This is a genomic window from Methylobacterium sp. A49B (genome assembly GCF_053346215.1).
Genome location: NZ_JBKFBO010000029.1, coordinates 1 through 45035, shown reverse-complemented (window position 1 = coordinate 45035; position 45035 = coordinate 1). Strand labels below are relative to the sequence as shown.

64 protein-coding genes and 1 pseudogene are annotated in these 45035 nt (G+C 65.7%); 29 read left to right on the top strand and 36 right to left on the bottom strand.

The features are described from left to right. Window positions 1-220, top strand: a pseudogene (locus tag ACLBX9_RS03175) (hypothetical protein); the annotation flags it as partial. Between the two features lie 82 nt (window positions 221-302). Here the strand turns inward: ACLBX9_RS03175 and ACLBX9_RS03170 are convergent. The 4 genes from ACLBX9_RS03170 to ACLBX9_RS03155 form a co-directional block, all read right to left on the bottom strand. Further along, the gene (locus tag ACLBX9_RS03170) at window positions 303-521 is read right to left on the bottom strand and encodes a hypothetical protein (protein ID WP_447717888.1); all 219 of its coding nucleotides are present in this window, start codon (window positions 519-521) and stop codon (window positions 303-305) included. A 157-nt stretch (window positions 522-678) separates the two neighbouring features. After that, entirely contained in the window at window positions 679-1389 is a 711-nt protein-coding gene (locus tag ACLBX9_RS03165; protein WP_447717887.1) for an LrgB family protein, read from the bottom strand. Next, entirely contained in the window at window positions 1382-1774 is a 393-nt protein-coding gene (locus ACLBX9_RS03160) for a CidA/LrgA family protein (protein ID WP_447717886.1), read from the bottom strand. Before ACLBX9_RS03160 ends, ACLBX9_RS03165 begins: the two co-directional genes overlap by 8 nt. Before the next feature lie 22 nt (window positions 1775-1796). After that, window positions 1797-1982: a hypothetical protein gene (locus tag ACLBX9_RS03155; RefSeq protein ID WP_447717885.1), complete on the bottom strand. Its 186-nt coding sequence runs from the start codon at window positions 1980-1982 to the stop codon at window positions 1797-1799. Between the two features lie 186 nt (window positions 1983-2168). On the opposite strand from ACLBX9_RS03155, the gene ACLBX9_RS03150 reads away from it, so the two are divergent. Continuing rightward, window positions 2169-3329 carry a helix-turn-helix transcriptional regulator gene (locus tag ACLBX9_RS03150; protein WP_447717884.1) on the top strand — a complete coding sequence of 387 codons (1161 nt, stop codon included), beginning with the start codon at window positions 2169-2171 and terminating at the stop codon, window positions 3327-3329. Window positions 3330-3355: 26 nt separating this feature from the next. Here ACLBX9_RS03150 and ACLBX9_RS03145 read toward each other — a convergent pair whose 3' ends face one another. Both ACLBX9_RS03145 and ACLBX9_RS03140 read right to left on the bottom strand, forming a co-directional pair. Next, window positions 3356-3862: an SRPBCC family protein gene (locus ACLBX9_RS03145; protein ID WP_447717883.1), complete on the bottom strand. Its 507-nt coding sequence runs from the start codon at window positions 3860-3862 to the stop codon at window positions 3356-3358. A gap of 165 nt (window positions 3863-4027) precedes the next feature. After that, window positions 4028-4867 carry a helix-turn-helix domain-containing protein gene (locus ACLBX9_RS03140; protein ID WP_447717882.1) on the bottom strand — a complete coding sequence of 280 codons (840 nt, stop codon included), beginning with the start codon at window positions 4865-4867 and terminating at the stop codon, window positions 4028-4030. Between the two features lie 293 nt (window positions 4868-5160). On the opposite strand from ACLBX9_RS03140, the gene ACLBX9_RS03135 reads away from it, so the two are divergent. From ACLBX9_RS03135 to ACLBX9_RS03125, 3 genes are all read left to right on the top strand, one after another. Continuing rightward, entirely contained in the window at window positions 5161-5442 is a 282-nt protein-coding gene (locus ACLBX9_RS03135) for a hypothetical protein (protein WP_447717881.1), read from the top strand. Window positions 5443-5449: 7 nt separating this feature from the next. Next, window positions 5450-5869 carry an HU family DNA-binding protein gene (locus ACLBX9_RS03130; RefSeq protein WP_447717880.1) on the top strand — a complete coding sequence of 140 codons (420 nt, stop codon included), beginning with the start codon at window positions 5450-5452 and terminating at the stop codon, window positions 5867-5869. 214 nt (window positions 5870-6083) lie between these two features. After that, complete coding sequence (locus tag ACLBX9_RS03125) at window positions 6084-6398, top strand: hypothetical protein (protein ID WP_447717879.1); 315 nt, start codon at window positions 6084-6086, stop codon at window positions 6396-6398. A 17-nt stretch (window positions 6399-6415) separates the two neighbouring features. Here the strand turns inward: ACLBX9_RS03125 and ACLBX9_RS03120 are convergent, their stop codons facing one another. The 4 genes from ACLBX9_RS03120 to ACLBX9_RS03105 all read right to left on the bottom strand — a co-directional run bounded on the left by ACLBX9_RS03120 (window position 6416) and on the right by ACLBX9_RS03105 (window position 9888). Next, a complete protein-coding gene (locus ACLBX9_RS03120; RefSeq protein WP_447717878.1) occupies window positions 6416-6823 on the bottom strand; it encodes a hypothetical protein in 408 nt (135 codons plus the stop codon). Window positions 6824-6905: 82 nt separating this feature from the next. Next, window positions 6906-8873 (bottom strand): hypothetical protein, encoded by a 1968-nt coding sequence (locus ACLBX9_RS03115; protein ID WP_447717877.1) that lies wholly within the window; start codon window positions 8871-8873, stop codon window positions 6906-6908. Window positions 8874-8930: 57 nt separating this feature from the next. Continuing rightward, on the bottom strand, window positions 8931-9521 hold the full coding sequence (locus ACLBX9_RS03110) for a hypothetical protein (RefSeq protein WP_447717876.1): 591 nt from the start codon (window positions 9519-9521) through the stop codon (window positions 8931-8933). Between the two features lie 76 nt (window positions 9522-9597). Continuing rightward, the gene (locus ACLBX9_RS03105; protein ID WP_447717875.1) at window positions 9598-9888 is read right to left on the bottom strand and encodes a hypothetical protein; all 291 of its coding nucleotides are present in this window, start codon (window positions 9886-9888) and stop codon (window positions 9598-9600) included. A 281-nt stretch (window positions 9889-10169) separates the two neighbouring features. On the opposite strand from ACLBX9_RS03105, the gene ACLBX9_RS03100 reads away from it, so the two are divergent. The 3 genes from ACLBX9_RS03100 to ACLBX9_RS03090 are packed head-to-tail and all read left to right on the top strand — an operon-like array spanning window position 10170 to window position 11843. After that, the gene (locus ACLBX9_RS03100; RefSeq protein ID WP_447717874.1) at window positions 10170-10307 is read left to right on the top strand and encodes a hypothetical protein; all 138 of its coding nucleotides are present in this window, start codon (window positions 10170-10172) and stop codon (window positions 10305-10307) included. 1 nt (window position 10308) lies between these two features. Continuing rightward, complete coding sequence (locus ACLBX9_RS03095) at window positions 10309-10896, top strand: DUF6932 family protein (protein ID WP_447717873.1); 588 nt, start codon at window positions 10309-10311, stop codon at window positions 10894-10896. Then, window positions 10893-11843 carry a hypothetical protein gene (locus ACLBX9_RS03090; protein ID WP_447717872.1) on the top strand — a complete coding sequence of 317 codons (951 nt, stop codon included), beginning with the start codon at window positions 10893-10895 and terminating at the stop codon, window positions 11841-11843. The genes ACLBX9_RS03095 and ACLBX9_RS03090 overlap by 4 nt, the downstream gene beginning before the upstream one ends. Before the next feature lie 10 nt (window positions 11844-11853). Here ACLBX9_RS03090 and ACLBX9_RS03085 read toward each other — a convergent pair whose 3' ends face one another. From ACLBX9_RS03085 to ACLBX9_RS03065, 5 genes are all read right to left on the bottom strand, one after another. Beyond that, entirely contained in the window at window positions 11854-12111 is a 258-nt protein-coding gene (locus ACLBX9_RS03085; RefSeq protein WP_447717871.1) for a hypothetical protein, read from the bottom strand. Between the two features lie 165 nt (window positions 12112-12276). After that, window positions 12277-13011: a Crp/Fnr family transcriptional regulator gene (locus tag ACLBX9_RS03080; protein WP_447717870.1), complete on the bottom strand. Its 735-nt coding sequence runs from the start codon at window positions 13009-13011 to the stop codon at window positions 12277-12279. Between the two features lie 39 nt (window positions 13012-13050). After that, window positions 13051-13320, bottom strand: coding sequence for a DUF6894 family protein (locus ACLBX9_RS03075; protein WP_447717869.1), 270 nt, complete (start codon window positions 13318-13320; stop codon window positions 13051-13053). 188 nt (window positions 13321-13508) lie between these two features. Next, complete coding sequence (locus ACLBX9_RS03070) at window positions 13509-14243, bottom strand: Crp/Fnr family transcriptional regulator (protein WP_447717868.1); 735 nt, start codon at window positions 14241-14243, stop codon at window positions 13509-13511. A gap of 10 nt (window positions 14244-14253) precedes the next feature. Then, window positions 14254-14493: a DUF6894 family protein gene (locus ACLBX9_RS03065; RefSeq protein WP_447717867.1), complete on the bottom strand. Its 240-nt coding sequence runs from the start codon at window positions 14491-14493 to the stop codon at window positions 14254-14256. 416 nt (window positions 14494-14909) lie between these two features. Between ACLBX9_RS03065 and ACLBX9_RS03060 the strand changes: the two genes are divergently transcribed. After that, complete coding sequence (locus tag ACLBX9_RS03060; RefSeq protein WP_447717866.1) at window positions 14910-15146, top strand: hypothetical protein; 237 nt, start codon at window positions 14910-14912, stop codon at window positions 15144-15146. A gap of 83 nt (window positions 15147-15229) precedes the next feature. On the opposite strand, the gene ACLBX9_RS03055 is transcribed toward ACLBX9_RS03060, so the two are convergent. Further along, a complete protein-coding gene (locus ACLBX9_RS03055; protein ID WP_447717865.1) occupies window positions 15230-15496 on the bottom strand; it encodes a hypothetical protein in 267 nt (88 codons plus the stop codon). Window positions 15497-15749: 253 nt separating this feature from the next. Here ACLBX9_RS03055 and ACLBX9_RS03050 point away from each other — a divergent pair, with 253 nt between their 5' ends. The 7 genes from ACLBX9_RS03050 to ACLBX9_RS03020 all read left to right on the top strand — a co-directional run bounded on the left by ACLBX9_RS03050 (window position 15750) and on the right by ACLBX9_RS03020 (window position 21574). Continuing rightward, a complete protein-coding gene (locus tag ACLBX9_RS03050; protein ID WP_447717864.1) occupies window positions 15750-16403 on the top strand; it encodes an AAA family ATPase in 654 nt (217 codons plus the stop codon). A 7-nt stretch (window positions 16404-16410) separates the two neighbouring features. Next, window positions 16411-16752 carry a ribbon-helix-helix domain-containing protein gene (locus ACLBX9_RS03045; protein WP_447717863.1) on the top strand — a complete coding sequence of 114 codons (342 nt, stop codon included), beginning with the start codon at window positions 16411-16413 and terminating at the stop codon, window positions 16750-16752. Window positions 16753-16762: 10 nt separating this feature from the next. After that, complete coding sequence (locus tag ACLBX9_RS03040) at window positions 16763-17521, top strand: hypothetical protein (protein WP_447717862.1); 759 nt, start codon at window positions 16763-16765, stop codon at window positions 17519-17521. Between the two features lie 137 nt (window positions 17522-17658). After that, window positions 17659-17979 (top strand): hypothetical protein, encoded by a 321-nt coding sequence (locus ACLBX9_RS03035; RefSeq protein ID WP_447717861.1) that lies wholly within the window; start codon window positions 17659-17661, stop codon window positions 17977-17979. A 4-nt stretch (window positions 17980-17983) separates the two neighbouring features. Further along, a complete protein-coding gene (locus ACLBX9_RS03030) occupies window positions 17984-18214 on the top strand; it encodes a hypothetical protein (RefSeq protein WP_447717860.1) in 231 nt (76 codons plus the stop codon). A 4-nt stretch (window positions 18215-18218) separates the two neighbouring features. Continuing rightward, on the top strand, window positions 18219-20582 hold the full coding sequence (locus tag ACLBX9_RS03025; protein ID WP_447717859.1) for a hypothetical protein: 2364 nt from the start codon (window positions 18219-18221) through the stop codon (window positions 20580-20582). Beyond that, window positions 20579-21574 carry a site-specific integrase gene (locus ACLBX9_RS03020; RefSeq protein WP_447717858.1) on the top strand — a complete coding sequence of 332 codons (996 nt, stop codon included), beginning with the start codon at window positions 20579-20581 and terminating at the stop codon, window positions 21572-21574. The genes ACLBX9_RS03025 and ACLBX9_RS03020 overlap by 4 nt, the downstream gene beginning before the upstream one ends. Here the strand turns inward: ACLBX9_RS03020 and ACLBX9_RS03015 are convergent. Beyond that, complete coding sequence (locus ACLBX9_RS03015; protein ID WP_447717857.1) at window positions 21571-22164, bottom strand: hypothetical protein; 594 nt, start codon at window positions 22162-22164, stop codon at window positions 21571-21573. The two genes, ACLBX9_RS03020 and ACLBX9_RS03015, sit on opposite strands and share 4 nt — an antisense overlap. 479 nt (window positions 22165-22643) lie before the next feature. Between ACLBX9_RS03015 and ACLBX9_RS03010 the strand changes: the two genes are divergently transcribed. Continuing rightward, window positions 22644-22877, top strand: a complete 234-nt coding sequence (locus ACLBX9_RS03010; protein WP_447717856.1) for a hypothetical protein — start codon at window positions 22644-22646, stop codon at window positions 22875-22877. A 235-nt stretch (window positions 22878-23112) separates the two neighbouring features. Here the strand turns inward: ACLBX9_RS03010 and ACLBX9_RS03005 are convergent, their stop codons facing one another. From ACLBX9_RS03005 to ACLBX9_RS02940, 14 genes are all read right to left on the bottom strand, one after another. Then, the gene (locus tag ACLBX9_RS03005; protein ID WP_447717855.1) at window positions 23113-23349 is read right to left on the bottom strand and encodes a hypothetical protein; all 237 of its coding nucleotides are present in this window, start codon (window positions 23347-23349) and stop codon (window positions 23113-23115) included. Continuing rightward, window positions 23346-23771 carry a hypothetical protein gene (locus ACLBX9_RS03000; RefSeq protein WP_447717854.1) on the bottom strand — a complete coding sequence of 142 codons (426 nt, stop codon included), beginning with the start codon at window positions 23769-23771 and terminating at the stop codon, window positions 23346-23348. The genes ACLBX9_RS03005 and ACLBX9_RS03000 overlap by 4 nt, the downstream gene beginning before the upstream one ends. Then, entirely contained in the window at window positions 23768-24289 is a 522-nt protein-coding gene (locus ACLBX9_RS02995) for a hypothetical protein (protein WP_447717853.1), read from the bottom strand. The genes ACLBX9_RS03000 and ACLBX9_RS02995 overlap by 4 nt, the downstream gene beginning before the upstream one ends. Next, window positions 24286-24627, bottom strand: coding sequence for a hypothetical protein (locus ACLBX9_RS02990; protein ID WP_447717852.1), 342 nt, complete (start codon window positions 24625-24627; stop codon window positions 24286-24288). The genes ACLBX9_RS02995 and ACLBX9_RS02990 overlap by 4 nt, the downstream gene beginning before the upstream one ends. Further along, the gene (locus tag ACLBX9_RS02985; RefSeq protein WP_447717851.1) at window positions 24624-25046 is read right to left on the bottom strand and encodes a DUF5681 domain-containing protein; all 423 of its coding nucleotides are present in this window, start codon (window positions 25044-25046) and stop codon (window positions 24624-24626) included. Before ACLBX9_RS02985 ends, ACLBX9_RS02990 begins: the two co-directional genes overlap by 4 nt. Before the next feature lie 16 nt (window positions 25047-25062). After that, complete coding sequence (locus ACLBX9_RS02980) at window positions 25063-25368, bottom strand: hypothetical protein (protein ID WP_447717850.1); 306 nt, start codon at window positions 25366-25368, stop codon at window positions 25063-25065. Window positions 25369-25458: 90 nt separating this feature from the next. Continuing rightward, a complete protein-coding gene (locus ACLBX9_RS02975) occupies window positions 25459-25953 on the bottom strand; it encodes a hypothetical protein (RefSeq protein WP_447717849.1) in 495 nt (164 codons plus the stop codon). 68 nt (window positions 25954-26021) lie between these two features. After that, complete coding sequence (locus ACLBX9_RS02970; RefSeq protein WP_447717848.1) at window positions 26022-26312, bottom strand: hypothetical protein; 291 nt, start codon at window positions 26310-26312, stop codon at window positions 26022-26024. Continuing rightward, entirely contained in the window at window positions 26312-26611 is a 300-nt protein-coding gene (locus ACLBX9_RS02965; protein WP_447717847.1) for a hypothetical protein, read from the bottom strand. Before ACLBX9_RS02965 ends, ACLBX9_RS02970 begins: the two co-directional genes overlap by 1 nt. A 9-nt stretch (window positions 26612-26620) precedes the next feature. Then, entirely contained in the window at window positions 26621-26881 is a 261-nt protein-coding gene (locus ACLBX9_RS02960) for a hypothetical protein (protein ID WP_447717846.1), read from the bottom strand. Continuing rightward, a complete protein-coding gene (locus ACLBX9_RS02955; RefSeq protein WP_447717845.1) occupies window positions 26878-27228 on the bottom strand; it encodes a hypothetical protein in 351 nt (116 codons plus the stop codon). Before ACLBX9_RS02955 ends, ACLBX9_RS02960 begins: the two co-directional genes overlap by 4 nt. A 401-nt stretch (window positions 27229-27629) precedes the next feature. Continuing rightward, the gene (locus ACLBX9_RS02950; RefSeq protein WP_447717844.1) at window positions 27630-29246 is read right to left on the bottom strand and encodes a YfjI family protein; all 1617 of its coding nucleotides are present in this window, start codon (window positions 29244-29246) and stop codon (window positions 27630-27632) included. Next, window positions 29237-30181 carry a DUF7146 domain-containing protein gene (locus tag ACLBX9_RS02945; RefSeq protein ID WP_447717843.1) on the bottom strand — a complete coding sequence of 315 codons (945 nt, stop codon included), beginning with the start codon at window positions 30179-30181 and terminating at the stop codon, window positions 29237-29239. The genes ACLBX9_RS02950 and ACLBX9_RS02945 overlap by 10 nt, the downstream gene beginning before the upstream one ends. Next, window positions 30178-30618, bottom strand: coding sequence for a hypothetical protein (locus ACLBX9_RS02940; protein ID WP_447717842.1), 441 nt, complete (start codon window positions 30616-30618; stop codon window positions 30178-30180). Before ACLBX9_RS02940 ends, ACLBX9_RS02945 begins: the two co-directional genes overlap by 4 nt. A 320-nt stretch (window positions 30619-30938) precedes the next feature. Between ACLBX9_RS02940 and ACLBX9_RS02935 the strand changes: the two genes are divergently transcribed. The 10 genes from ACLBX9_RS02935 (at window position 30939) to ACLBX9_RS02890 (ending at window position 38936) form a co-directional block, all read left to right on the top strand. Beyond that, window positions 30939-31565: an Arc family DNA-binding protein gene (locus tag ACLBX9_RS02935; protein ID WP_447717841.1), complete on the top strand. Its 627-nt coding sequence runs from the start codon at window positions 30939-30941 to the stop codon at window positions 31563-31565. Between the two features lie 243 nt (window positions 31566-31808). Continuing rightward, complete coding sequence (locus ACLBX9_RS02930) at window positions 31809-32381, top strand: hypothetical protein (RefSeq protein ID WP_447717840.1); 573 nt, start codon at window positions 31809-31811, stop codon at window positions 32379-32381. Between the two features lie 2 nt (window positions 32382-32383). Beyond that, window positions 32384-33166 carry a phage baseplate protein gene (locus tag ACLBX9_RS02925; RefSeq protein WP_447717839.1) on the top strand — a complete coding sequence of 261 codons (783 nt, stop codon included), beginning with the start codon at window positions 32384-32386 and terminating at the stop codon, window positions 33164-33166. Further along, entirely contained in the window at window positions 33163-33498 is a 336-nt protein-coding gene (locus ACLBX9_RS02920) for a phage baseplate plug family protein (protein ID WP_447717838.1), read from the top strand. The genes ACLBX9_RS02925 and ACLBX9_RS02920 overlap by 4 nt, the downstream gene beginning before the upstream one ends. Window positions 33499-33502: 4 nt before the next feature. Then, window positions 33503-34168: a Gp138 family membrane-puncturing spike protein gene (locus ACLBX9_RS02915; protein WP_447717837.1), complete on the top strand. Its 666-nt coding sequence runs from the start codon at window positions 33503-33505 to the stop codon at window positions 34166-34168. Continuing rightward, window positions 34168-35013, top strand: coding sequence for a hypothetical protein (locus ACLBX9_RS02910; protein WP_447717836.1), 846 nt, complete (start codon window positions 34168-34170; stop codon window positions 35011-35013). The genes ACLBX9_RS02915 and ACLBX9_RS02910 overlap by 1 nt, the downstream gene beginning before the upstream one ends. 9 nt (window positions 35014-35022) lie before the next feature. Next, window positions 35023-35490 (top strand): phage tail assembly chaperone, encoded by a 468-nt coding sequence (locus ACLBX9_RS02905; RefSeq protein ID WP_447717835.1) that lies wholly within the window; start codon window positions 35023-35025, stop codon window positions 35488-35490. Then, on the top strand, window positions 35487-35687 hold the full coding sequence (locus ACLBX9_RS02900; RefSeq protein ID WP_447717834.1) for a DUF6889 family protein: 201 nt from the start codon (window positions 35487-35489) through the stop codon (window positions 35685-35687). Before ACLBX9_RS02905 ends, ACLBX9_RS02900 begins: the two co-directional genes overlap by 4 nt. A gap of 3 nt (window positions 35688-35690) precedes the next feature. Then, entirely contained in the window at window positions 35691-36617 is a 927-nt protein-coding gene (locus ACLBX9_RS02895) for a phage protein (RefSeq protein WP_447717833.1), read from the top strand. A gap of 15 nt (window positions 36618-36632) precedes the next feature. Beyond that, window positions 36633-38936 carry a phage tail tip lysozyme gene (locus tag ACLBX9_RS02890; protein WP_447717832.1) on the top strand — a complete coding sequence of 768 codons (2304 nt, stop codon included), beginning with the start codon at window positions 36633-36635 and terminating at the stop codon, window positions 38934-38936. Window positions 38937-38945: 9 nt separating this feature from the next. Here the strand turns inward: ACLBX9_RS02890 and ACLBX9_RS02885 are convergent, their stop codons facing one another. Then, window positions 38946-39413 carry a hypothetical protein gene (locus ACLBX9_RS02885; RefSeq protein WP_447717831.1) on the bottom strand — a complete coding sequence of 156 codons (468 nt, stop codon included), beginning with the start codon at window positions 39411-39413 and terminating at the stop codon, window positions 38946-38948. Between the two features lie 539 nt (window positions 39414-39952). Here ACLBX9_RS02885 and ACLBX9_RS02880 point away from each other — a divergent pair. Continuing rightward, window positions 39953-40291 carry a DUF3761 domain-containing protein gene (locus ACLBX9_RS02880; protein ID WP_447717830.1) on the top strand — a complete coding sequence of 113 codons (339 nt, stop codon included), beginning with the start codon at window positions 39953-39955 and terminating at the stop codon, window positions 40289-40291. Between the two features lie 429 nt (window positions 40292-40720). On the opposite strand, the gene ACLBX9_RS02875 is transcribed toward ACLBX9_RS02880, so the two are convergent. Further along, window positions 40721-41218, bottom strand: a complete 498-nt coding sequence (locus ACLBX9_RS02875) for a hypothetical protein (protein WP_447717829.1) — start codon at window positions 41216-41218, stop codon at window positions 40721-40723. Between the two features lie 252 nt (window positions 41219-41470). On the opposite strand from ACLBX9_RS02875, the gene ACLBX9_RS02870 reads away from it, so the two are divergent. Next, window positions 41471-41824, top strand: coding sequence for a methylamine utilization protein (locus tag ACLBX9_RS02870; protein ID WP_447717828.1), 354 nt, complete (start codon window positions 41471-41473; stop codon window positions 41822-41824). A 29-nt stretch (window positions 41825-41853) separates the two neighbouring features. Here ACLBX9_RS02870 and ACLBX9_RS02865 read toward each other — a convergent pair whose 3' ends face one another. From ACLBX9_RS02865 to ACLBX9_RS02855, 3 genes are all read right to left on the bottom strand, one after another. Continuing rightward, on the bottom strand, window positions 41854-42942 hold the full coding sequence (locus ACLBX9_RS02865) for a hypothetical protein (protein WP_447717827.1): 1089 nt from the start codon (window positions 42940-42942) through the stop codon (window positions 41854-41856). Between the two features lie 409 nt (window positions 42943-43351). Beyond that, on the bottom strand, window positions 43352-43654 hold the full coding sequence (locus tag ACLBX9_RS02860) for a hypothetical protein (protein WP_447717889.1): 303 nt from the start codon (window positions 43652-43654) through the stop codon (window positions 43352-43354). 951 nt (window positions 43655-44605) lie between these two features. Next, the coding region (locus ACLBX9_RS02855) for an outer membrane protein (RefSeq protein WP_447717826.1) at window positions 44606-45035 on the bottom strand (430 nt) is incomplete at its 5' end.

Sequence of the window (45035 nt, the reverse complement as noted above, 5' to 3'; positions counted from 1 at the left end):
GGTAGACGCTGACATCCTCAGTCGCGTCAGCCGGACCCGTGTGGTTCTGGCCGCCGCCCATCGGGACCACGACACGTCGAACAACGCGGACGCCAACCTCGCGGCCTTCTGCCAGCGGTGTCACATGATCCACGACCGGCCGGAGCATCAGAGGCGGCGCTGGCGCACCCTGTTCCGGCGGAAAGCGCTCGGCGATCTGTTCGGAGGGCCCTACGACTAGAACCGGGCATCCTTTCACCTCCAGCAACGATCAGGAGCAAGAGCCTTCGCCACTCGGGTCCATCGTCGGTTGGAAGTTGCAGCTACAGAGCCGAATGAACGCTGAGTTCATCGAAGCGCTCCCCAAGGTCGGGGGTGAACGTCACCGCCGCCTCGATCAGCAAGAGCGTTGCCGCGATCACCACCGCTCCGGTGAGCAACCGTGTAATGGCCGCAGCGTGTGCGCGAGTGACGTGGATCACCGCGCAGCCCAGCGCGAAGGCGCAAACCTGTGCTGCGGGTGCGATCAAGCTCGTGGTCATCGCGGGTGCTCTGATCGCTGGGTCGGCGCGAAAGGGCCCGCCGAGTGGCTGTGTGATGAAGCTGAACGGGAACTGGAGCCCGTCTCGACGCGATCAGCGACGCGTCGGTTGACTGCTTCGCCGCCAAGATAGCTTGGGCACCAAGGATCGTGCGCCATCACAGCCCCCTCATGGCGAGCGGCAGGAGAACGCCGGTCAGGACGCCGTTCAGGCTCATGCCGAGACCCGCGAAGGCACCCGCAACCTCGCTGATCTGCAGCGCCCGCGCGGTGCCGATCCCATGCCCGGCGATACCGATCGCCAGACCCGTGATGCGGTCGTCCTCCACGCGCAGCCAGCGCTGGATCGCCGGTCCGGCGATGGCGCCGGTGATGCCCGTGCTAATCACCAGAACGGCGGTCAGGGCTGGTACGCCGCCGATCGACTCCGAGATCCCGACCGCGATGCCGGTGGTCACGCTCTTGGGCGCAAGCGACAAAAGCGTGATTTTGGTCGCACCCAGCGCCCAAGCGATGCCTACAGCGCTGAGGATGCCAGTCGGCAGCCCCACAAGGAGCGCCGCAGCGATCAGGCCACCCGAGGCGCGGATCAGTGTCGTCTGCCGGTACAGCGGCACGGCCAGCAGCACGACCGTCGGCGCAAGGAGGAACTGGATGAACCCCGCTCCGCGCAGGTACGTCGCGTAGGACGTGCCCGTGATGTTGATCATGATCACGACCAGGGCGATCGCGACCAACGTCGGGTTGAGGAACGGATTGTTGCCGCTCCAGCGCGCCAGGCGGACCGCTGCCAGGAAGGCGAGGACGGTCGCGCCCACTTCGAGGATCGGCTGCTCGGACAGGATGGCCCAGGGATGAGGATCAGGCACGAAGATCTGCCTCCCCGAGGCTACCGGCACCGACTTGCCTCCGACGCCTGGCCCATGAACGGACCAGCACGAGGCTCGTGATCGTCGCGAGCAAGGTGACGACAGTGCCGCCGATGATTGCCGCGAGGATGGGGACGAACTCTGCCTTCAGGACATCAGCGTGGGCAACGACGCCGACGCCCGCGGGAACGAAGAGCAGGCCGAACAGAGCGAGCATTCGGTCTGCCAGACGGCCGAGGTCGTCAGGCAAGGTCTTGTGCCAGAGCAGGTCCAGGTAGAGAAGCACGAGGCCGATCACGGGCCCGGGCACGGGCACGAGACCGAGCCGCATCAGGATCTCGCCCAGTCCCAACCAAACGACCACGCGTGCAATAGCTTCGAGCATGGAGCTAGGAGCCGTCGGGGGATCAGTTCTGGATGGTGCAATGGGCAACGTCGCCCGTCGGCAGAAACTCGCAGATGGTGATCGCGTCGATCCTGGTCGAAGACGAGGCGCTCGACGCCACGCTGATCGGCGGCGAGACGAGCATTGTCGCCACAAAGGCGGCGGCTGCCAGGGTGAAGCCGGCGGTGAAGAGTGTCACGATCCGCATGACCTATCTCCGATTGCGAGCGAGGCTTCGGTAGCCGGACGGCTCCGGACGATTAGCCTCGGCCGGAAGTGGATCAGCATTCGCAATGCGGCGCCTCCCCTAAAACGAGGAGATCGGTCCATTCATTCGAATGTGAATTGTTTTCGCTGAGAAATTATCTTCTCATACCGACATCGAATGCGATCAATGCTTCATTCCGAAACGAAGCATGGTGCTGATCTGCACAATGGATGGGCAATTGCGATGGAGGCAGCTCGCTTATCTCGTCTAATTGAGTCGATTTACGACTGCGCGATTGATCCTGCGCTCTGGCCAAGCACCCTGGAGCAGATCGCGGCCGCCCACGGCAGCATGGCTGCGACGCTCAACGTCATGGATTTTGTCACAGGCGCAGAACGCACGCTCGTGCACGTCGGCATCTCCGATCACTACCAGACGCTCTACCGGGAGCGTTACCAAGGCTGCGACGTGTTCGCCCACAGCCTCCTCCTCAGCCCAGTTGATCAACCGGCAACGTCCGAGGAACTCGCTGCCGAGGAGGAGCTGCTGCAGAGCCGCATTTACCGCGAGTGGGCTGTCCCTCAGGGCTTTCGCTACGTGCTCCTGACCGCCCTCATCAAGAACCAAGCACGCTTGGCGTTCATCGGCATCACCCGCAGCGAAGAGGGCGGCCCTTACGACGCCGAGGAACAGGCCCGCATGGCTATGCTGGCGCCTCATGTGCGCCGTGCGATCACCATCGCCGACCTGATTGATCACAAAACGCTTGAGCGTGACGACTTGGCGGCCACGCTCGACGGGCTCACGACTGCCGTGCTGGTGCTCAGCGCGGACGGACGGCTCGTCTATAGCAATGCAGCCGGACGAGCTGCGCTGGCACGTGAGGATCTGCTGCTCTCTCGGATCGGGATCGTCGAGCCGTGGGACCGAACTGTATTACCTGCCTTCCGCGCCATGCTCGCCGCGGAGGCTGGCGGAACCGTTAGCCTAGCGAGGCGCGGCAGAGGCAGTGCGGTCGTCTCGGCTCTGCCACTCAACAGCGGCCGCCGCCGCATTACCGCACCTGGGCAAAAGCGGGTCGCCTTGTTCGTGCAGGACAATCCGTGCGGTCCGCACGCGATCGAGCTGCTTGGGCGAGCCTACGGCCTCACTGGGGCTGAGCTGCGTGTTCTGCTCGGGCTAGCAGACGACGCCACACCGGCCGACATCGCGAAGCGCTACGGTATCGCCCCATCGACGGTACGCACTCACCTGAAGAGCCTATTCGCCAAAACAGGCGCCAAACGGCAGAAGGATCTGGTCAAGCTGCTGCTGTCCACGCCGCCCGTCGCGGCGAAGCCGCTGTAGATGGACTGATCGCAGGTTTGGCGCGCTCACCGGACCACTTCTTGGGCGATGTTGGCGAGGCCACCCCTGAACAGATCCTCGATCTGTGACACTGCGCCTTCATCGCATACACTCTGAAGGCGGAACGTCGCCCGCCATGTCACGACCGATCCGTTCCCGACCGGGAACACGGCGAGGACCGCGCGGTGCTGCTTCACTGGCCACGGGCTATGAACCAGGGCGTAGCTGTAGGTCATGGTGTCGTCGTCGCGGTCGAGTTGAACCTCGACGAGCGTGCCGATGCCTCGCACGCTGAGACTGCGAACAATCTGACCTCCGTCATGGGACAGGGCGCATGCCCGGGCTTGGCCGTGCCAGCGGCGGATATCGCAGAACTGCCCGATGACAGCCCACACGGCCGCGGGAGAAGCAGGAATTTTGCGGGTTTGCGACACCTCCAGAGTCGGGTTCCCCGACGCGCCGAGCAGAGTCATTGAGATCGCAGTCGCGACGGGGATACAGCGCGCTGCGAGCGCAGGAAGCAGCAAGCTCATCGGATCGCTCCTCTGCTCGGTGCAGCTGAGGTTGGCTCTGTGCAGCCAGGGTCAGGAATAGGGAGCGGAGTTCCAGCGTACCCTCCCTCAAACGGAGGAGTGCCTCGCTTTTTCCTCCATCAGCTGATCACCTTCGCGTTCGTCATACCGTCCGCATGCAGACCCTCACCGCATAGCTCCACCGGTTCTACCGCCCGCGAGAATTCTCACAGGGTCACCTCGGCTGAGGTCGACCGCTGCCCCTCGGCAGCCCTTCTTCGGTTCCGCTGGCCTCGTTTTCTCCAGATCTGGAACCTCAGTAGGCGTGCTGGTCACGCTTTTGACCCCTCCCCCCAATGAAGGGGTGGGCCGAGTGGCATACCCCTTGGCAAGGGTATCCCCGTCATGGGGATGCCTTGCCGGTTTCCGGGCAAGGCGGATCCAAGCCAACCACTCCGGGCTGATGATGCGGATCACGTTCGTGTCGTTGCGGAAGCCGGTGATCTGGCGCTCCTCGACGGTCAGGAGCCCGAGCTGCCGGGCTTCGCGGATCGCATTCTTGACGGTCGAGCGGCACACGCCCGCCACCGCGGCCATGTTCTCGATCGACAGCCGGCAGTCCTTCCGGCGTGCCGTCTCGGCCGCCACCAGGGCGAGGACCGCCTGCTCTGCCAGCGTGAACCGGGCCGCGATGGCCGGAGGAAGCCGCCCAGAGGCCGCCCAGCGGCGGCGGCGCTCTATCGAGGCATCCGTGCGCGGGCGCGAGCCGACGGCCCTCATGGGCGATCCTACGCGATCCTGAGCGGCAACCGCAGCCGCATCGGTTCTCGGTGGGTTCAGCCTCTGTCCGGCAATGTGTGCACTAGCTGACATTCTCCGCGCCTCGATGAGAACGGATAGCGACTCGGCCTCGGCCTCCGTCACCTGCCCTTCCCCATAAGCGCGCCAGAGCGCAGCCGTGACGGCCGGCAGCGCGGCACACGGGGCCGTCTCCGCCTGTCGGCGGATCTCCTCGGCATAGGTCATCAATCCCGGTCCTTCTCGGACCGCGGCTGTGAACAGGCACGACTTCATCGCTCCGGGAATTGGCGTTCCCGTTGACTCCCGAGGGGAGCTGTGGCTTCTGAGGGATTGTTCGGGGCCCTCGTTGGCCTTCTCGATTTCGCGGGCTCTCTGTTTGGCGACAGGGGGCCCGTAGTCGTTTCAGGGTCTCAGATCCGCGGTGGCTGCTCTCCTGGTGTTGGCCGCGACTCGCCAAAGGCGGCCGGGCCGGAACGGTCCATGTCGGCCGGGCGGCACGGTTAAGTCAACGTTGAGGGGTGATCAGCGCGACCATGCCGGCCGGACCCTCAACCTTAGCCAATCTGCGCAAGGCCGGATTGATCACAAGCTTTGAGGTCGTCGCGGCCGTTGACGCTTACATGCGAAACCCAGCAGCAGGGCCCTACCGCTTTGCCAGTGGCCACAGCCTCGACATCGCGGCGGCCATCGCAGCGTCAGCCGACTTCAAAGCGCTGGCAGCGCGGCCAGGACCGAAGGAGAAGACGCTTCGAACTGCGGTGACCATGGTGGCGATGGCAGCGCTATTGACGTTGCCCTGACCTCGCTGTGTTTCGGCACGGTCTCGCACTTGCCTCCACGGCCCGCTTTTCGCACCTTCGCAGCATGATCCGGTCGGAACTCATCGCCCGCATCGCCGAGCAGAACCCACACCTCTACGCCAAAGACGTTGAGGCGGTCGTTTCCGCCATCTTCGAACGGATTGTTGCGGCGCTGGCAAACGGTGACCGTGTCGAGCTGCGCGACTTCGGGGCCTTCTCGACACGGGAAACTGAAGCCCGCACTGGCCGAAACCCGCAATCGGGCGCCATCGTGCGGGTCGCAGCCAAAGCCCACGTCCACTTCAAGCCGGGCAAGGGAATGCGGACCCGGCTCAACCTTCAGAGGACCCACCCTGAACAGAAGGCCGAGCAACTTCTGCAGGCTGAACTTCGTTCGGCAGCCGCTGCGTGGCCCGCACGATCCTGACGTGTGGCGGCTCGGGGTCCCGAGCAAGGCGCCGATCTGCTGGTGAATGTCGAGCCGGCACCGGGCGAGCCGCAGCAGCTCGTCGCCGGCCGCGTTGAGGCCGAGACAATCAACACGACGGTGGGCGGAATGCAGCCGCCGGTCGAGCCAGCATGCTGAACGGCACTTGGCCAGTAGGCAGACGTTGTCTCAGCGAGCTCGAAGGACGCCTGCTATGCGAGCCCCGAACAACGACCCCGAAGCTCGCCGATGGGCGATCTGGAGCCTGTTCGCGATCCCGATCGGCGCTGTCCTCGCAATCTACCTCGGATGGCACCCCCTTGGGCCGGACATGGTCTGGACCAACGGCGGTAGTGACGGCCGCTGGCTGGGCTTGTTCATCGGCATCCTGTTCGTCGGCATGGGCGGCATGGCCCTGTGGAATTGGCTGTTCGCTCGGCCGCTGACGCCGGAGGAAGAGCGGATGCGCGACATGATGCGAGACTGGCAGCGGGAGCGCGATCGCTTCACGGGCGGGGGCGGCTCCTAGCAGGAGATCAACGCGCATCAGGCGTGCTCCAGCAGGTCGACGAGGAACGAGCCAGCCGCCGCGATGACGTTGCCGCGCCCGCGCCAGGGAAGCACGACGGCCTCGGGTTGGGGCTCGGCCAGCACGTCCGGCAGAACGACCTCGGGCGCCTCCTCCTCGCGATCCTGATCGCCGCCGCGCAGCCATGTCACTTGCGAGCCGGTGGTGTTCTCGGGAGCGGCCAAGGACGGCTCATCGTCCCCGCCGTCCTCGTGGTCGGCGTCGCCGTCCATGCGGTCCAGCACGGCGATGATGCGGTCCGCCGCGTCGAGGGCGGTCTGCGCCGCCTCCTCCAGGCTGGCGCGGAGCGCCGGCCTGGCCAGCGGCTCCGGGAGGATCGGAGCGGCCGGCTTCGGTCGCGGGGTGAAAGTGAGCACGTCGCCCATGATGTCGAGTCTCAGGTGAAGGATGGCCCGGCTGACCCGGCCGGGGCGGTACGCAGGTACGCGAAGGGATGGGTAGCCGCTGTCAGCGGCCCCGGCGCTCGGCCTCGGCATGGGCCAGCAGATCACGGGCGAAGGCCTCGGTCTCGTCGGGGTCGCCGTTCTGGATCACCGGCAGGGCCAGCATCTCCAGCCGGGTCTCGCGGTCGCTGTTGAGCAGGGGCGTGCGCCGCCTCGCCTCGTTGTTGGCTGCGGTCTCCACGTCGGTCAGGGCATCGCCGAGCCACTGCATCAGCTTGCCGGCAGCGTTGTAGTCGTCACCTGAGCCGCGGGCCTTGCATCGGGCCGTCCACACGGTGGCGTAGGCGACGCCGCCTACGAGGTCCGCGAGGTCGTGAAGGGCCTGCAGTTCGTCCAGCGAGGCAGACGCGAAGTCGATCATGCCGACGAGGCTGACAGCGGCGGGGTGTTCGCTGGCCGGCTGTTCTACTGGCTGGGCCTCCGACTCGACCGCCTCGGCAATGGTGCCGCTGTCCTGGCCTAGCACTGCGGATGAGCCCGCCACCAAGTATCGGGTGCGCGCTAGGTCCAGCAGCTTGCCCCAGCCTTCAAAGGTACGCTGCGCGCTCTCCAGCGCCGCGAGCATGGTGACGGGCACCTCCGCGTCGCGGTCGCCCCCCTTCTTGATGAAGGCGACCAGTTCGGGCTTGGTCATGCGCAGCGTCCGGTCGGCGACGTGCATGCCGATGGCGTGGTGAGCGAACTTCTTCATCCAGCCGTTCGGGTCGCGGGTCGGCGTGTCGAAGGTGTAGGCGGTGAAGTCGAGGCTGGCGGCCTCCTCGACCGTGGCGGGGTGGTCATCGTTCGCCACGGCGTCGTCCTGCACGTCGCGCCAGAGCGAGTGCGACAGGATCTGATCCGGATCCGGCTCCTCCGGCAGTTCCGCGAGCAGGGCCTTCCGCTGGTAGTGTGAGAGTGCCCGAAGCTTCACGCGGAAGCCGGCGGCCGTGAGAGCTGGCAGTGCGGCTACCTTCTCGGCGAGGTCGGCTGCGGCTTCACCGGCTGCCTCGGCCTCCCCCTCAAGCTCGGGCGTGACATGCTCGGTCTGGATCCGGAACAGTTCCGTCCGCCACGCATCCCAGGCGAGCACGATCTCCTCGGCGCGCGCCTGAGCCTCAGGATGGGGAACGATCTCGTGCCGCTTTCCGGGGTGGTCAGGGTTCTCACGCTCGCCGGGGCGGATCGGGCGCAGCACCTCGTGCATCATCGGCATGATGCGCCGCAGCCGACCTACATCTTGATAGTGAACCTCACGCCCCTCTAGCGCCTCGGGCATCATCCAGTTCTGGTGCACGTTCAGGCGGGCGTCGGAGGCTCGGTAGATCAGGCAGGCCGGGCGCTGGGGCATGTGCCGGTCGGCTTCCCGCTGGGCCGCGTTGCAGGCCTCGCCGGCTGCAATCTCGCGGGCACGAGCGGCCTCGAATTGGCGCCCGAGCCGCAGCAGCTCGGCATCCACCTCAATCTCGGGTTCGCCGATCGCGAGGATGTCCCGCACAAGGCTCTCCTCAAGCCCCTCCGGCCAGGAAACCTCCTCGTTGCGCTGGGCGACGCGGGCCTTGAGCTGCAGCCCTGCCAGCGTCCTAGCGGGCATGTTGGAAATCTGGCCCTCGACCTCGCACAGGTCGTCCATGGCTTCGGCGGTAGCGAACTCAGCCTCCTCGATGCCTGTGCGCTGACGCCAGCCGGGGATGAGCCTCGCCCACTCCGCGATCGGCTCGCGCGGCGGTGGCGCCTCGACGTTCGGGGCGTTGTCCGAGATGGTGTCCTGCTCCTCAAGGGCCCTCGTGTAGGCGGCTGCACGAGCCTCCCATTCGGGTTGCAGCGCCAGCAGTTCAGCGTCGCGAGGATCGGGTGTGATCTCGGGTTCCGCCTGCATCACGGCGGGCTGACGGGTCACGCGGGCAAGGTCGGTCTGTAGGCTAGCGGCGCGCTCGCGCAGGCTAGCAGCAGGGTCGCGGCGGATCAGCTTCTGGAGGGACGTGCGCAGGGACATCGCGGGATCCTCGGGTGAGGTCGCGGGCGTCCGGCCCGCTCGGGTTGCGGGCTGCGTTCAGAGGAGCGAGGCGAGGCCGGTCAGGACCATGCCGCCACCGATGATGGCGAAGGCGGCCAGCAGGTTGTTGGCGATGTCCATGACCCGAAGCGCCCGGGCGGTCGCGGTGTCGGGGCGGTACGGCTCCACGGCCTGCCAGGGTTCGATGGTCCCGGGTGGGTCCTCGTTCGGGAGGGTCAGCGGCGCGGACTGATGATACCGATCGACGCCGGGTAGGAGCCGTGTCGTACCGAGGCGTCCGGACGGCGCAGCCTGCGGGATCACGACCGGCGGCAGATTGGTGCCGAGGAACAGCGTCAGATCGGCGGCGCGGGCTTCGGCGATGCCGTAGGCGGGCTGGTGCCCATCCTTGAACTGCGCCTCCTCCGCCAGCCACCAGCGCAGGTGCGCCCGTAGAGCCAGGGCGCCGAACCGGCTGGAGCACGCGGTCGAGGTCAGGGTGTCGCTGGCGTCGTCGTAGGCCGCCTCAGCGCGCAGGGACGCATCCCCCTCGGGGGCGATCTGGAAAGCGTCATAGGCGGCGCGGTGGTGCTCGATCAGAGCGTGGATCGGATCGACTGCGGTCGAGACGTGCGAGATCATTCCCATAGTTCAGGGCTCCAAGCTTTCAGTGTTTCAGGGTTTCAGGTTTTAGGTTCTTCCGGAAACTGGGAGATGCGGAGGTTCAGTGTGCGCTGGCGCGGCGGGCGGCCTTGGCGACCTGCCACGCAGCCTTGAGGGCGGAGGACATCGCCTGAGGGCGGGAGACGCCGCAGCGCTCCATGATGCCGGTTGCGGCCTTACAGGCGGCGACCATGATCGCGGTACGGTCATAGCGGCCAGCGACGACGAGGGGGCGGGTGCGGGCGCCGACCTGGATCAGAGCGCGGGCGCCGAGCAGACCGGCGGGGATCGTCGGGCGCGCGTCGTGGAGGCTACGGGAGAGGCGGGTCCAGGAGACAGTGCGGAAGGGCATCGAGGTACATATCCCTGTGTGTGAGACATAGGATATGCTTTTGTGGTGTGCTGTCAATAGCCCTATGCGAGAGACATTGCCTTTGCCGCTCCTGTCGCCTATCTTCACCGTGCCCAGTGCCGCCCGCGATCCAGATGCCGCCGAAACCGCTTCGCCTCACCCCACGCCTATGTCGCGCTGGCCGCGCCCTGCTCGGTTGGCGTCAAGCTGATCTGTCTGGGGCGTCCGGCGTCCCAGAGCCGACGATCAACGCGTTCGAGGCCAAGCCGGAGACCGGGCGGATGATCACCGCGAACGCGCGGTTGTTGATCGAGGCGTTCGAGAAGGGTGGGCTGGAGTTCATCCCTGAGAACGGCGGCGGGTCCGGGCTTCGGTTCCGGCTCCGGCTCCGGGAAGACGGCACCAGGGACGAGCACTGAGATGCCGATCCCCGCCTTCACGATCGATGGTGTTCTCCCGCCCTTCGTTGGCCCGCATGGGCCGGGCGGAGCGCGCGAGGATATGACCCCTTACCGAGCGAGCGCGCAAGAAGTCGTCAACACCTTCGGGACCAGCGCGCGACGCCAAGACATCTTGCTTGGATGGCTAAATTTCCGCTCAAGTCTCCGATCGTCCGGCATCACTCGGGGCTTCCAGTGGATTGATGGGAGCTTCGTCGAGCAGAAGGACCCGAAGGACATCGACGTGATGACGTTCTTCTACAGGCCAGCCGCACTCCAAGACCCTGCTCAGAGGGCACTATGGGTGGCGACGCATGGCCATTTGTTGAACAGAGGTATAGTGAAGTTCTTGTACAACGTGGACTCCATGTTGCTCGACTTGAACGGCAGCCCAGAGATCCTGGTGGACAGCACCCGGTATTACGGCAGCCTTTTTTCCCATCGCCGCGGTGATAATGTCTGGAAAGGCATGTTGGCGGTTCGTTTAGAGGATTTGGCAGACGATCAGGCGGCGCTCGCGGCGATCAGCCCGCCACCCACCATCGGCGTCCCGGGAGTTGGGCCATGAGTTCGCTCAAAAAGATCGAACGCGACCAGCGGGCCGCCGAGCTTTCGTCTGTCAACGCTCTGATCGACCGGCTCACCGACGAGGATTTCATCACGCGTATTGGGCTTGAGGCGCGCCGAGATGAGATCGCCGCCGATCTCGTCGCTATGGGTGAGGAACCTGAGTCTCCGACCGCGTCGGCTGCGCTGTTCTTCGGAGGTCGGCCGGTTGCTGGCTCCCGTGGGATCGAGTCCGAGTTTGGGGGGTCTGCGGTCAGCAAATTTCAGGACCTTGTCGCGAAGCTCATGGCGGATGAGGCGGGATCGCTCGGTCAGCGAGGCGTCGTACCGAACAAGGGCGCGGCAACGCTGCACATCACGAACGTGGTGCGCGGGTCTTTCGGCTTCCTCCTCGAAGAGGTCGAGCCTCAGGGTGAGGCACTTGATACGTCCCTCAAGGTTGCCGTTGATAACGCGGCGCAGCTTCTGGGCGCATTCAGCGAGACGAGCGAGGACAGGTTCCGCGCTACCGTTGAGAACATCGATCAGCGTGTGCTGGCGACCGCACAAGAGTTCTTCTCGCTTATGCGGGCGAGCGGCGCCACGTTCCGACTTCTGGCAGGGGACGAGGATCGATCCTTCGGGCTCGACGATGTCTCCCGGGCAGCCGAGCGCGCATCCTCCACTCGTGTCACCGAGACGCCAGAGCAGATCGAGGGGCAACTGGGTGGCGTGCTACCTGACGCGCATCAGTTCGAGTTTCGCAGCACGATGCGGGGCCCCATCAAGGGGGGCGTTGACCGATCCATCCCTGCGTCCGATCTCGCTGAGCTGAACCGCACGATGGTCAACGTGGACGCCGTTGCGACTTTGAAGGTACGCCGCGTACTCCGTGACGGCGAGGTCGTCCGCGAGAGCTTCACGCTGATCCGCCTGGAGCCGCGACAGGAAGCTCCCGCGGCGCTCTAATCGGGCTGATCTACTCCACCGTGTGCCACTTCACAGGCGGTAGGGCTGGGCCGGGTGTCGTCGCGTCCCGCTGGTAGAAGGTCCGCCGATCGCCGGTCACGGCCTCGGCGACATCGTCGATCGCCTCGATCACCTTCGAGGTCGCGGTGTAGAGCGGGCCCTGCGGCTTGGCCCTCGTGAGGACCAGGACGCACTGCTGCCGCCAGCGTCGGATCTCCTCCAGAAACGCGACCTCCTCGGCCCGCACGAAGACCCCTCGCCTCACCATTCTGCCGCTCCGCACCGTTCGGCGAGGACATAGAACTTTTGCGGAACATCGGGAATGGCGGTCCGTCCAATCTCGGCTTGGACGGACCGCCATTCCGGACCAGCACTGCCGAACTATGAGCGGCCGGAGAGGACGCGTCTTGCTGATAGCCCATCCCGTGAGCGCTCAAACGACACTCTCATCCGCTCGCGGCATTAAGTGCAGGTAATCTGGGTTGAAGCCGCAGAACGCCCGCAGCCGCTCCACGTCCGGCACTTCCAGGCGCCGATGGCGCAGCACGATTAACCCAGCCTCACGCAGCCCCTGCAACGTGCGGTTCACGTGCACATCGGTCAGGCCGAAGATGTCAGCGAGGTCCCCCTGCCGGATCGGCATGGGACAGCTATTCTCGTCGGCCAGACCAACCACCTGAAGCCGTAGCAGCATTTCGCAGAAGAAGTGGGCCAAGCGCTGATCGGCAGATCGCTGACCAAGATTGACCAGCCACTCGCGTAGCACAGCTACGTCCACCAAGGTGGCCCATCTCAAGGCGCGAGCGAGACGCGGATGGTTCTCGATCAACTCCAGGATTGTCGCCCGCGGGATCTCCACCACAGTGCACGGCGTGAGCGTGGCGATCGTGTGGTCCATCCGGCTCAGGAGGGCGACGTGCAGGTCACAGAAGTCGCCGGGAACCAGCACGGCCATGATCTGACGGTTGCCGCCCTCCATCATCTTGTAGCGACAGGCGAAGCCGTCGAGGACGAGATGGACGTTCTCGGGTCGATCGCCCTGCTGGATGAGGTCTGCCCGACGCTCGACGGTTTGGACCGTCTCGCACACGCGTCGAACGAGACAGCGATCCGCCTCGGTCAAACTGCCAGCGTATTCAAGCTTGCGGATCAGAGGATTTGTTTCCATCCGGGCATACCACCGCGCATCTTGCGGTGCCCCCTCCCGCTAAACTGGTCTGTCCGACTTGCGCCGCTGGCTCGACAGCACCGGAGCCTCCTGTGAGACGATGTCGAGCCGGAACAATACCAGCCTCCGCTCGTCCGTCACCTCGATGTGCCAGTCCTCGCCGAGGGCAATCTTCTGAGCCTCGTCCGTGAAGATCGCGCCTGCCAAGCGGATCGCCTCGATCCGCGCCGTCTGCCAATCGGCCAATTCGGTGCCCGTGTCGTCGAGTGAACTCGTCCCGTCGTACACGTTGAAGAAGAACCTTGGCACGGATACCTCCGCCGTTCAGGCGGGGACCAAAGTCCTCATTCGGGGCATGCCCAGAGATGGCCCGCGATTGTCGCCATCTTCGATGATTTCGACCAAGATTTCTATTCGATAAATTAGTTTTTCGACCGGCGTGTTGGTCTGCCGCACGCGTCGATGTGCCGAGCAAGCATCAGGAACACAGGCGGCGATTACGTTGATCTCAGATGCAGGTAGGCTGGATCGAAGCTGCTGTACGCCTTCAACTGCGGCACGTTCGGGATGGTGAGCCGCTTGCGCTTCAGCACGACCAGATCGAGTTCCCGTAAGTGCCGGAGCGTGCGGTTAACGTGCACGCTGGTCATCCCCAGGAGGTCTGCGAGATCGGTCTGCGTCAGGGGTAGATCGTAGCCGTCGTCGTCCGCAAAGCCGACCAGTTGCAGGCGCAGCAGCAACTCGCAGAACAGGTGCGCCATACGCTGGGGAGCTTCGCGCTGGCCCATACCGGCCAGCCACTCGCGCAGGATGGCCTCATCGACCAGCGTCGCCCACCACAGCGCGCGGGTGATGCGCGGCTCGCTGTTCGTCAGGTCGCGCACGGTCGCGGCTGGGATGTTCACGATCGTGCACGAGGAGGCGGCGGCGATCGAGTGATCCATCTGGCCGAGGATCGCCACGTGCAGGTCGCAGAAGTCTCCCGGCACCAGCACGGCGACGATCTGGCGGTTGCCGTCCGGCAGGATCTTGTACCGGTAGGCGAAGCCGGACAGCACGAGGTGTACGTCGCTCGGCGGCTCTCCAGCCTGGATGATGTCCTGGCCAGCCCCGACGTGGCGCGTGCGACTGCATAGTTCGGTCAGCACCGCACGGTCCCTGCCCGTGAGAACTTCAGCCGCCTCCAACTTCCGGATCAGCGGGTTGGTCGTAGGCTCGACACTGAGGGGCATGAGGTCGGCCTCAGCGGTTCAGCCAGACACCGGCATAGCTCAGGGTCGCGGAGAAGATCGGTCGCCCATTCTCGTCGGTGACCAGAACGACGAAGGAGCGTCGGTCGCCGTCCTTGGGGATCTCGTCGCGGGCGATGTCGGGCAGGGTGCGGATCGCGATCTTCCGAGCCGCCTCGTCGTCGGCGCATTCGGTGCCGGTATTGTCGCGGGTCGAGCCGCCGTCGTGGATGTCGAAGAAGTAGCGGGGCACTCGTCGCGCTCCCTCTGGCATGAGCCGGGAGCACAATCCTCTCACAGTCACTGACGGCTCGGGCCAGGGTCAGCGATGGGTGTGCCTACCTCTCATCAAGCAGAGGCACCTTTACATAGGTGGGAAATTTTCGTCGGGAATTAACGTTTGTTGTCGTTGTTCACGAGTTCTGATCGGCACGGATGACGCCGCAAGCCCCCTTTCTATTGTTGCGCTGGCTGGCCGTTTCACTCTGCTCGTGTCGAATGGCAGCAGGGCTATGCTGCCCTGACGGAGCATGAGGCCCGTGTATAAACCGCCACGATCACGGTGTCGCGCGATGTGTAAGCAACGTAAGTTGGTGCATCGATCGTCCGCGAGCGGACAGATTTTGCGCACAGCGCTGTGGGCGCTACCAATTTCATGGATGCGCAAGCGTGTCAGATCCAATCGTCAGCACAGCCGAGGCCCCACCCGGTCAGCGAACTTACCGCGCCTATCACCTTGACCGCGATGGCAGTGTGCGACGAGCGGAGATCATCCACGCGGAAACGGATGATGAGGCGAAGGTGATTGCGGCGACGCTCGTGAATGGCTGCGGCATCGAGCTTTGGGAGCGCGCGCGCTTTCTCGGCAGCTACCCACCGTTGGACGCACCTCCGGCTGCCGATTGATCGTCAGGTTGCACAACAAGCGTCAGATCAAGGGTTCGACGCTGTCCGCATGTCGAGAGCCGCCACTCCCTGATCGGCAGTTCTCACCCCTGAACCGTAAAGCCCATGCTGATGGCAGTCTTCACCATCGTGCGGCGCAGACCCGGGGTGGTGTCCTTGTCCGCCAGCAGCTTCTTGGCCTGGGGGTGCATCTCGATCGCCTTGGCCACGTCGATGGTGTGCCCCGACTTGAAGGCGAACGGCTTGGCGTCCTCGCCCTTCAGGTAGGCGGCCGTCGCCGCCGCGATCTCCTCGTCCGTCACCTCGGATTTCCGACGCAGGTCGCCGACGCTGGGGATCTCTTTGGCCATGCGCTGCCCCTACTCCGCCCGCCGGGGAGCGTCCACCATCGACGGGTCGGCCGGGTGTGGCACTACGGTCTTCCGGAATTCCGGGTTTCCAGAACCCCCGTTGTCCGCAGTTCCGCGATCCCGTGTTTCCACGTACCCTGAAGGTCGGTGTTCCGGGGTTCCCGAGCCCGTGAAGCCCGCACATCAGGGAATGCTTAAGCCCTGCTTTCCATGATACCGGAGCGCCCGAAGTGCCGAAGCCCGGAAACCCGCAATGCATGTGATCCTGGTGGCGACGCAGAAGGGCGGCGCAGGCAAAAGTACCATCAGCGCGCACTTCGGAGCGTTGGCCGACCGTGAGGGCAAGACGCTCCTCGTGGATGCCGACCCGCAAGGCTCGCTCATGGGCTGGTATCAGAGCCGCAACGCCGAGACGCCGCTCCTCGTCCAGGCCGATGCCAACAGCATCAGCGGGGTTCTCGACGCAGCCGCGGCCGAGGGCATGGACTGGGTCATCATCGATAGCGCCCCGCACAACGCGCCGCTGATGGCAGCCCTGATGACGCGCGCGAGCGTTACCGTCGTGCCAGTCCGTCCGGGACCGTTCGACCTTCGCGCGGCCGGGGCAACCCTGGAGATGGCGCGTGCCCTCAAGGCGCCGATCGCCTGCATCATCAACGCGGCGCCCCCGATCACCCGCGAGAACGAAACCTCGATCGTCACCGAGGCCAGGACGTTCCTCGCGAACATGGATGCCCCTGTCCTTCCGGGTCAGATCTCCCAGCGGGCGAGCTTCTCGCACGCGCTGATCACCGGGCAGTCCGTGTCGGAGTACGAGCCGGACGGCCGTGCCGCCGCCGAGATCCAGGCCATGTGGTCCGCCGTGACCGAGTTGGCCCGCGCCTTCCCCCGCAACGCCAAGAACTGAGGCCCCGATGTCCAAGCCCGCCCGCGGTTCGCTCGCCAGCATGGCTGTGCCGAAGGCCGTGTCGTCCTCGCCCGCCCCGGCCGTGTCCACCCCCGACGCCGAAGCCCCGCGTCAGGAGACCAAGCTATCGGCCGAGCCGACGCCGCGTCGGGCTCCCGTTGACATGAAGACGGTGCAGGTCCGCATCAACAAGGCAGGTTGGAAGGCTCTGCGGGATCTGGGGGACGACAACGACAAGAGCCTTGAGGCGCTGATGGTCGAGGCGCTGAACGACGTGCTGTTGAAGTACCAGAAGCCGCCGGTCGTACAGCGCCGGGTCGGCGAGCGTGGGCAGGAGCGGGAAGGGTAGGGCCGCGTCGATGCCGCCTCGGACAACAACGGCACCGAACTTCCGCCCGGCCGACGCCGATGACCTCCGCAAGATCGAGGTGTGGCTGCGGGAGGAGCGCGCGGCCACGGGTGAGGGCTTCTACTGCAACTGGAACATCATCACCGGGGCGCTCAAGACCGGCGAACTGTTCGTCGTCGATGTCGATGGTGAGCCGGTCGCCTTCCTCGCGAATGAGGGCAGCCACCACAATATCGCTGAGGTGCGTCCGGATCTCCGCGGCCTGGGCTACGGCAAGGTGATCGCAGACTCGATGATCGCCCAGTCGGAAGCCCTCGGGTTGAGCATCATCGAGATCGCCTGCGCGCCGGAGGAGTCCGCGTCGTTCTGGGCGAAGAAGGGGTTCACGCCCGTGCCGTCGCGCCAGGGCTACGGCGGCGGCATCTACGCCTACCGCGAGATCCCTCGGCCCCAGAAGCTCGGCCGCGGCCGTCGTGTCTCGTTCGCCGTCCGGTTCTTCGAGGAACGCGCGCGGTTCTCTGGCGGCGAGCCGTTCCGGGTCTACGAGGGCGAGGGGGAGAAGATGCGCAGTGGTCGCGTGCGCCTGCCACAGCGCGCGGTCTGCTACGACCCGAAGTTGGAGCACCTTCTGGACTGCTACGCCGAGATTGAGGTCGAGGGCACGCGCCTGTTCTTCGACAAGACGAAGCGCGACGCGGCTCGGGAGTTCGGCGTGCGCTTCGACGAGGCCCGCATCCCCTACATCGAGGCCATCCAGCTCCCCGGCTGATGAAGATCGTTCCGCCGTGTTTCAGAACGCTTTGGTTCAGGGTTTCAGGGATTACGGTGTTCGGGCTTGCCGGAATTCCGGTCATACTCTAACTTCCTGTAAGTGGTGTTCTCGGAAGTTGGCAGCAGGTGCGATCAATGAGAAATCCGCCCGAGGACAACACCGCCGCCGCCCGGAGCGCGGCACGCCGTTTTCTCGCAGAACTGCGCGATGCCGCTGATGTCGTCGGGTCGGCTGGATGGGTGAGCATCCCCGAACTCGTCAGCCGCGCTGCCGCGGATGCAACCCGTGAAGCCGAGAAGTGGTCCACCCGGTCCGGGCGTCAGCGTTTCCTCATCGAGTTGGCGGCGGAGGCGCGAAGCGAATGGATGGTGCAGCCCGAGCCGGACGGAGACAGGGCGAAGTTCTACGCCGCGCTTCGTGACCGGATCTCGGAGTTGGCGGCGGCTGAGCGGTGACGTGATGGCAGACCCATTCGACGAGTTGCGCGACGCCTGCTCGGCGGCATCCCGGAACCTCGGCTTCGCCACCGATCCGCAACGACTGCCGCCGGAACTCTGGCAGCGGGTGCTCGCCGCCGTCGAGGCAAAGGCGCGGATGCGCGGGGTCAACCTGCCGGATGGATGGCGCGAGGCGCTGGCCGAGCAGATGGGGCGCAACGACGCCGACGCGTTCACCGGCCCGGAAAGCTGACCCGATGACCGACCTCATGAAAAACGGCGCCGTTCCAGAGGTCGGGTTATCCAGCCAACCGGCCCCGCCGAACCCCGCCGAATTTCAATTCGAGCGACCGGACTGGACGCTGTTCCGAAGCGCCGACACCCTGTCGCAGAAGGCCGGGGTCCGGAAGCACCTGCTGCGCCGCCTCGTCCTGAAGGAGTTGACCGACAACGCCCTCGACAGCGGCGCGCGTGTCGTGACCGCGACCCGGGACGGCCCAGACCGCTACATCGTCCGCGACGACGGCAAGGGGATCGAGGGCGGCCCTGAGGCCGTCGCCCGACTGTTCAGCGTCAATCGCCCCCTCATTTCCTCCAAGCTCTGGCGCCTGCCGAGCCGGGGCGCGATGGGCAACGGCCTGCGCGTCGTCGTCGGCGCGGTCGCCGCCTCCGATGGCGCCCTGGTGGTCACCACCCGCGGCCGACGCCTCACCCTCGTCCCGCAGCCAGACGGCTCCACGGCGATCGAGCGCAGCGAGCCGGTCGAGGCGTTCACCGGCACGACGGTGGAGATCACCTTCGGCCCGGCCCTGCCCGGTGACCTGGGCGCGCTCGAATGGGCCGAACTCGCCATCAGCATGGCCGGGGGCGGGGAGTCCTACACTGGCAGGCCGTCACCTTGGTGGTACGACGCCGACGCCTTCTACGAACTGCTGCAAGGTGCTGGCGATCGGCTCCTGCGCGAGTTCGTGGAGCGACTGGACGGCTGCACTGGGGGGAAGGCCGGGCGCATCACGAAGGCGTTCAAGGGATTGCCCTGCCGCTCGCTCACCCGAGAACAAGCCACCGAGTTGCTGATCGTCTCCAGGTACGAGGCGCGCCCGGTCCGACCGGAGCGCCTGGGCCAAGTCGGACGAACCGCCAGTGCCGCGGTCTCGTACTCCTGCCAGCGCGGCACGGCCTCGATCGGCGGCCGGGAGCCGAAGGCCGAGATCCCGTTCGTCGTTGAGGCATGGGCGACGGCCGCGCGCCGGGACGAGACCGGCGACGACATCGAGATCCTGATGAACGTGAACCGCACCCCGGCGGTCGCGGCGATCGAGGCGTGGCGGGTGAAGGGCGATCTCGCCCTGACCGGCTGCGGGCTGAACCACAGGTGCAGCCGGATCGCGCCCGGGCGCTACTCCATCACCATCAACCTGACCACGCCGTGGTGCCCGGTGACGACGGACGGGAAGGAGCCGGATCTCTCGCCCTTCGTGCTGGAGATCGCCGCAGCCGTGGAGCAGGCGGCGAAGCGGGCGCGGGGCGCGATGCCTCGCCAGCCCTCCGCGATCACCACGGGGACGACGCACAAGGACATCATCCTCCGCCACCTCGACGTGGCCGTGGCCAAGGCCAGCGGCGACGGTCAGTACCGCTTCAACCAGCGCCAGCTTTTCTACGTGCTGCGGCCCATCGTGATAACCACCACGGGCAAGGAGCCAAGCTGGGAGAACTTCTGCAAGATCATCACGGACTACGAGTCCGAGAACGAGGACATCCCGGGCATGTACCGGGACCCGCGGGGCACGCTCTACCATCCGCACTTGGGCCAGGACATCAGCCTCGGCACCCTCGCGGTCGAGCAGTACCAGCGCCCAGCCTGGACGTTCGGGCAGATCCTCTACCTGGAGAAGGAAGGGTTCTTCGAGGCCCTGAAGGCGGCCCGCTGGCCCGAGCGGCACGACTGCGCGCTGGTCACCTCGAAGGGGTTCACGACCCGGGCCGTGCGGGATCTCCTCGATCTGCTCGGTGAAGGAGACGAGCCGATCAGGGTGTTCTGCGTCCACGACGCCGACGCGTTCGGGACCATGATCTTCCAGACGCTCTTGCACGAGACCAAGGCCCGGGCGCGTCGGCGCGTCGAGGTGATCAACCTGGGCCTCGACCCGTGGGAAGCTCTCGGCATCGGACTGGAGCCCGAACGCGTCGAGGCATCGGACCGGAGCAAGGCCGTCGCCGACTACGTCCAGATCCGGTCGGACGGGCCCCGGTGGGTGAACTGGCTTCAGACGCAGCGCGTCGAGTTGAACGAGATGACGACGCCGCAGCTCATCGCGTGGCTGGACGGGAAGATGCAGGCCCACGGGGTCGGCAAGGTGATCCCGCCGTCCGCCATCATCGTGGACGAGACCGAGCGGCAACTCGCCGAGCAGGTCGAGCAGCGGATCACCGCCCGGGTGCTGCGCGAGGCCAAGATCGGCGCCCAAGTCGCGGACGCTCTCGCGCTGATCGAGGTGCCGGGACCGGAGGTGCTGGCCGAGACAGTGACCGAATGGGTTGGTGGGCACAGGGACGAAGCGTGGTCCGCTGGCGTCTCGGAGTTGGCGGGCGGTCTCGCGCGGACGATTGAGCCATGACGGTCGAGCCCGAAATCCTCCCGGCCGAACCGACGCAAATTCGCGTCGGTCTACCGGCCGAAGCTGCGGCGATCGTCCGAGCCTATCAGCAGGCCAGCAAGGCCGACTCTACGATCCGCGCCTACTCGTCGGACGCCCGGGTGTTCCAGGACTGGTGCGCCCGGTACGGGTTCCGGTCGCTGCCCGCGACGCCTGAGGCCGTCGCTGGGTTCCTCGTCCATGAAGCCGAGGCGGGCCGAGCGGCTTCCACCATCGGGCGGCGGCTCGCCGCGATTAAGTACGCCCATAAGCTCGCGAAGGCGGCCGACCCCACTGAACACGAGGAGGTCTCGGCGGCGATCAAGGGCATCCGACGCAGGCTGAGCACGAGACCGACGCGGCAGAAGGCAGCGGCCACGGTGGATGTGTTGCAGATGCTGCTCGCCCGGACGCCCGACACCCTGACAGGGAAGCGAGACCGGGCGCTCCTCGCCCTTGGGTTCGCAGGAGCGTTCAGGCGTTCCGAGTTGATGGACCTTAATGTGGCCGACCTCGTTGAGCACCCCGATGGCCTGCGGGTGCGGATCAGGAAGAGCAAGACGGACCAGGAGGGGGCGGGGACCGAGATCGCGATCCCACACGGCCGGTTCGTCCGGCCGGTCGCCTTGGTCCGGGAGTGGCTCGACGCTGCCGGGATCTCCGATGGTCCCGTCTTCCGGCCGGTATCGCGGTACGGCGTCATGCGCCGTCTGGATGCCCGAGGAGAACCGCCGCGGCTGACGACCCGGGCGGTCGGCGACATCATCAAGCACTACACCTCGGCCGCGGGGCTCGACGCCTCGACCTTCGGGCCGCACTCGCTGCGCGCCGGGTACATCACGACGGCGGCCGAGCGCGGCGCTGATCTCGCCAGGATTATGGACCAGAGCCGCCACCGCGATCCTCGGACCGTCGTCGGCTACATCCGGCGAGCGAACGCCTTCAAGGATCACTCCGGATCTGGATTTCTCTAATGCGCTCTAAGAAACAAGGCGCTGGCAACAAGAAATCCGATCACAAATCCAAAAACGAACGTCAGGAATGAGAATTTACTTATCTTCTGCTTGAATAAATCTACCCATTTCTTAATGATTGAGGTCTTCGGAGACGGTTGAATTTCCTCAGAATTCCGGTCTTCCTCATTTGACGTTTCTGTCACAGTGTCGGGTGCGGTGTTCCCATTATCTATGGCAACTCCACCTTCTTGAGCTTCGTCCTGCGCGACCCCGGTCTGAGGTTCGTCTTCTACAACAGTAGCCTGTCCAGCCCAAGGTTGAGTTGCTCTTCCGAAATCAGAAGGGCGCCCTATGACAATGAAATAAGTCATGAGACTTTTTGTCTCAAAGTTATCTTCAGGTGACCCTTTTTTTATCCTATCGGCGACATTTCGACCAATCGGCTTTGGCACATCATATACGCCATCCTTTGACCTACCAGCAATTTCATTTGGTGAATGCGGTGTTTGAGTAAGGCTTTTATCGACAATTTTAGCATTTCCGAGTAGAGAGTAGTCTTGGCCATTACCGTTTACTGTGAGCCATTCGCGGCACTGCGTATTGTTCAAGATAGCCATCCCTCGACCCCAGCGCTCGCACCGTCAGACGGAACGTAGCCCACCAGCGAGTCTCAGGCGGCAAGAAAGCTTAGCCGTTTAGGCTGCGATCACGGAAACGTGAATGTTGTATGTTTGCAACAGGTGTCTGGATGTTCCTTTCATTTGTGTTCTGCGTGCCGATCGAAGTCTTTTACCTTGTCGTCTGATTGCCGTTTGGTTGCCGTTTGATGTACTTCTGCCTGCCTATAAGTTGCTGCCCCCTACGATGAACAGTGTAAAGTCAACAATTCGGCAACAGCACGGAAGGTCATAGGCAGCCGGTCTCTTGCGGAAATTGCAAACCTGCGTCAGCTTTGTTGCAGGTCTTGTCCCGCTGGGGTGTCTCGGCGGGGGAATGCCCTTCGAAGACTACCACGTCCACAACGCGCAGGGCCACCTGTGTGAACGGGAAAACCTGCCCTGCGTCATGAACCAGAGAGGAACTTGGTATGCGCAAACAGATCCTGGCAGCGGGGTTCGCTGCTCTGGCCCTCGGGGCGGGTGCGCCCGCCCTCGCCCAAGGGACCGAGTGCCGCAACATTGAGTGCTCGGGCAGGCAGATCGAGTGCGGCGGCAAGATGCCGTGGGACAAGCTCCGCTGCGAGGCGGACAAGTCCAAGTGGAAGGCGGGATGCGAGGCCAAGAAGGCGGCCTGCATCGCCGCCGAGAAGGCGCTCAACTGATCCTGCTGTCCATCTGAACGGCGGGCAATGACCTCGTAACCCTGAACCAAGAAGGTTCAAAGAGTCACGAGGCCAAGCTGATGATGCGGCTCCTGGGCAAGATATGACGCATCATCGAGAAAGGCGGTCCCGGAGAGACCTGGGGCCGCCTCCGCATGTATGTCTACCTGAAAACCCACGCCAAGTCCAAGGATGTGCCTCGGCAATGGCTGGATCAGCTTCGCTAACCCACAAATCACTCCCACGGCGCTGGAGCGCCCTTCAGCATCGCGTCGTAGTCGGACGCGAGTTGGTGCAGGGTCGCAGGCGCGAAGTACGCCTCGGCCTCCAGAGAGACCGGGTCGTCCTGGTGCAGCGTCGCCTCGTACCGGCGGGCGGCTTCATCAAGCTCATCAGGGGTCAGCCGGACGGGTGCTGCGACGCAGGCGGCCTCCAGAGCTGCGAGACGCTTATCGAGGGCGCCCCGGTTCATAGGCTCACCCATTCGGCCGCCGCGCCGATCTGCTCAGGGTCGGCGTCGGGGTGATCGGTGAACGCCTCGGGCAGCGTTGTCATCAAGGCGGTGATCGCCTCGCGGTTGACCGACATGCCGCCGGTCGAACCCCCGCCGAACGGCGCCAGCATCCGCATCACCGCGGCGGTGTGCGCCGTGCCCCAGCCGATCACGGCCGTGCGCTCCGCGACCATCGCCGCGTGCATCTCCGCCGCGGCCCGGTAGCCGAGCGCCCGCGCCTCGCTCGCGGCGACATCTTCACCCGGACGGAGGCCCCCAAGGTAGACGGCGAGCAGGAGACGCAGCAGCCGGAGCGCCGGGCTGAACGAGGTCTCCAGCGCGACCGGCGCGGACTGGGCAGCTTCCAGGCGGGCGAGGCGGATCAGCAGGTTCGGGGTCATGCCCGGGCTCCTTCCGCGTTCCCGTCCGACAACCCGAAGAAGGTCAGGGCGCGGCGGATGCTTGTCTCGGCCCGGTCGAACTTCGGGTGGTCGCTCGGCCAGTGGTGCGGAGCGCCCGGCAGCCGCGCCGCCTTGGCGTGCGAGATCTCGTCCAGCGCGCCGACCATCATCTGAAACATCGGCTCCCGGCCGATCCCCCGGGCTGAGGGGTTCTGGACGTACTTTTCGACGAGGGCCGCCTGGGCGCCCGCAATCCTGGCCTGCCAGTCGTCAGGATCGGAGAGGCAGCGGGCCTCCATGTCATCGCGGTCAATGTAGCCGAGGCCGCGGGCGAACCCGTCGCTGATGCTGTCCTGCCGGTAGGACGGCGCGGGCTCTGGGGCCTGGGGATAGCCGCCGAGGGCAATGGCGACGGCGTACAGGTTCGCCTCGACCAACTCCGGCGGCATCGGGGGCGGGGCAGCGACCGTGTGCGCGGCCTCCAGACGGGCGAGCCGTTCCGCGAGCTTCTGGATCACTGGCGCACTCCCGGGCTCTCAAGGTGGAACGTGAAGGGCGTGGTTCGGCTCGGCCACTTCCCGCCCGCCGGAGCCGCAGCTCGAAGTTCCTCGGTCAGCAGGTCGCGGCTCAGGTCCCGGATCGGCACGCAGGCGTCATGCTGATGGGCGCCGACGTTCATCACGAACACGTCGTCGTCGTCGTGGATGGCGTGCCCCCGACCCTTCAAGAAGGCCACGATGTCGGCGAACTGGGTCCCGTGCGTGGCCTCCACCTGGAAGACGAGGTGCTTCCCGACCGGGCGAGAGACGGCGATTGCCTCAAGCCGGGCGAGCCGATCCATCAGCCTTGGGGTCATCGCTTTCCTCCTGCCGCCTGCTCCAGCGCGGTCAGCCGCGTCGCGAGGTCCACGGCCTCGATCGCCTTGGTGTGGGCCTCGACCAACTTCGACAATTCGGCGGCCTCGCTCGGGGTAATCTCGCCGTTCGCGACACCCTCCAGCAGCGCCTGGGTCGCCTTGGTCAGGTCGGCCGCGGTCTCGATCTGGGGCAAGGTGAAGGTGATAGGCCTATCCTTCCGGACCGGGATCAGCCGGTCCATGCAGAGGCGCAGGGCCACCGTATCGCCGGACTGGGCGAGTTCGATCGCCTTGCGGGTGATGCTCTCGGCCTCGCCCTGGAGGATCGCCTCCAGCGCCACAGTGGTGCGGTTCCGGGTGCCCTTGGTCTTGCCCGCAGGGTTACCGCTCTTGCCCGGTGTGAAGGGTCTCCCCGGCACGACGCTCAGTCCTCCCTCAACCGCGGCCGTGCTGCACATGCAGCCCGGATGCAGGGACACGGGGAGCCCGGCCGTAGCTGTCGGTCAGGTCCTTCATCGGCAGGTCTCGGTCCGCCGCGACCATGATCCGGATGATGTTGTGATGATCCGCGTCGAACGTGTGGCCACACCCGCGCAAGAACGCTTCCGCTGCTCCTGGCGGCAGATCCTTGGGGCCCTCCATCGCGTAGACCCGGACGGGGAGGTGCCGAGGGCTGCGGGTCTGGCCTTCGAGCTTCCGGAGTCGGCGTGCCAAGTCGTTGAAGTTACTGGTCGGCGGCATCGTGTACGTCCCCAACTGGGCGCAGCTCTCTGTACCATGAATGCCTGAGTTCCGCATTTGCGCTATTCCGGGTTTCAGGTGTTCGGGTCTTCAGACCGCAGTTTGCGCTTTTCGAGAACGCCAAGCATCGCGAGCGACGTGGCACCGATTGACGATGGCCTCGATCCAGTCGGCGTCGGCATTCGTCACGGGGCCGTGGCTCTGAATGGCGCGCAGCCGGTCCTTGTCGGCCTTCGCGAGCGACTTCCCGCCGAATGCCTTCGGGATGGCCCGGTCGAGCTGAAGGCAGTGACCGGCGACGATCCACCACGGCTCGATCTTCTTCACGCCCCAGATCGGGAGGCCAGCACGACGGGAGCAGGCGTCAGGGGCATCCGCATCAGGTCGCGGCTTCCGATCGGCCGCCGGGTCCTCCCAGGTTTTCGCGAAGTCCTGAAACCCTGACCACCTGAATGTCTGGAACCCGGCATCACTTAGAGCGGCCTCCGACGACCAGCCCGCGTCCTCGATGACCTTGGCGACGGCGTGCCAGTCCAAGCCCGCGGCGGCCAGCATCCGGCTGAGGGCGCCGACCGTGGCGACCACCTCACCCTCGTGCTCGGTTGCGAGGCGCGGAATGATCTTGGCGAGCTTCGTGGCGACCTCCGCGGGGATCACAGCAGCACCTCGCCAGCCCCAAGCGCCACCATCTCCTCATCGGTCGCGGCTACGGCCGAGCACCACTGCATGTGGGTCGGGATCGTCATCTCGTAGAACGGCACCCGGTACGAGCCGAGCGCATCCCGGCGCATCTGCCCGCCCGTGTCCTCAATCATTCCGGCCTCGATCAGGGCCTTCAGCGTCTTCGGTGAACAGGAGGGCGGCTGGCCGCAACCGATGCGGTCCAGGGCGCGGCGTTCGGCCGACGTGCGGCCGGGATGGGGCGGGCGATCGGACGCGGGCATCAGCACACCTCCGGGCGGGCGGCGAACTCGGTCTCGGCCAGTTCCGCGGCGCGCAGCACGGCGGGTCCGGTGAAGTCGGCGACGGCGCGGCCCTGGGTGTCGTCGGGCAGGGTGGCGACCACCTCCAGGCCGATGGCGGAGCCGAGCACAACAACGTGGATAAGCCCGGCCATCGCGTCGGTACGGCGGGTGAGGCTGACCGTGAGGGGACCAACTGATCCGTAGACGGTGATCTCCTCGTAGTGGGCCATCGGGACCGACTTCATGGTCCGGTCGGGAAAGGTGATGACGTTGGGCACGGCGACTCCTCAGGTTGCGGGACGGTTCAGGGCGGCGTAGCTCGCCAGGACGTGGCGGCGGTCGAGACCGGCGAGGCGGTCGAGCGCGTCGATCGCGGCGGGCAGTGCTGCGGGGTCGCTCTCGGCGCGCCGCAGCAGATCGGCGAGGTCTGCACCGCGTAACCCAGTCGAGAGGTGGACCACGGCGCGCAGGCACCGAAGGCGCGCCCGGCGCTCAGCCTCGTCGAGGTCGGGGCGGAATGGCCCCCAGGCGTCACGGGCGGCGATCACCGGCCGAACTCCCACCACGGGACGCCCTGAGGCTGGCCGGGCTTCTCCCGGTGGGTGAGGTGACCGAACGCGATCTCCGTGGCCGTGATCGCGCGGACTGGGCCGGCGATCGGCAACACCAGCGCCCCGCAGGCGTCCACACGAATGATCCCGGCCTGTCGATGCACCCCGAAGAGCCGGGCGGCCGTCCAACCCAGCGCCTCGGCCTGGACCCCGAAGGTGTCGAGGAAGCGCAGCGCGCCTCTGAGGACGGCAACCCATTCGTCTCCCCGGTAGCCGGGGCAGGGCGGATGCTCGCCCGAGAGCCGCGAGAGGCCAGAGCGCCAGTGCGGAAGACCGTCCGACAAGACTCTAGCAGGGCTGCTTTCTAGGAAATTCTTTTTTTCAGAATGACTTAGGTCAAACCTAGCAGGTCTAGCAACTCTAGCAGGGGGTATCGGGGCGGACACTGCCACAACCCCCTGCCGCGCCGCATCTCCCGCGTAAGTGTATGATTTTATTATATTTTCTTTTCTCTCTTCTTCTTCTTCGCGGGTACGCGCGGAGGTGTCTGGGGGGGTACCCCCTGCTAGACCTGCTAAAGTGCTAGAGTTTAGCGTAACACTCTGATCTGAAACATGATTTGTCGATTTCTGAGGTTGCGAGAGTTCTGCTAGAGTTTTGGCTAGAGCGCCATTTGGCTGCGCCTCGCGGCTCTTGCGGCGGATTTCCTCCAAAGCCTTGAACGGATCGAACAGGGGCAGATCGCTCATTGCTGTCCGGCCTCCCCGACGATCCGGTAGGTCTCCTTGAACCTCTTGCCGCCGATTTCCTGTTTCCCGGCGGGCTCCAGCCACCCGAAGCGCACCAGCGCGTCGACGCGGCGGTGGACCGTGCCTGCGTCACCCCGGAGGTGCTTCGGTGCGAACTGCTGGATGAGTGTCGGGGAGATCAGCTTGCCGATACCCCACGCCTTCGGGTCGGCTAGCCATTCGGCGAGATCGTTCTGCGCGCGTGTCTCAGGATCGAGGATCGCATGCCCAGTGATGCGTAGGGCCTCCCGCAGGTAAAACATCCCGATCGCGCAAGCCGCGGCCATCGTTTCGGCCGAGACCGCCGCGTCTAGGGTGCGGGCTGGCCCGTTGATCCGGCTCAGGCGAGCCACGTCCGGCGCGGCGAATAGCGTGAGGATACCGGCGATGCGCGCCACGTTCTCGGCGATCTTGCCTGCCGCCGACGACACCGGCCGCCACGCCTTGCCCGGCCCGTTTTCGTCCTCAATCGACTGGCCGAACTGCCGGAACAGGGTCCAGGCGTCGGGCGCGAGGTCCAGCACGGGCGGGACCAGCTCGTTCCGCGCGCCCTCGCGGATCGGCAGCCCTACCTCAAGGCAGCGGCGGCACTGATCTTGGAAGGCGATGAGGCGCTGATCCGTGCTCGGGTTGGTCGCGCGGAACACTCGGAAGCCGATGGTGCTCTCGGGGAACATCACCAAGAACCGGCCGACGATGCCTTGGTCGTTGGCCAGTTCGTCGCCAACGAAGGTCGAGGCGACCCGCGGCTGGGCAGCGAGGCTGATACCGACCCGGCGCCCGACAAAGGTCTGAGCGTCCGCCGCGCGCACCCGCTGAGCCGAGCCGTTGTCCCAAAGCTTCGACAGGCCGGTGACGGTGCGTGTCCGGGCCTCGGGACCCATCCCGTGTCCACCAAGGAACTGCCCGGCCTCGGATGTGAAGATCCCGACACTGGCCCGCCCGACCCGCAGCAGGTTGATGAGCCCTTCGAGGTTCGGCTCCTCCGCGCGGATAATGGGCGTGACCGGCGGGATCGGTTCGCGCAGCGCCAGCAGACGGCTCTCGCGCTCGGCCCGGTCGATCTTGGTGTCGCGCTCGATTTTCTTCTTCTCGGCCTCGAACGCCGCCCATGTGGCTCGGAACCGGCGATCCTCCTCGGCGTGCTCCAGTCGCAGCCGGGCTTCCTCATCCGCGACCGCGCGCAGGGCAAGGGTATCGCAAGCCGACTTGCGCTCCCCCGACACTGCGATGGCCAGCATGAACAGGGACAGCGGTACCGGGGCGGGCAGGCCCTCGACCTTGATGTCCGCGAGACCCTGGCAGACCAGCATCGCGGCGGAGAGCACGCTATGAGCGCAGAGGGAACGGGGCGCCTGGACGTGCTCCTCAAGCGCTTCGACGGCGGCGCGCATCACGGGCGGTAGGGCTTCGATCGGGAACGGGGGCGCCGCGCTCATTGCGGGCGCGATCTCCAGGCGGTCGCGCTCGACGAAGGGCTGTCCACCCGGTCGCCCGGCTCCCTGATGCCCCCGCGCGCCGAAGGGCTCCCGGCGGATGCGGTTCAGAGCCTCGGCTGTCCCGTTCACCGGCATGCCGCAGCGTCCTCCCGCACCGTGTCGTTCAGGTCCTTTGCCCCCTCCGGGGGCCAGACGATCTCGACGTTCCGCCCGGCGTCGTGCCAGCGCTCGCCCACCCGTTCGATCACTCGTTCGCTCGCGCCGCCCTCGTCGTGCTCAGCCAGCACGATCAGGGTGTGGACGCCGTTGAGGACCGGCAGCGCGCCGATCGCGCCGGAGGACCCGAGAGCCCAGGCGGGTTTGAGCCCGAGATACTGACGGGCCGTCTGGACGGTCTCAACGCCCTCGCCGACGATCAGGAACCCGTTCACCGGGTCGAGGCGGTCGAGCATGACGGCGCAGCCCATCGCGACGCCGAACATCTTCCGCCCGAGCTTGCGACCGGTGGCGTCGAGGGCCGTGCGATGCAGCCCGCGGATCTTGCCCGTGTTGATGTCGCGCAGGGCGGCTAAGATCGTCGGCGCGGTGCGCTCGCCCCAGCGGGCCTGCGGGTGGAAGCGCAGAACCGTCCTCGCGATGTCGTCGCCGATGTCGAGACCGCGACTCCGGTAGTAGTCGGCAGCGGCCGTGCCGCGTGGGTCTCGGGCTGCGCGCCACATCTCGTCAATCCGGCGCTGACGCCACTCGGCCTCGGCGCGCTCCTGCGCCTCGGCCTTCCGGCGCTGCTCCCGACGCTGCATCGCCTCGATTGGGTCCGGCTCGCGGTCCCGGCCCGAGAATTCCTGGCGTTCGCCCAGGACCTCCAGCGCCCTGTCCTTTGCGGTTAGGGCGTCGGCGGCGGTGCCGTTGTGGACGTAGACGAGGAGATCGCCCGGCGCGCCGTACTTCTCGGTGTAGGACGTGCCACGGTCGCTCGGGCCGTGGCCGATGGTCGGGCACAGCAACGTACGCCCGCCGTTCGTCAGATCACCACCGAAGGCGGCCTTCAGGGTGCGGATGCGAACGCTCATGCGACCCCCAGCCGTTCGGCGATACTGTTGAGGGTGCTGGCCTGCTTCGGGGTGAGGCTGAGCCCGCGTTCAAGCCGCTGGCCGATGCTGAGCAGGAAGCTCGCCTCCCACTCGGAGAGGCGCCCCGCGCTGGCATTCTGGCACCGGACCACGAGGTAACGGTGCGCGCCGGACCCGCGGGGTTGCCGACCCACGTCGCGCCACGCTCCGAACGGGTAGGCCGCCGGTTCCGGTCGCGGCGTGCGCTCGATGTACCGGATGGTCTCGCGCGGCTTCTCGGCGATGTGGGCGGCGAGATCGTTCAGATCGCACCCGTTCGAGGACAGGGTGCTCCGGAGAACGGCCGCCGCCGTCGTCACGACGTGCGGGTTGTCGCTGCCGAACTGGCCGATGATCTTACTGACCTTCACGGCCAGCGCGTCGGAGAGCGCCGTCATCGGGCGGTCCTCCATGTCTCAGGGATCGACCCGTAGGCCAGCCCGGCAACGACTCCAGCCAACTCGCGGCTGTATCCGAATTGTCGTGCGATCTTAGAAGCTTGAAGCGTGTGGGGCTGCGCGGTATACTCGGAACTGTCGCCGACCAAAGTGACAATTCCGAACCCCGCCTGGGCCCCGCGCTCATGGCGGGGTTTCGCGTTCATAGGTGTCCCTTACTTCCGTCGCGGATTTGCGCCATAAGTGTTGCGCCGCGCCTGGAAATGTGTCAAGGACATTCCGCGCGGATTTGCGACAGAAGTTTTCATGGACACCGCCGCATGACCGACGAAGCGCCGCAACCGAAACGGATGGGCCGTCCGCCGAAGCATCCGGATCAGGGCAAGAGGCCCAGCCTGTCGTTGCGTGTGTCCCAAGCCCTCTACGATCAGATCGCTGCTGCTGCCGCGGAGAATGGGCGATCACTCAGTGAGGAAATGGAGGCCCGAGTTACGGATGCCTTCAACCAGTCTCAGCCTGAAGCAGTCGAGAAAGCGGAAGCTGCCGCTCGGGCCGCCCTTGATGAGGAGTACGTTGAGTTTTTCGGCGGTCGCAACTTGATGATGATCGCTTTCTCGGAGGGTGAATTATTCAAAGAGTCGTTGGCTGCGACATACGCCGAGTGGAACACAGAAAATCCTGAGGCGATTACAGATGCATTCGTGGCCGCGCTTTTGGATAAAGTCGTAGCTGGTCAACGTAAAATCATCAACGAATGGTACGATCGAGTGAAACTTGGACGACTTCTTCAGACGGCGGATCTCGACAGGTTTTTCAATGACATGACGGCGTTGCTTGATACGCCGCAAGGTAAGCCCCTCAGGGATGCTCTCTACGACAAAATCGGCGGCTTAAGCAGTCGGCAGAAGCAGAAACCGGACAGAGGTGGTGACGATGGGCAAGCCTGATCAGCCAGAAGCGTACCTTGATCGGCCTTCGTCTGATCGCGGGCCGTTGCGGGTGACCTCAGGCAGTACGTCGCCGATCCGAAGAAGCGTCACGATTGTCCCCAGTTCGGCTGCGGGTCACAGCACTGATGATGTCGGGCTCATCTTCCGAGGCACCATTCGCCAAACCAGAGATGGAGATGCCTGATGCCTCGCGGGCGTGTCGATCAATACGGCGTTCACTCGGATAACCGGCCGGACTCCTTGCGGTACAACCAGACCGCGCACGAATTCGAGACAGGTGGCCATAGGTACAAGTGCCAGCCGCTGGCGCCGTTGGAGGAGATCCACATCGCGCGCCGATTGGCCCCCGTCATCCTGAGCGCGCTCAAGCCGGAGGGCGGTCGCAAGCAAATCCTGGCGCGGCTGGCGAAGTTCGCCAACTTGGCTTCCGTCGAAGGCGAGGATGCTCCCGTTGAGGTCGCCAGCGATCAGGTCATGACCGATGCATTGGACCTTGCCACCAGCATCTTTGAGGCTGCGGCGGCGACCGAAGAAGCGTCGATCGACCTCATCATCCGGAAGTGCGGCAGTAAGATCTGGCGCACTGCGGAGGGTGGCGGCGGACAGCCAATCTGGGACGCCCGCAACGACATGCCCGTCTACCGAGACCTCGACGGGTTCAAGGTGTTGGCGCTCGTGTCGCGCTACCTGTTCCTGGAGTTCGGGGAGGCGATCGGGGACTACATCGCGTCTCTCGACCTGAAACCGGGTCCCGTTCTGGCCGCGGCTGCGGGTCTGTCCGCCCGCCCGCCCGGCGCGCCGGGGAGCATCTGATCATGGCAATCGGCATCTATCTCCGAGGCGGCCCCTTCCGGGTCGGCATGTTCATCCCGGACGTGACGATCGAGGCGGTCGGGCAGGACGCGCTGGGCATCACGGGCGCTCCGGTGGAAACCGGGGCCACCATGACCGATCACTCGTTCAAGCTGCCCGTGCGGCTGGAGATGGTCGCCGGATGGTCGGACTCGGCCGCCGGGTACGACGGCTACATCAACGAGATCTACCGGAAGCTCCTCGCGCTCCAGGCCACGAGGCAGCCGTTCGAGATCTTCACGTCCCGCCGTCGCTACCCGAACATGTTGATGGAGAGCCTGACCGACCCGATCAGCGCGAACACCTACTACGCGATGATCCCGCGGATCACCTTCCGCGAGTTGATCATCTCGCGGACCCAGATGAACAGCGGCGCGACGACAGCGGGTGTGGGTGAGGGTGCTCCTGCCGGTACGCAGCCCGTCGTCAATCAAGGCGAGGTCCAGACGCAGAGCGTCGGCTCCCAGGTGTTCGCGGGCGCCTACAACCCGGGCGACTACAGCGGCGGGACGGGGCCCGGTTCGTTCAACCCCGGCGGGTTCAACCCTGACGGCGGCACGGTCGCCAACGGCAGCTTCGGTCTCGGGCCGCTGCCGGGGAGCCCGGCGCTGGACCCCAACCTCAGCGGCATCAGTCCGCCCATGTCGATCACCTTGCCGGAGATCAGCGTGACCACGGTCGAGGGCATCGGCGGTCTCCAGGGTGCCGGTCCCGATCAATACTCGATCTTCGGAGCAGGCCCGTGAGCGGCAAGCCTCAAGAAATCCCGATGCAGCCCGGCAACCGCATGTTCTCGGTGGAGCTTGCCGGGAAGTCGTACCTCATTCGGCAGACGTGGAACGATGCCGATCCCTTCAGCGTGGGCGGCGGCACCTACTACATCGACATCGGGGACGCCTCCACGTCCGCGACGTTGATCGCAGGGCTTCCTCTGGTCCCGGGTTCCGACCTGCTCGGCCAGTTCGGCTACATGGAATTCGGGGGCTCCCTGGTCGTGACGAGCGACCACAACTCTGGTGACCCTGTGACCTACGATGGTCTCGGGACCACCTCGCACCTCTACTTCGTGCCGGATTAGACCGATGAGCGGCGATCCCGGCAGCCACGACGCGGCTCAGGCCGCCCTCGGCAACCAGCCCAGCATGGAGCAGGTGATCCGGGCGGTCGTTGAGGCCATGCGCGCGGAGACGTTCACCAGCCTGCCGGTGATCGTGACGAAGAAGTCGGACGACGGGCACACCATCAGCGTCAAAGCCGCGGTGAAGATCCCGCAGCGTCAGGACGACAACACCGTCACCTACGTCGAGCTGCCCGAGTTCACCGACATCCCGATCAACTGGAGCGGGTCTGGCGGGATCACGCACACGTTCCCCACCGCGGTCGGCGACGAGGGCTGGATCGACTTCAGCACGCGCGGCCACGGGTTCTGGCGCTCGAACGGCGGCGTGCAGCAGCCGCAGGACGGCGAGGTCAACGGGTTGGCGAGCGGTCGCTTCCGGCCGGGGGCACGGTCCGACCCGCGCAAGCTTCAGGGCGTCTCGACCTCCTCAGCCCAGACCCGCACCGACGACAAGAAGAGCCTTCACGACGTGTCGCCGACCGCGATCACCACGATCCGGGACGGCGCCGCGCATCAGGTGAACGGGATGGCGGTGCAGACCGAGGTCGGCAACTCCCAGCACCACGTCGATGCGACCACCATCCAGCAGGTGACGCGGAAGTTCCTCCACAACTGCGGGATCGGCTGATGGCTGGCGGCGTCTCCCTCCCGACCGTTCTTCAGCTTCTCGACGGCACGCCCCACAAGAAGGTGGCGACCGCGGTGTTCGAGAATTTGCCGCTCGCGAAGCTCCTCCAGGGCGGCGACATGTCGGGCCTGCTCAAGAAGGTGCTGGCGGACGGCAACCTGTCCTCGGTGCTCCAGAACCCGATGGCGGGTCTCACGCAGGGGCTACAGGGCCTCGCAGGGCAAGCGGCTGCCCAGCTTCAGTCGGCGATCGGTTCGGGCGCCAGCGGCCTGATTTCGGCCCTCACGGGGGCATCCGGGCTGACCAGTGCCCTGTCGGCCCTTCAGGCTGCCGGTGACAACCTCGTGGGCCTGACGAACGGACAGGCCGGGCTCATGGCGCTTGCGGGCCACGATAGCCTGCTCGGCATGCTCGGCGACGCCGCCCCGGCGGCGATGGCGTTGTCCCGTGTTCTCGGGCCGACCGCCTCGGGGGATCTGTTGAACGGGATCACGTCGTCGTTGCCGACCGTGGTCCAGAACGTGATCTCCGGCAGCATGTCGATCGCGGCGGCGACCTCGTGGGTGCAGTCTCAGATCGCCAACGTCACCAGCGTAGTGTCGGCCAGCGCCGATGCTCTCGCCCAGGGTGCCGCCATGCAGATGCAGGCGTCGGCCGTGAGCACCGTGGCGGGCTTGCTTGCGCCGATCGGCGCCGGGGCGGCGCAGACCCCGCTCCAGGCCGCGCTGAGCACCTTCGTCCAGCCCGCCGCCCGCACCGCCATGCTCTCCGCCCTCGCGGCGCAGGTGGCCGCCGACACCCACGCGCCCGTGGACACGGCCGCCATGACCTCATTGTCGGAATAGGAGATCGCCTTGAGCACGGCCGCCGCGACCCGCTTCATGATCGGCACGGACACGTTCCGGCACGGCACGCTGAGCGCCGCCGACGAGTTCCACTGCGTCCGCCGGGTCGCCCCGGTGGTGAAGAACACGGGCGCCCTCGTCACCGCGCTGGCGGCCAAGGACGGGGACGGCGCCGAGCGGGTCGCGGGCGTCATCGAGGGCAGCGCGCCGCTCTTCCAGGCGTTCGCCGACCTGACCGAGGACGACTCGAACTACGTGATAGCGCGCTGCATGGCCGCCACCGAGATGCTCGATGGTGAGACGTGGGTGCCGACGTGGGATCAGGAGATCCAGGCTCCGGCGGTCGAGCGCCTGCGCATGATCCACGTCCTGCGGATCTGCTACGCCGTGCTCCGGGACGCGATCTCGGTTTTTTTTTCAGACGCGCTGTCGAGTTTGACCGAACTCGGGCTTCTTCGGCGGGCTACGATCCCGTGAGGCTCCCCGACGATCTCGACTGGCTGCTGTGGCCCGTCATGGCCGAGCCGCCGATGTGCTCCTACCGTGATCTTCACGATGGGACCCTGCGCCTCGCGGACGTGGCCCAGATGGTCGATGCGCTCGCGGCGCGGGATGAGAACCGCCGCCGCGCTCATCGGGCGGCTGAAGCCGAAGCCGCGCAGCGGAGGCCGTAGAAGATGGCCGACAACTACCTGCGGGTCTGCCGCCTGATCACCGGGGGCAAGACCTACGACCTGGACGACATGCAGGTGCAGTTCCTTGTGCGTCAGAAGCGCGTCGCGACCCCAGCCATCGCCGAGATCCGCATCCTCAACCTGTCGGACACGACGAAGAACGCGATCTGCCGCCAGAACCAGTCCGTGATCTTGGAGGCGGGCTACCAGGACCACTACGGGGCGATCTTCAAGGGCACGATCAAGCAGGGCAACCGCGGCAAGGTGAACGGCACCGACACCTACGTGGACCTGTTCTGCGGCGACGGTGATCAGGCGTACATCAAGGCCCAGGTGATCAAGACGCTGCCGAAGGGCTCGACCCGGCAGGACGTGGTCAACGAGTGCCTGAAGGCGTTCGCGCCCTACGGGATCTCCAAGGGCTTCATGTCGGCGAAGCTCAACGACGGCTTCAAGTACCCGCAGGCGGTGCCGTTGTTCGGGCTGGCGCGGGACATCATGCGCCGGGTGGCCAACGACATCGGGGCGGACTGGAGCTTCCAGTCCATGAAGCTCAACGTCGTCCACAAGACCGAGGCGATGCCGGGCGGCGACATCGTCCTGAACAGCAACACCGGCATGGTCGGGCGCGCCACCCAGACCTTCAACGGGATCATCGTCCGCACGCTGATCAACTCGGCCATGTACAAGGACCGGATCGTGAAGATCGATGAGAAGTCGATTGATCAGGCCGCCCCGGACCCAGCCTTCGGCTACAACAACCCGAGCAACGCCAAGCTCCCGAGCATCGCGGCCGATGGCCGATACCGGGTCTACGGCGTCGATCGGACCGGGAGTATGCGCGGGAACGAGTGGTTCGACACCCTCTACTGCGCCGCCGCCTCGGGGGACTCGTTCCTGCCGAAGGCCCTGATGGACTTCCAGCAGTAGGGCGGGGGATCGATCATGAGCGACATCATCAAGGAGTTCCTCGTCAGCATCGGCTTCGCGGCCGATGAGTCCACCGCGCGGAAGACCGAGGACCGCATCAAGCGGGTTGAGGACACCGCCAACAGGTCCGAGCGGTCCCGCACCCGAACTGCGGCTGAGCAGGCGATGGCGCGTGCTGCGGCGGCCCTGAAGGCGGCCGGGGTTGAGAACGCCTCGGTCGCCCAGATCATGGCCAAGCGGGACGAGATGGCCAAGGCCGAGGAGGGGCACGAGAAGCGGCGGAAGGAGTACGACGCCCGGCAGGCGAAGGCGCAGGCCAACGCGGTCGCGGGGATGCGCACCCTGGTCAATGTAGCCGCGGCGACTGCCGTGGCGGTCCAGTCCGTGACCATCGCGCTGGCGGGCTACGCCACGCACGTCGCGGCGAAGCTGGAGGAGTTGGCCTACGCGAGCGAGCGCACGAAGTCCTCGGTCCAGGACCTGAAGGTGTTCGCCCAGGCGGTGTCGCAGCTCGGGGGCTCGGCCGGTGGCGCCCTGAACGACCTGGAGAACTTCGCGGCGCGACTGCGCTCGAACCCGCAGGGCTACACCGCCTTCCTGAAGAGTGTCGGCGTCGAGGCCCGGGACGCGCAGGGTAACATCCGGGGCGCCGCCGAACTCTACAAGGAGTTCCGGAAGAACGTCGGCGAGAAGCCCTACGAGCAGCAGTTGCTCTACATGCAGGAGATGGGCGTCTCGGAGCAGACGTGGCGTGCCACCGACCCCGCGCGCCTCGCGGCTGAAGAGGCCCGCTCTCGGGCGAAGTACGCGCGGCTGGGATACGACCCGGACAAGGCCAAGGAGGACGCCAAGGGGCTCCAGCACGCCCTCCGGGACATGTTCGAGAGTATCAACATCATCGGCGAGAAGACCGCGTCCAAGATCTTCGCGGATGTGGGCGACAACCTGAAGAGCTTCACCACCTTCATCGAGCAGCACGGCGACCAGACCGCCGAGATCCTATCCAAGGTCGCCCAACTCGTCCTGGCTGTCTCACGGGCGCTCCTCGAACTGCTCACCAGCGAGAAGGTGAAGGGCGGCCTCGACTGGCTGATGGGCATGTTCGGCCATGTCGAGGAGGGCTCGGGCAAGTGGGTCGCCGACACGGAGAAGATCAAGTCCGCCCTGGAGGCCCTGGCGGTGTTCATCGCCACGGTGTTCGTGGCGAAGATCACGGGCGCGTTCGCCGACATCCTCAAGGAGTTGAAGCCGCTCCTCCTGCTGCTGGCCCCCGTCATGGCCGCGCTCGGCATCCCGATCCTCGGAACTGCGGCGGTCGGTGCTGCGCTCGGTGGCTTGGGCGACCCGTCGAAGTCGGTGAACGGGACGGGCGGCCGTCCCGATGGTCAACTCAACCCCGGTGATGAGCTTCCGGGTGTTGGGGGCGGGACGCCCAGCGAGGGCGAAGGTGCTCTTGCGAGAGCGAAGCGCCTTGGACGCGCCGCGTTGAACGCTGTCGGGCTTGGCGGTGGCGGTCGCATCGGTCGGCTCGCTCAGAACCAGAATGCGCAGGCCATCATCGGCGAGTTGCGGAAGGCGGGCTACAATGACAACGCCATCGCCGCAGTCGTCGGCTCGATGCAGACCGAGAGCACCTTCAACCCGAAGGCGTCCAACAATCAGAGTGGGGGCCATACCGGCTTGTGGCAGTGGGACAGCACGCGCTGGCCCAAGATCAAGAAGTGGATCACGGATCAGGGCGGCGATCCGAACGACGCCGTGTGGCAGACCCGCGCGTGGGTTGCTGAACACAACGCCAAGCCTGGGGACTCGATCTACGACACCGGCCGAACTCAGCGTGGTGGCGCCATCCTGAGGAATAATCCGTCACTCGACGACGCGATCGTCGGCGTGCGGGAGAGTGAGCGCTTCGGTGTAGGTGAAGAAGGCGGGCGGGCCAACAACGCCCGCTCATGGCTGCCTCATGTTCGCGCTCCGAGCCCGGCGCCTACAGCCGCTCCGGCGGCTCCGGTAGTGCCTAATCTCGCAGGTGCTGTCGCGAAGTTCGGGGACGGCATGAACCGTCTGGACATGGACAAGTTCAGGGGGATCGGCGCGGCGACCCAGGGGTTCGACCCCAGTCAGTTCCTGACGGCGCCGCCGGTTGGCTCGACTACCAGCAACGACAACTCTTTGCGGCAGCAGAGCTACACGGGCGGGACCACGAACGTCACGATCAACACCCACGGTGACGTGCGCGAGACCGCAGAACTCTGGCGGCGTCACGGGGAGCGCCAGAAGGCCGACGATCTGCGCTACGCGTCCAGCATGTTCGCTTGAGGAACATCGTCAGGGATCGGTGCCGCCGACCCCTGGGCAGAGCGCGTTGAACTCGGAGAGGGCGGTGTAGTAGCCCGAGGCGCTGCTCCCATCGAGCGGCCCGCTCGCGCCGATGATGATGTACTTCGGCCCGAAGTCGCCTTTGCGGCGGTTGAGCCCAGCGAACCGTAGGGTGTCACCCCAGAGGGTGATGAACCGACCTGTCTGGCAGTTGCCGCGGAGCACGTCGTTGATCCGGGTCTCGCGTAGGGTCCGCTGGACGCACTCGTCCGAGTTGTTCTGCTCGTACTCGGTGCAGAACTCCTTGGCGTTCTCGCGGGTGTGCTGGACGTGGATCACCGCGTTCGGGGTGCCGATACCCTCCACGCCCGTGACCGTCACCTCCATCCCGGCTCGTGATCCGTAGGGTATGCGCCCAGCCGCGATCGTCGGCTCGATCAGCGAGAGCAACACGACGGCGGCGAGGGCGTAGCGCATACCGCACAGGTAGGCATGCGCCCTTGAGGTTGTCGAGATCGGCTTGATGAGCTTCGCGAGGGTTCAGGCCGGCGTCCATACGCTCAAGATGGCGAGCGCCGCCGTAGCTTTCGAGATGGCTTCGTTCTGCCAATCTCCCTGTAGCAGGCCCGCGCCATGTTCGACCCGGGCAAGTTCTACGGCGCGCTGCGCAGCGCAGGCTTGTGGGCACGCGGCTGATCACGCGTGACGCTCAGGCCGGCTTGGTAGGCTTAAAATCAAGTTTTGATCGACAGCACTCGCTTTACAGCCAAGCTCGATTAGGGTGCACCTCTCAACCGGAGGATGCATTCTTGATCCGAGTTCCTCTGCCGATCCTGCTCGTTCTCGCCACCCCGATGTTGCTCAGCGCCGTGCCAGCTTCCGCCACACCCGGCATGCTCAACGCCCAGGGCTGTCATGGTCATCCGCGGCACTGTCACCCGCGTTCCGAATGGCACACCAACCGCCGCGGTCGACACTACGTCGCCGGTCGTTTCTTCCGCGACTGAGGCCGATCCATGCCTGCACTCGATCGCCTCCGGGGACCGACCCGGCTCGTCACGCTCGCCGTGCTCGCCGTGCTCGCTACCGCGCTGCTTGGGCCGGGCGCAGCCAAGGCACGCGGCTCCTGCAAGCTCTTCGCGTCGGAGGAGCTGAAGCAGGGCACCTACACGAACCGGGAGGGGTGCGAGGTCCCGCGTCCCGAGCAGCCGCAGGGGTCGAGTTGCGCCAAACCCCAGGACGCAACGGCGCGTTGCCGGGATGGCGACTGGAGCTTCAGCCAGCATCGCCAGGGCACGTGCTCACATCACCGCGGCGTGGGCTGCTGGGTCGCGGCGGGCCACGACTGCTGCTAGATTGCATCCTGGCTTCGGTCTACGGTTACAAACTCGGAGCGAAGCCAGGAGCCCGCCTGGTCCCCCCGACGGGCGGGCTCTTTCCTGCCTCGCCATGTCAATCGCGCGCTAGCGACGGTCGCCCCCGCGTGGCACCCTTCTGCCATGGCGACGTACAACAAAACCGGATGCGAGGTGCGGATCAACGGCGCGTGGCAGCCCGTGTCTCTGACCGAGGCGCACACTCAACACCGCGCCGCCGAGAAGCGCTGTCCGTCCTGCCACGGCCGCGTTCACACCCAGGGTTCCTACTCGGCGCAAGGGACCGTCGCCATGACGCATCGCCGGGCACACGATGGCTGCCCGAGGATACCCAAGCTGTACGCCGGTACGTATAAGCCGCACCCGCAGGTCGTGGACTGAGATGCGCGGCGAGCTTCGCGGCCCGCTTCAACCCTTCAACCGCGTGTTGCAGGCCGAGTAGTACCCGCCCCCCTTTTGGATCCACTTCGCGCCGCCGAGCGTCCCTGCGGCCTTGGCCGCGTTGTAGCTGTCCAGGCAGGTGTGCATCCGCGCCTTGCCGGCCGACTCCTTCGCGTACTTCGGATCGACCGCGGACGGGTATGCGGCTGAACCGGTCGCGGCGGACGGCGCAGGGGCAGCGGTAGCCGTCGACCTTGCAGTCGGGGCGGTCGGTGCAGGAGCTGTCGCCGACGGCTTCGCAGCACCGGCCGCTACTGGGTTCGGCACGGTTGTGGTCGCAGCATCTGGCGGGGCGCCGCACTCGGCCTTGCGGAAGTCATTCCACCTCTGACCGTTGAGTGTCCCCGCCCGCTTGGCGGCTTGGTACTTCACCGAGCAGTCCTTGACGGACAGGGCGGCGGCCGGGGTGGCAAGCGTGCCAGCGCCAAGTACCAGAACCGCGGCGGACAGGATGAAGCGGGCCATAGCAGGTTACCTCCAGCCTCATCGGAGAGCTATATCGCCACGCTACCCTGGGTGCGATCAACCGGGAAGCTACCCGATCGACCTTAATTAGCCATCTGGGTACGTTCGCCCCGACCGCCTCTAAACCCGCATTTAGGTCACGAACACTGATCACATCGGCGCGATGAAAGACATTGGATTGATGCCTTTCTGACGACGTTAATGATTTAACTCGTAGCTACAGCGTCGGTAGACTGACTTTCGGTGTATGCGATGCAACCCCACAACCGAAGATTGATATCGGCGACCCTCCTGGGAGCGTTTTGGGCGATCGCTTTGACCGGCGGGGCCGTCGCGACTTTGCCAGACACCGATCACATCATCTCGCAGAAGGGCAAGCGCTTCGGACCGCAGGACGTTGCACTCCACGTCGGCGAGCACATCACCATCGTCAACGACGACGACAACTTCGTCCATCAAGCCTACGTCGACACCGAAGAGTTCGCCTTCGACTCTGGTGACATCGAGCCTGGCACCAAGGCTGTGATCACCTTCCCGAAGGAAGGCGACTTCACCGTCCTGTGCGGTGTCCATCCAAAGATGAAGCTCGCCGTTCGCGTGCGGTAGGCGATCTGTTGCCACCTTTCTGCCATGGCTCAGATTAGCGCCAACTTGGCCATTTCAGGGAAGCGCAAACCCGTGTCGTACAGCGCTTCGTGGCCGAGATAGTACAGCGCCAGGAAGGCAGCGAGCGCCCCACCATAGTAGAGCGGCGCCCGGGCGACATCGCGGGCGCGAACGGCCGTCCGGGCATCATCGGCGGCGATCCCGAGCAGCACGACGATGATGCCGGAATGGCCGATGGCGTCGACCTTGCCGAACTCGAAGACCGCCGAGACGAAGATCGCCGCCAGGATGATCGCGGCCGTGCGGCGCACCAGCGGGGTCCAGATCAGCGCGAAGGCCAGGGTGAACTCGATCACGCCGGCAGCCTGCATGAACAGTTCGGGCGTCGCTCCCATGGTCATCTGCGGCTTGGCGGCCAGCAGCGGATCGGTCCACTGCGGGTAGGCCCACTTCTCGACCGACGCCCACATCAGCGTGATAGCGGCAGCCCAACGCACGAGATCGAGGGGCCGGATGTCGAACGGCTTTAGTCCAAGGCCTTGGCAGATGAGGTAGATGGCCACGCCCAGGAACACTGGGTAGTCGGCGAGGTGGAACAAGCCGTACTGCGCGGTGGCGAAGGTGAACAGGAAGACGATGCCGAGGCCGGTGACCGGCATGGTCCGGCGCCAGATCAGGCAGCACGCCATCGCGAGTTGAAGCCACGGGATCCAGGCCAGGTCGGTCTTGAGTTCCGGCGTGAGGATGATGCCGCCGAGGCTCCAGAGGGACACCAAGAAGAAGCCCAGCGTGCAGCGGACCAGCAGCTCAGTATCCGTGCGGATGCGGGATGTGACGCGGTCTAGGGCGTTCATGAGAGCAGCGCCCAGCGGCGTGCCTTCGGCGAGGCAGCCCAGCATCAGGCATACTAGAGCGAGCCCGGTGAGCCACTCGAAATTGGCGCACAGCACCTGTTCGAGGCCTCGCGGCTGGCCGGCGACGTCGTAGGCGCAGAACCACTTTACGTGGGCGCTCGCGGAGCCCGTGCCGGCGAGGAGAAGTAGGGGCGGCGCTGCGAAGCTCGCGAGAGTGCGCAGACCCAGGCAGCGAGGGAGCCTGGGCTCCGTAACCCGAACCATAGTGACCTCGGAGGATGAGGCGGACCGCCAGCCCGCCTACGTATTTCCTCACAAATTAGAGCTTCACACCAACACAATATTAACCTTTGTTATAAAATGGTTAATAGCGTCGATTGGGAGCCGAAACGCCAGCGGTATGGGCTGCGTGTTCGATTGTTGAGCTTTGGTTTAGCGACTACACCCCGCCCATGTCCGACAAGCTTGATGCTCTCCTCGAACGCCTGAAGGCGAACAGCGCACGCTCATCCTGGCGATGGCCGAGCATGATGGTCTGCCCGCCGGGAACGCGATCCGTGCCGTCGCCGAGCTTGAGAACGTGATCGCCGCCGTCGAGGCGGTCGCGGCTGAGGAAGTGGATCGAGAAAGGCGTAATAGCCCCGCAGCGGGTGAGCCGCGGGGCGCTTGAAAGCTACTTGCCGCTCGGCGCCGCACCGCTGCCGGTTGCTCCATTGCCGGAACCGCTGCCTGCGGCTGCACCGGGCGTGCTCACGGGCGGACCACCGCTGGTGCCAGGCCCAGTACCAGTGCTCATCGTACCGGTGCTCATCGAGCCGCTCCCGCCCTCCATGGACTTCTCAGAGTTGCTCTTCACAGAGCCGGGGCTGTTCATGTTGCCTTCGGCGCTACCGCCGCCAGCGGCAGTCTGAGCCATCGCGGTACCCGAGATCGCGAGCGTGAGAGCGGCCGCGAGGGTTAGTGTCTTTATGGACATGGACGTTCCTCCAGACGGATCGGCTCGATCAGTCCAGATTTGAACGTCCTCGGGATCGATATCGTTCACGCGCCAGCGGTGGTGTCGGTACCGCCCCTCTCCCAACCCCGGCGACCGAGGTGAGGGAACAAAAGCATTGTCCAACGCAAAGTGCAGGCAAGATCCTGCTTGTCCGCTTCAAACACGTCGGATAGATGCACCTCCCGGACAGAAAAAAGGCCACTCCCGTAGGAGCGGCCCGAAGTCTAGGGAGGAAACGCCCTTGGAAGGGCAGCGGAACCGCGACGCCATCGCCGTCCCGCATTGCAAACGTAGGCTACCGCATTGCAGCGGACAACCACCTGAAGGTTGTAGAGCCGCACTCGAGCGCATTTCATCAGCGGCCAGGTGCGCTTCCACACCATCGCGCAGCATTGAGCGTGGGTCGGCACCGTGTTGAGGCGGCAAGGCCGTGGGCCGGCGCTCGCGGTCTTCAGTCCCGCCGCATCGCGCCGACCCTCACGAGACTGCTTGACCAAGGCTTCACGGGCGAGCCCCGGTGAACTGGATCGGATGCCCCTGTCATCGCGTGCTTACCCGCTGCGAGCCATATAACGCGCGAACGCCTCGGGCACGCGTCCAAGTAGGATGGATGCTGTAACAGCTGCTTGGAGCGGTGTCGCCGCGTTAGCCTCACGTCCGCTCTCAGCTCTGGGCAACTGCGCCAGCGAGACCACACAAAGGCCGAGAGGTGTGATGGTTCTTTACTGCTCAGCTGGCTCAAAGAAGAAACACCCCAGGAGCGGGCGCTCCCAGGGTGTAGCCGACCTCGCGGCCAGTTTGATCGGGCTGGGGATGCGAAGGTCAACCGGAAGGCTGCTCTTCGGCAGCGAGGGGCGATGGAGAGGACCAACACTCCTCGCCCCGTCACTGCGTCTCCCGGGACAGAACCGGGAACAGCTCGACCGGATCCTAGTAGGAGCCGAACTTGTAGTTCAGACCGGCGCGGACGACGGCGAACTCGTCGTCGCGGCGTCCGATCGGGCTGTAGTAAGCCGGGACGAGGTTGGCGGCATTGACCACCAGGGCGCCCTGGTTGCGGTTGCCTCGGTCCAGGTTGACGTACAAGCCTTCGACCTTGAGCGTCACGGCTGAAGAGCGGAAGAAGTTCAGGAACGAGTCGGTGGGCAGCGCGTACTCGATGCCGCCGCCGACGGCGTAGCCGGTGCGGAAGCTATCGTTGCCAGCGTAGCCACCGAAGGAGCGGTCGGCGCTGCCCGAGCCGTAAGCGAAGCCGCCAGTGCCGTAGACCAGGGTGCGGTCGAAGGCGTAGCCGAGGCGGCCGCGCACGGTGCCGAAGAAGTCGAGGCTGGAGAGGCCGCGCGGGTCGGTGACGTAGTAG

Excerpts from the sequence above, each read along its gene's own strand:
- ACLBX9_RS03170 (WP_447717888.1), bottom strand. The coding sequence starts at position 521 with ATGACCACGAGCTTGATCGCACCCGCAGCACAGGTTTGCGCCTTCGCG.
- ACLBX9_RS03160 (WP_447717886.1), bottom strand. The coding sequence starts at position 1,774 with ATGCTCGAAGCTATTGCACGCGTGGTCGTTTGGTTGGGACTGGGCGAG.
- ACLBX9_RS03155 (WP_447717885.1), bottom strand. The coding sequence starts at position 1,982 with ATGCGGATCGTGACACTCTTCACCGCCGGCTTCACCCTGGCAGCCGCC.
- ACLBX9_RS03150 (WP_447717884.1), top strand. The coding sequence starts at position 2,169 with ATGCTTCATTCCGAAACGAAGCATGGTGCTGATCTGCACAATGGATGG.
- ACLBX9_RS03145 (WP_447717883.1), bottom strand. The coding sequence starts at position 3,862 with ATGAGCTTGCTGCTTCCTGCGCTCGCAGCGCGCTGTATCCCCGTCGCG.
- ACLBX9_RS03140 (WP_447717882.1), bottom strand. The coding sequence starts at position 4,867 with ATGACCTATGCCGAGGAGATCCGCCGACAGGCGGAGACGGCCCCGTGT.
- ACLBX9_RS03125 (WP_447717879.1), top strand. The coding sequence starts at position 6,084 with ATGCGAGCCCCGAACAACGACCCCGAAGCTCGCCGATGGGCGATCTGG.
- ACLBX9_RS03120 (WP_447717878.1), bottom strand. The coding sequence starts at position 6,823 with ATGGGCGACGTGCTCACTTTCACCCCGCGACCGAAGCCGGCCGCTCCG.
- ACLBX9_RS03115 (WP_447717877.1), bottom strand. The coding sequence starts at position 8,873 with ATGTCCCTGCGCACGTCCCTCCAGAAGCTGATCCGCCGCGACCCTGCT.
- ACLBX9_RS03110 (WP_447717876.1), bottom strand. The coding sequence starts at position 9,521 with ATGGGAATGATCTCGCACGTCTCGACCGCAGTCGATCCGATCCACGCT.
- ACLBX9_RS03105 (WP_447717875.1), bottom strand. The coding sequence starts at position 9,888 with ATGCCCTTCCGCACTGTCTCCTGGACCCGCCTCTCCCGTAGCCTCCAC.
- ACLBX9_RS03100 (WP_447717874.1), top strand. The coding sequence starts at position 10,170 with ATGATCACCGCGAACGCGCGGTTGTTGATCGAGGCGTTCGAGAAGGGT.
- ACLBX9_RS03095 (WP_447717873.1), top strand. The coding sequence starts at position 10,309 with ATGCCGATCCCCGCCTTCACGATCGATGGTGTTCTCCCGCCCTTCGTT.
- ACLBX9_RS03090 (WP_447717872.1), top strand. The coding sequence starts at position 10,893 with ATGAGTTCGCTCAAAAAGATCGAACGCGACCAGCGGGCCGCCGAGCTT.
- ACLBX9_RS03085 (WP_447717871.1), bottom strand. The coding sequence starts at position 12,111 with ATGGTGAGGCGAGGGGTCTTCGTGCGGGCCGAGGAGGTCGCGTTTCTG.
- ACLBX9_RS03080 (WP_447717870.1), bottom strand. The coding sequence starts at position 13,011 with ATGGAAACAAATCCTCTGATCCGCAAGCTTGAATACGCTGGCAGTTTG.
- ACLBX9_RS03070 (WP_447717868.1), bottom strand. The coding sequence starts at position 14,243 with ATGCCCCTCAGTGTCGAGCCTACGACCAACCCGCTGATCCGGAAGTTG.
- ACLBX9_RS03055 (WP_447717865.1), bottom strand. The coding sequence starts at position 15,496 with ATGGCCAAAGAGATCCCCAGCGTCGGCGACCTGCGTCGGAAATCCGAG.
- ACLBX9_RS03050 (WP_447717864.1), top strand. The coding sequence starts at position 15,750 with ATGCATGTGATCCTGGTGGCGACGCAGAAGGGCGGCGCAGGCAAAAGT.
- ACLBX9_RS03045 (WP_447717863.1), top strand. The coding sequence starts at position 16,411 with ATGTCCAAGCCCGCCCGCGGTTCGCTCGCCAGCATGGCTGTGCCGAAG.
- ACLBX9_RS03040 (WP_447717862.1), top strand. The coding sequence starts at position 16,763 with ATGCCGCCTCGGACAACAACGGCACCGAACTTCCGCCCGGCCGACGCC.
- ACLBX9_RS03035 (WP_447717861.1), top strand. The coding sequence starts at position 17,659 with ATGAGAAATCCGCCCGAGGACAACACCGCCGCCGCCCGGAGCGCGGCA.
- ACLBX9_RS03030 (WP_447717860.1), top strand. The coding sequence starts at position 17,984 with ATGGCAGACCCATTCGACGAGTTGCGCGACGCCTGCTCGGCGGCATCC.
- ACLBX9_RS03025 (WP_447717859.1), top strand. The coding sequence starts at position 18,219 with ATGACCGACCTCATGAAAAACGGCGCCGTTCCAGAGGTCGGGTTATCC.
- ACLBX9_RS03020 (WP_447717858.1), top strand. The coding sequence starts at position 20,579 with ATGACGGTCGAGCCCGAAATCCTCCCGGCCGAACCGACGCAAATTCGC.
- ACLBX9_RS03010 (WP_447717856.1), top strand. The coding sequence starts at position 22,644 with ATGCGCAAACAGATCCTGGCAGCGGGGTTCGCTGCTCTGGCCCTCGGG.
- ACLBX9_RS03005 (WP_447717855.1), bottom strand. The coding sequence starts at position 23,349 with ATGAACCGGGGCGCCCTCGATAAGCGTCTCGCAGCTCTGGAGGCCGCC.
- ACLBX9_RS03000 (WP_447717854.1), bottom strand. The coding sequence starts at position 23,771 with ATGACCCCGAACCTGCTGATCCGCCTCGCCCGCCTGGAAGCTGCCCAG.
- ACLBX9_RS02990 (WP_447717852.1), bottom strand. The coding sequence starts at position 24,627 with ATGACCCCAAGGCTGATGGATCGGCTCGCCCGGCTTGAGGCAATCGCC.
- ACLBX9_RS02980 (WP_447717850.1), bottom strand. The coding sequence starts at position 25,368 with ATGCCGCCGACCAGTAACTTCAACGACTTGGCACGCCGACTCCGGAAG.
- ACLBX9_RS02970 (WP_447717848.1), bottom strand. The coding sequence starts at position 26,312 with ATGCCCGCGTCCGATCGCCCGCCCCATCCCGGCCGCACGTCGGCCGAA.
- ACLBX9_RS02950 (WP_447717844.1), bottom strand. The coding sequence starts at position 29,246 with ATGCCGGTGAACGGGACAGCCGAGGCTCTGAACCGCATCCGCCGGGAG.
- ACLBX9_RS02945 (WP_447717843.1), bottom strand. The coding sequence starts at position 30,181 with ATGAGCGTTCGCATCCGCACCCTGAAGGCCGCCTTCGGTGGTGATCTG.
- ACLBX9_RS02940 (WP_447717842.1), bottom strand. The coding sequence starts at position 30,618 with ATGACGGCGCTCTCCGACGCGCTGGCCGTGAAGGTCAGTAAGATCATC.
- ACLBX9_RS02935 (WP_447717841.1), top strand. The coding sequence starts at position 30,939 with ATGACCGACGAAGCGCCGCAACCGAAACGGATGGGCCGTCCGCCGAAG.
- ACLBX9_RS02925 (WP_447717839.1), top strand. The coding sequence starts at position 32,384 with ATGGCAATCGGCATCTATCTCCGAGGCGGCCCCTTCCGGGTCGGCATG.
- ACLBX9_RS02915 (WP_447717837.1), top strand. The coding sequence starts at position 33,503 with ATGAGCGGCGATCCCGGCAGCCACGACGCGGCTCAGGCCGCCCTCGGC.
- ACLBX9_RS02910 (WP_447717836.1), top strand. The coding sequence starts at position 34,168 with ATGGCTGGCGGCGTCTCCCTCCCGACCGTTCTTCAGCTTCTCGACGGC.
- ACLBX9_RS02895 (WP_447717833.1), top strand. The coding sequence starts at position 35,691 with ATGGCCGACAACTACCTGCGGGTCTGCCGCCTGATCACCGGGGGCAAG.
- ACLBX9_RS02890 (WP_447717832.1), top strand. The coding sequence starts at position 36,633 with ATGAGCGACATCATCAAGGAGTTCCTCGTCAGCATCGGCTTCGCGGCC.
- ACLBX9_RS02885 (WP_447717831.1), bottom strand. The coding sequence starts at position 39,413 with ATGCGCTACGCCCTCGCCGCCGTCGTGTTGCTCTCGCTGATCGAGCCG.
- ACLBX9_RS02880 (WP_447717830.1), top strand. The coding sequence starts at position 39,953 with ATGCCTGCACTCGATCGCCTCCGGGGACCGACCCGGCTCGTCACGCTC.
- ACLBX9_RS02875 (WP_447717829.1), bottom strand. The coding sequence starts at position 41,218 with ATGGCCCGCTTCATCCTGTCCGCCGCGGTTCTGGTACTTGGCGCTGGC.
- ACLBX9_RS02870 (WP_447717828.1), top strand. The coding sequence starts at position 41,471 with ATGCAACCCCACAACCGAAGATTGATATCGGCGACCCTCCTGGGAGCG.
- ACLBX9_RS02865 (WP_447717827.1), bottom strand. The coding sequence starts at position 42,942 with ATGGTTCGGGTTACGGAGCCCAGGCTCCCTCGCTGCCTGGGTCTGCGC.
- ACLBX9_RS02860 (WP_447717889.1), bottom strand. The coding sequence starts at position 43,654 with ATGTCCATAAAGACACTAACCCTCGCGGCCGCTCTCACGCTCGCGATC.